The organism is Pediococcus stilesii (genome assembly GCF_001437075.1).
Classification (GTDB): domain Bacteria; phylum Bacillota; class Bacilli; order Lactobacillales; family Lactobacillaceae; genus Pediococcus; species Pediococcus stilesii.
This window is the reverse complement of sequence record NZ_JQBX01000008.1, coordinates 1-57,671: the sequence shown is the minus strand read 5'-3', so window position 1 is coordinate 57,671 and position 57,671 is coordinate 1. Positions and strand designations below refer to the sequence as shown.

Below are 57,671 nucleotides of genomic sequence, written 5' to 3'. Positions count from 1 at the left end.
CTTAAATACATCAATATCTTTTGTTTCCGATCGATACCGATTGAGCATTGTGTGTTCTCCCTCCAAATCTAAATCACCGGTCAATAAAAACTGCTTTTTTCCGAACAAGCCTTTTAATACTAACGAATCACCGTTTTTACCCTTTCCACGCTGAAATGGGAAAAGAATTCGCATCGGAAATTTTTCTACTTTGTAATTCGCCATCACCCGATTTACACGAGTATTACGAATAAACGGCTGAATGTTATTTTTATAGTTACTAGTTGTTTCAACCCCATCAGGAAAAATTAAATTTTTCACTTTGAACTTCTTTAATATTACATCCGCTTCTCCGATATGATCCATATCTTGATGGGTTAAACATAGGTAATCAATCTTGGAAATCCCCATGCTGCCTAAATAGCTTACGGAACTATTTTCAGCAATCATCTTAGCTGGTTTATGAATTTTGTTTCCAAACTGAACCTTTCCACCGGTATCAATCAACGTGACCGACCTATTAAAAGGCTCTCGAACTAAAATGCTATCACCTTGTCCTACATCAAAAAAAGTAACTTCTCCAAAGGGAATTAGTTTAAAATAGCTCCACATCAGTATCCACGAACTACAGTAAACGTATCGATATACTTTTTTACGATATTCTGGACCACTAGAAATTATTTTTAATGCCATAACAAGTAAAATCAAAGTAACCCACAACGGCGGTTTGCCAAAGTGGATCATTCCAGGAATTTTATCTAATGCTTCTAGCAATAACTCAAATAAATTAATCAACGGATTAAATACCAACGACAAGTAAGGTATCGTAAAACTTAAAATGAGTATCGGAATTATTATTGCTGAGAAAATTGGAACGACTATGATATTAAATAACACGGTAAAAATGTGAATTTTATAAACAGAAAACAAAATAATGGGAATTTCTACCAGAAACACTTTAATTGACATGCCAAGATTTCCACCTGAGGGAGACATAATTAATACCAGCGATAGAATGTAGCTAAGTTGTCCTCCCATCTGTAAAAGTACAAATGGATTAATAAATAAATTAACTAACAAAACCAAGCACCACACCTCTAAAGCTTGTTGTTTCTTAAAATTTAATTTTTTTGCGATTAATTGCGTTAAAACAAGTGTAACGGCCCTGAAAAGAGATGTACTTCCACCACCAATAATAAAATATACTGGTAATATTATGATTTGAATCCATTCCATATCCTCTCTTTTTAATCGTAAAAACACCGCAATTCTTTCAATAAAGCGTGCCAAATAAAAAACATGCATCCCTGAGATACAAAACAAATGAATAATACCCATATCCCGTAATTTACTACTATTTTCCTTAAAAAAGTCCGTCTGACTCCCCATAATCACCCCTAAACAGTAACTTTGAAGCGGATTGGGAAGCTCCTGACAGCGAACGAGTAAGGTTCGGCGCCATGCGTGTACCTTAGAAATAATTTGATTATCTCTAACAAGCGAATATCCCTTCAGTTGACACTTTTTAATTTTAAAGAAGATCCGTTTGCCATAAGAAAATCTCCGAAAATCATACTGATTAATATTTGTCGGTCGATCTAATGCTCCCGTGCTACCAGTTACGCTAAATTTTATATCGCAATCCAATCGTCCGATCTCGCTTAAAACGGCATTATTGTTAATTGGAATAAATGCTTGTACCGGTTTTCCATTAATACTATTGTAGTATGCTCTGACAGACACACCCTCATCCATTACCTTTAATTCGTCTGGATGAACTTTTAAAGTCAGATTAACATCCGTCTTCTCGCCACCATCCCTTTGGATCTGAGTTATAACATTAGAAAAGTGAATAAAAAAACAGGCTAAAATTAAGACTGCCTGCATTAATATTTGATGTTTTTTTAACAAAATAATTCGAATTATCCATATGAGTAAAAAAATCAAAAATATCTTATCCTTGGTGAATAACCAACCTCCCATTAGGAAAACTGACACCGTTGACCATATTAGAGAAACCTTAATCACCTGCTTGTAAAATATTCTTAATATCAATTTTTTGTAAATCATCGTTTGAAAATTCAATTTGTTTAATTGATATCTTTTTTCTCTTAAGCAATTCGACGGCATACTGATCATTATGATAATTTCTCAGATAATTAATCCTAATAATTCCCGCCTGGAGTAGCATCTTTGTGCATTGAAGACACGGAAAATCGGTAACATAAATTTCTGCACCATCCGTCGCGACTCCTAACTTTGCACATTGTAAAACGGCATTCATTTCAGCATGAATCGTTCTAACACAATGTCCATCAACCAAATAACATCCTTCATCTATACAATGTACATCGCCTGAAACTGATCCATTATATCCTCCAGCAATGACTCGTCGATCCCTAACAATAATTGCACCAACCGAAAGTCTATTACATGTGCTTCTGAGCGATAGTAATGTAGCTTGCGTCATAAAATACTGATCCCAATCAATCCTATTGTCCATGTTATCCTCCATTCTTAAACTGTAATCGAGTCCTGTAGGCCCTCGAAAATTTTCTGTCCAATTCCCTGAACTTTCTTTAAGTCTTCAATGGTTTTGAACTCGCCTTGTTCCTCTCGAAAATTAATTATTTGATCCGCTTTCTTCTCTCCAACACCGTTTAGAGACTGTAACTCCTCTTTTGTTGCTGAATTTATGTTAACTAATTTGGTACTTTTACTCGAACCGGACCCGTTCTGTTCGGCAGCCGAACCACCGACCACTTTATTTTCAGACTCTTGGACAACCGCATCTTTTACCTCACCTTTGACAGGTACATATATTACCTGTTGATCACTAAGTTGTTGCGCCATGTTAATGTTTTTTCTATCAGCGGAGTTTGTCATTCCTCCAGCAATCTCGACAGCATCAATCACTCGCATACCATCTTTCACTTCATAGACTCCCGGATTTTTAACCGCACCCTTCACATCAACCATTGTTTTTTGATTCTTACTTGGCTTTGTAGGAGTGTCACTAGAGTTCGTCCTTCTTTCTTTTCCGTTACTCATGCTAGATGAACGATCCATTGAAAAACTACTGGAAGCATCTAAACTAGACTCTGATTGCTGGTTTTGTCCACCTTTACCGGCACCCACCAAAATGCTAAAAAACATTGCCACAATTATAACAGCTACAGCAGTAATTATAATTTGTTTTTGATATTTTTCCCAAATTTCTTCCATTATTTTCAATACCTCCGTAAACAAAGGTACAAAAAAAGACCGGATCTTATTTTTCCGGCCGAGTATTTCTTAACCTAGCTTGCAATATATTTTCAACTTCCTCTGGCACCAAGCCCTTCACGCTTCCGCCCATTTTTATAACTTCTTTTATTAAACTCGACGACGTGAAATTCCACTGAGGATTAGCCGGCAGAAAAACTGTTTCAACCTTTTGATCGAGAAATTGATTCATACCAGCAATTTGAGTTTCAAAATCGAGGTCTGCACCATTTCTAACACCTCGAATTAAAACATTAGCGCCTTCCCGCTTAAAAGTCTCCACGGTCAGTCCGGTGGCGGTTTTAAAAGTAACATTATCAATCTCTCCCACCGCGTTTACTAGTAAATTAACCCGTTCCTGTGGTGTTAGTAATGGTTGCTTATTAGTATTTATTGCAACAACCACAATTAGTCGGTCAAAAATGGCCGCCGACCTTTTAATGATGTCAATATGTCCATTTGTTACGGGATCAAAGCTTCCCGCATATAAAGCTGTCGTCATTTTTCAAGTTCCCCCTTAAAAATAACAATCTTCGTGATACCGTAATGTTGTTCACGTTGTTTCCCTAGGAAGCCAATTTTATCAGGCAAAACAACTTCATCACTTATCTCACAAATAATGGTTACATCTTCTTTTAGAAGATGTAACTTAATTAAATCTATTATATCCTGCTCGATAGTTTGAAGAGCATATGGCGGATCAAAAAAGACCAAATCAAATTGATATTCCTTTGTAGCCAAAGAGTGAATTATCTTTTTGGCGTCACCCTTAAGCACTGTAAACTGATCAGCCGATTTTGTCACTTTAATATTTTCATTAATCGTTTTAATTGCAGCGAATTGTTTATCAATCAAAATTGCTCGGTCCATCCCTCGTGAAACCGCCTCAATTGATAATCCCCCACTGCCGGCGTACATATCCAATACGGTACCACCTTGAAAATACGGACCAATAATATTAAAAATGTTCTCTTTAATTTTATCCGTGGTCGGTCGGGTCTTCATACCGGGAACTGCTTTTAATTTTCGTCCACCAAAATCACCGGAAATTATTCTCATTTTTATTCACCTGCTTTGTACTCGTCATCATTGGAATAATCCGTTCGTAAGCGTGCTCGCGGGGAGATGTACGCACTTTTTACAAATGACATTTTTTTAATTTTTGCCAATGTTTCTTCAATGTTGGATTTATTTACATAGATAATTAAGTAATGCATTTCTTTTGAAATATAGCTAATGTCTCCAACCCTTTTTAAGGGGCCAATTTTTCTTAACTGATTAAAAAAAATAACAATACTTTGTCGTTGAACTATTTCCATTTAATTTTCACCCTGATCTAATTGTATAAACTCGCGTTTCTGTGAAGCACTGATATTAAGCAAAACTCCCATAGTGGCCGATAAAACCATCATACTTGAACCACCATAACTAATAAAAGGAAATGTAACTCCCGTAATTGGAATTAGTCCTGTGATCCCTCCAACGTTAAAAAAGGTTTGCACTACCAAATAAGTAGCGATTCCATAACAGACTAAGGTATCATACATTTTTGTTGAGCGTGTCCCAATAATGATTGACCGTATTATAATAATAAATAATACCGAAATAATAATTACGACCATTATCAGTCCTAATTCTTCAGCAATAACCGACATAATAAAATCAGTATTGGCCTCCGGTAGATACCCCTTTTTCTGAATGCTATTTCCCAGACCTACCCCAAAAATTCCACCATTTCCTAACGCGTAATAAGAATTTACAAGTTGATTTCCGGCCCCTTTAGATAGTTCAAACGGATGCGCGAAGCCAACGATTCTTTGAAGCATATAGTTTGGTGTATTAACATCAATTTTTGATGCAAAAGTTGTTAAAAGGGCAAAAAAACTGGCCAACCCAATAAAAATCCCGGCAACACTTCTTCGATAATTACTACCCGCAGCCAGAAAAATAACGATAGCAATTGACGCATTAATGACTGAACCACCTAAATCGTGTTGGAGAAAATTTAATACGATTAAGAATCCTACTAAAACTGCCGGACTCCACGTTGTCTTTGAAGAAATATCCTCTCCAAGTTCAATTCGATTTTGATGAAGAGATAAGATGTTTGATAGATACAAAATAATGAATAGCTTTAAATATTCTGCAGGCTGAATTCCAAACGATCCGATATAAATCCATCCGGTCGCACCATTAGTATTAGACCCAAATAAAACTAAGTAGATTGAAGCAATTATTAATACAATTGACGCAATTTGAATTAGCCGTTTATTTCTAAGGCCCTTTTTATTTATAGCAAATATTAAAAACGTGATGACTAAACCAACCATTACCCAAACTGCCTGCTTAAGTAAATAACTTTTGGCACTAATTCCATTTTGAATATAAAAATCAGCACTTGCTGAATAAACCATGACGATTCCCAAGATACTTAATAATATATAAGGAATTGTCACCCATAGATCTATATATGGTAGTCGTTCTTTCATTTTTCGTGGAAACCAACTTAAAATTCTTTGCATTTCTTTTTCACCCTTTACCTTGCGGAATACCTATTCTATTATATCCTAACCGCCAATATGGTGCCAAAATACTTTAGAGATGTTAAAGAAATTAAACTTTTATTCGTTTTTTCCGTATAAAAAAACGAACCAGGTTGGCAAACACCAGCCCCGTTCGTTTTTTAATTTAATTGATACTTTATTTTCTAGCAGCCATTTTGCGTTTCTTAGCAGCTTTTTCACGTTCGTTCGTATTTAAAATTTGTTTACGTAAACGAATATGATCTGGAGTGATCTCACAATATTCATCTTCGTTTAGGAATTCTAATGATTCCTCAAGCGACATATGAACTGGAGTCTTAACTTTGGCAATATCTTCTGAACCAGCAGCACGCACGTTCGTTTGATTACGTCCACGGGTGATATTAACTGAAATATCGTTTTCGCGGCTGTTTTGACCAATGATCATTCCTTCATAAACTTCTGTACCAGCGTCCGTGAAGATTGTTCCACGGTCTTGAACCGCCATAATCGCATACGTTGTAACTTTTCCAGAGTTAATTGAAACTAATGTACCATTACGACGTCCAGGATTCCAGTTCTTGATAACTGGTAGATATTCTTGGAACGTATGATTCATAATTCCATATCCACGAGTCATTGAAAGGAATTCTGTTGAATAACCAATCAAACCGCGTGATGGAGCCAAGAATGTTAGACGTGTTTGTCCATTATCCGTCGATTCCATATTTTTCATTTCACCCTTACGCTGTGAAAGTGAATCAATTACTGAACCAGTATATTCGTCAGGAGTATCGATTTGAACCAATTCGAACGGTTCGCACATCTTGCCGTCCACTTCTTTTAGAATTACTTCTGGACGAGAAGCCTGCAGTTCATATCCTTCTCGACGAAGTGTTTCGATTAAAATTGATAGATGTAGCTCCCCACGACCAGATACAATCCATGCTCCAGGATCATCAGTGTCATCAACTCGTAATGAAACATCGGTATGAAGTTCCAACTTCAAACGTTGTTCTAATTGACGAGAAGTTACGAATTTACCTTCACGACCAGCAAATGGAGAATCATTAGTTCTGAAAGTCATTTGTAGTGTTGGTTCGTCAATCCGGAGAATTGGTAAAGCTTCTGGATGTTCTGCATCGGCTACTGTTTCCCCAACGAAAATATCTTCCATTCCTGAAACCGCAATTAAATCTCCGGCTTTAGCTTCTTTGATCTCTAAACGCTTTAATCCAAAGAAACCAAAGAGTTTAGTAACACGGAAATTTTTCTTAGTTCCATCAAGCTTAAGGACCGAAACATTATCACCAACTTTGATTTTGCCACGGAATACACGACCAATTCCGATTCGACCAACGAAATCATTATAATCTAGTAATGCTACTTGAAATTGTAATGGTTCGGCAGATGTATCCTCTGGCGCTGGAATTGTATCCACAATTGTGTCAAAAATAGGCTTCATTGTATGTTCTTGATCAGAAGGATCAGATGAAAAACTGGACGTTCCATTAATAGCTGAAGCATAGACCACAGGGAATTCCAATTGATCTTCATCGGCACCTAATTCAATAAATAGATCAAGCACTTCATCCACAACTTCTTCAGGACGTGCACCAGGACGGTCAATCTTATTGACAACAACAATCGGTGTTAAATGTTGTTCCAAGGCTTTTTTTAGAACAAAGCGAGTTTGTGGCATTGTTCCTTCAAAAGCATCAACAACGAGCAAGACACCATCAACCATTCGCATGATTCGTTCAACTTCGCCACCAAAGTCGGCATGTCCGGGTGTATCAAGAATGTTGATTTGACGGTCTCCATAGCGAACCGCCGTATTCTTTGAAAGAATTGTAATTCCGCGTTCTCGCTCAATAGCATTGGAATCCAATGCACGATCTTCAATCTGAACATGTTCGTCCAACGTATCCGATTGTTTTAATAATTCATTAACCAAGGTTGTTTTACCGTGGTCAACGTGGGCAATAATTGCAATATTTCTAATATCGTCTCTTAAATTCAAAATGTTTCTCCCTTTCGTTTTTCAATGGTTTAACATAAAAAAACCTGTGACCCTTGATAGTCACAGCTTAACGCTAATCTACTATGTTTATTATAGCAGAATATGCTTTTTTCGTAGCAACTAGTACAACGCCCGATTTTAGCACATTAACAGCTGTGTCGTCAATATAACGCAGTTTTAAATTAAGCACCGGTGCTAAAGCGTTTCCAGCTGCAAAATCCCATGGTTTTAAATGTGAAATGTAACCAACTTGTTTCCCAAGCAAGACTCTTATTAATTCAATGCCAGCACTGCCTAAAACCCGAGTTCCAAGACTTATTTCTTCAATTTCTTGAAAATGATAAACATTTCGAACCAGCATCGGACCACTTAGACCAATTAATCCATCATCTAACTCAATGTTTTGGGGTTGTTTAATTTCGATTTCGTTATTAAAAACTTTTCCGATCCCCTTCCCACCATGAACCAATACATCGCGCATAATATCATAAATGTATCCCAATAGAGGCTGCCCATCTTCATACAAAGCAATCATTACCGCAAAATCTTCTTGTTGTTTAACAAAGTTCATCGTTCCATCAATTGGATCAATTACCCACATTAGTCCTTTATCATTTTCAATACCACTTTGTTTCTCTTCCGCCAATATTTTTGAGTCTGGTAGCAACTGTTTTAATTTTTGAATTATTTTAGCTTGATTTTCACGATCAAGTTGCGTTACTAAATCTCGCCGACTGGTTTTTTCATCAACCTTTAAGTGTTCTGTCATTCTATTTAGAATAAATTGCCGATCCACATTTAAAAAATTTACTATTTCTGCATCTAATCGGATTAGATCACTCTTATCGATTTTTTTCATCGACTTCCACCTTGATTTTTCTTTTTTCTGAGTCTTTAAGTTGCTTTATAGCTAAAAAAGGCTGCATTCCAGAATTACTCTGAAATTCTCTAAAAATTCGTTTTTCTTCACTTTTATTAGGAACAACTTGTTTAAACTTTTTGTATTGATCATTCAACCGCTCTCGACTTACACCCTTGTCATAGGCTTTTTCAATCGTCGCAAAAAAATTTATAACATCAGTTAATTCATTAATGTTCCAACGTTCATCCATTGGATATGAAAAGTTCTCTTTTATGCTCATGTCTGATTCCTTTAAGATTTATTTTGTCCTACGGTTATTTTATATTATACTAACAAATAGATGAATTGGAGGTTTTTATCTTGATTAAAATGAACGATATAACTCGAGACGGGAATCCCGTTTTGCGTAAACGCGCAGAAAAGCTATCATTTCCGCTTGATGCCAAATATATTAAAGTGGCAAATGAAATGATGGAATACTTAAAAAACAGTCAGGACCCCAAAATTGCTGAAAAATACCATTTACGTGCAGGCGTAGGACTCGCCGCCCCACAAATTGGACTTTCCATACAAATGGCATCAGTGTTAGTTCCCGGTCCAGAAAACGAGATTGTTTTTGAAGAAACGTTGGTTAATCCCGTTATCATTAGTCAGTCCGTGCAGGTTGCTGCACTTGAAGAAGGCGAAGGCTGTTTATCTGTTGATAAAGATGTCCCGGGCTACGTTCCTCGCCACGATCGCATCACTATTCGCTATCAAACTCTTGATGGTGAAGAAAAAACTATTAAACTTCGCGATTATCCCGCGATTGTTTGTCAGCATGAAATTGATCATCTCAAGGGAACTTTATTTTACGATCATATCAATAAAAAAGATCCATTAGATATTGAAGAAGGCGCAATCTTAATCGGCTAACCGTTAGACATTTAAAGGGGTTCTAAAATTAAATCGGGGAGGTTCTGGCAAATTTTTGTCAGAGCCTCTTTTTATTACTATCATTGTCATTTTAATTACTTTTAAACATAATACCCAATTATAATTTACTGAGATCTTTTAGATAGTCTTTTGTTTGTTGATTAATTAGGTAAACCACGTCTATATCGAGTGTTCGATCGTTAATCCAAATATCCGAAACTCGTAACAAAGGGCCTTCACGATCTTCAAGATGATGTTCTTTACTATAATCTTTCAATGCTAAATCAATCTTTTCTCTAACCCCAGAAATGTTTTTAGTATCACTCAACTCTTGAGTAACCTCTGCTTTATAATTAAATCCGACGACTAATTGTCCCCAGACATCTGCCACCGAATTTCCCTTTGTTCCAGAAAAGCTAACTCCAAAATTTTTCGAAGTTTCAGCAACAAACTTCATCGCATCATCAACAATTGTCTCACTTGAATTTCTGACTATTGTCGCTGCTTTAGCAATTCTTTTCTTTTTTACATATAAACCAACCAGCAAAAAAAGAACGATTATTATTAGCAGAAAAATTATCCATGCTCCCACTTATTACACCTCCATGCTCTAGGCCTATGTTTCTATACTTATATTAGTCTCTATGATAGAATGTTAAAAGATGCGTTGTAGTAATACAACTTATTGAACGGGCAAAACTTTTATTTTTATTTGAACATATTTTTACGAAAGAAGGAAGAAAAACACATGATTTTTAAAATTTATTATCAAGATTCAAAAAAAGAAACACCTCGTCGTGAGAACACGCGCTCATTATACATTGATGCCGAATCCAAGCCGGAAGCAATTAAACGGATTGAGGACCACAACCCCGATTTTAATTTAGAACAAATCGAGTTACTTACAGGTAAGGCATTAGAGTACGAACAACAAGGTGTAAATTATAAGCTAGTGGAGTATTAGGCTTATGGGTAAAATTAATATCAAAAACAATGAGACCGCCGTTTACGCGATTGGTGGTCTAAACGAAATTGGAAAGAACACCTATGGAATCCAATTTCAAGATGAAATTATAGTTGTTGATGCCGGTATCAAGTTTCCTGAGGATGAACTGTTAGGAATTGATTACGTTATCCCTGACTATCAATTTTTAGTTGCAAATCAGCAAAAAATAAAAGCTCTTGTTATCACCCATGGTCATGAAGATCATATCGGTGGTATTCCGTTTTTACTACAACAAATTAACGTACCGATTTATGCTAGTCCACTTGCTGCCGCCCTCATCCGCGGTAAACTTGAAGAACACGGATTACTCAAAACTACGGAAATTCATGAAATTAATGAAGATACCGTAATTAAGTTTCCAAAGACTAGTGTTAGTTTTTTCAGAACAACGCATTCTATCCCAGATACGCTTGGTGTGGCGGTTCACACCCCTTCTGGAGTGATTGTCGAAACGGGTGATTACAAGTTTGATCTTACCCCGACGACTCATCAGCCGCCTAATCTTCAAAAAATGGCAAAACTAGGTGAAGAAGGCGTCCTTTTGCTGATGTCCGACAGTACAAATGCCGAAAGAGATGAATTTACCAAATCCGAACGCTGGGTCGGAAAGTCTATTCGAAAAATTTTTGAGGAAGTTGAAGGTCGGATTATATTTGCCACTTTTGCTTCAAATATTTCAAGAATTCAAATGGCTTCAGAAGCCGCGTTAAAGCATGGCCGAAAAATCGCAGTTTTTGGTCGTTCAATGGAAGCGGCATTAGTTAATGGACGTGAGTTAGGTTATTTGAACATTCCTGATGATGCGTTAGTCGATGCTGAAGAGATTAGACATCTTCCAGCCGATAAGGTACTAATTATGTGTACTGGATCTCAGGGTGAACCAATGGCTGCTCTCAGTCGGATTGCAAATGGTACTCACCGACAAATTTCAATTCAGCCAGATGATACCGTTGTCTTTTCTAGTAATCCGATCCCCGGAAATACGATCAGCGTTAATAACGTTATTAATGAACTCGAAGAAGCCGGCGCCCGCGTAATTCATGGAAAAGTAAATAATATTCATACATCTGGCCATGGTGGTCAAGATGAACAGAAACTGATGCTCCGTTTAATGAAGCCTAAGTACTTTATGCCAATTCACGGAGAATACAGAATGTTACAACTCCATACTGAGCTGGCCCATGACTGTGATGTTCCCTTCGAAAATAGCTTTATTATGTCTAATGGAGATGTGCTTGCGCTAACCAAAGATTCCGCTCGACGTTCAGGTCATTTTAACGCTGGTGACGTTTATGTGGATGGAAACGGCATTGGTGATATAGGTAACGTAGTTCTCCGCGATCGTCAGTTGCTATCCGAAGAAGGCTTAGTCGTTGTGGTAGCCACCATTAACCTCAAAACGAAAATGATTGAATCCGGTCCCGACCTTCTATCTAGAGGATTTGTCTACATGCGTGAATCAGGCGAACTTATCAATGAAGGTCGACGTAGAATGTTTGCAACAATCCGACAGGCAATGCGAAATCCGCACGCTAATGAAGCATCCATCAATCGAGCAATCATCGATGATCTTCAAAAGTTTCTTTACGATCAAACGGAACGTCATCCTGTTATCATTCCTATGTTAATTATGGACTAGTTCCCTTTTAAATGATTAAGAATATTTCTAACCAATCCGTTGTCAACGATCGAGTCATCTGATCATTGACAACGGATTTTTTTATAGCCAAATTTTTTTATAAAATAAACTATCTTTATCAATGATGGTTAAATCAAATCTTTTTAAAGCAAAAAAGCCAATCCGGTATCGGATTGGCTTTATAATTCTTATTGATATTAATTAATTGCACAATACTTTTTATTTTACGCGACCCGCAAAGCTTGGGTAGAAGTATGATGATAATGTCGATACTTTTACATTTTGACCAAATGTTGGAGCATTTGCGTATTGATTATTTCCTAAGTAAATAGCGACATGATAAGTTGAACCTGCGCTACCCCAGAATAATAAATCACCAGGTTGAGCTGCTGAAACTGATTCCTTTGTTACATATGATTCCATAGCTACTGTGTAACTTGGCAAACTAATACCTGCAGCATGTTGGTAAACATATGAAACGAATCCTGAACAGTCAAATCCAGAAGTTGTCTTACCACCCCAAACATACGGAATTGTATTATTGGCAAGTGATGAAGCAAGTGCTGTAACTGAACTTGTATCCTGTGTAACCGTAGTAGCTGAACTTGAAGTAGCAGCTGAACTAGCAACACTACTTGTATTAACAGCCGATGAACTGTTACTTGTAGCGTATGAAGGAGCAGCACTACTTACATGTGTTGTATTGTTAGCATTTGAAACAGCCGAACTTGGTGCTTGACTACTTGAAACATATGAAGCAGAGCTACTTGGTGCAGCTGAACTAGCAACTTGGTTAGTAGTTGCTGAACTTGGTGCTACGGATGAAGCTGCAGCATAGCCAGCATTTGTCGTTGCATGACTAGAAGCAACTGAACTTGGTGCTTGTGATGGTGCTACAGAGCTAGCAACGTATGAGCTGGCACTGCTTGGTGCAGCTGAACTGACTTGTTGAGTTGCCACTGAACTTGGTGCAACACTCGAAGGAGCTGCAGAACTGGCAACATAAGTTGCAGCACTACTTGGTGCGACGCTTGAAGGCGCAACCGAGCTAGTAACATAAGTTGTAGCACTACTTGGTGCGGCACTTGAAGGTGCAACATACGTTGCTGTGCTACTTGGTGCTTGGGTTACTGGTTGAGCAACCGCAGCGCTACTTGCTTGAACAACCGGTTGTTGAACAGTTGTAGTAACCGTTGTTTGTTGAGTAGCCTGAGGTACATATGTAGCAGTTGTACTAGGAGCCACTGTTGTTTCATTTGTGGCTGGAATCTTTAGAGTTTGACCAACGAGGATCAATGAGCTCTTAAGATTATTAGCCTTCATAATCGCATTAACTGAACTACCATACTTTTCAGCTAATAGAGAAAGGCTGTCACCACTTTTTACAGTAACTTCAGTAACTTTTGAATCAGAATTAGTTTTTTCAGGAATATCGATTTTTTGACCAACATAGATCAAGTGACTATTTTGATTTATATTATTTAAAGATTCGATACTCTTGATTGAAACGCCATATTTTTGAGAAAGTGCCCAAACTGTGTCGCTTTTCTGTACCTTTACAGAATCAGCATGAGCAATTACTTGAGAACCGCCGGCAACAAGCATTCCGGCACCGGCAACACCGGCAAGTAAAAGTTTAGATGCATTTGATTTAGAATTGGTAACCATATAAGTTCGTCCACTCCTTAAGATTTCGTATAATTTTAGATTTCATTCGTTAATATTCAAAATAAATTCAAATTAGCTTTTTGCACATTGATAATCTTAACATCTTTTTAAACTCTTGGAAACACTTTTTATACACTAACTATTCAAAATAGCTTTAAAGAATCTTATAAATCCCATTGTTCAGCCATTTAACAAAAGACAAAAAATGCAAAAAAATTTTTTCCTTTTTTGGGTCAAAACCCTTTATTTCAAGCAGGTTTTGACTATGTTACGCTAGTATTACAAAAAAGGTCAATTGTTACATAGTCTGTAACAATTGACCTTTCAACTTCACTACGATTTATTCACAAAATGAATATTTATTTATTTTTTACTAATTTTTGGGGCTTCCAGATCCCCATAATAACACCGGCTATAACCGCACCAATTAAAACTGACAAAATATAGAACAACTTATGATCTGCCAACGCTAATACCCATAATCCTCCATGAGGAGCTGGTACGCTAACCTTCCATAATTGGCTTAATCCACCTCCAATTGCTGATCCAATGATACTAGAACCAATCACACGGAGTGGGTCCGCCGTCGCAAATGGAATTGCTCCTTCTGTGATGAAGGAAATTCCAAGAACCCAGTTCGATATACCCGCTTCTCTTTCTTGCTTCGTAAACTTTTTAGGCCAGAAAGTTGTTGCAATTGCGGTTGCCAAAGGTGGAATCATTCCACCAACCATTACAGCCGCCATTAAATCTCCGTTTTTAGTTGACGTAAATGCCGCGATTGCAAATGCATAAGCCGCTTTATTAAACGGACCACCCATATCGATTGACATCATTCCGGCAAGAACAGCACCAAGAAGAACGGCGTTTCCGGTTCCCATTCCTTCAAGCACCCCAGTTACCCAAGCATTAACTGAAGCAAAAATTGGGTTAACAATAAAGAACATCAGTCCACCAACCAAAAGTAAACTGATGATTGGATATATTAACATTGGTTTCAAGCCCTCAAGTGACTTAGGTAAAAATCTAAATGCTTTTTTTAATGCATTAATAATCAATCCGGCCGCAAATCCCGCGATTAGCCCACCGATAAATCCTGAAACACTGGTGGTATGCATAATACTGGCCGCTGATTGGGTTGCCATGTATCCCCCAACAACTCCGGGCATTAATGCCGGTAAATCACCAATTGATTGTGCAATAAACCCTGCTAAAATGGGGATTAAAAATGAGAACGCATAATTTCCGATATTATTTGGAAACGTAAACCACATGCTGGTCGCCGACGTATAACGTTCAATAAAGAATGAAATCGCCATAATAATTCCACCGCCAACAACAAATGGCAACATGTGAGAAATTCCATTCATTAAATCCTTGTAAATTTCATTCCAAAAACCACTTTTAGGACCATCATCGTCTATTTGTTCATCCGAATTAGAATGAAATGTCGATGCCTGATTGGCTTCTACTAGGTCGATAAGTTCATCTGCCTTGTTGATACCGTCAATAACAGGACGATTTAATAATGGTTTACCATTAAAACGAGCCATTTCAACTTTTTTGTCCGCTGTAACAATAACACCGTCTGCACGTTCGATTTCTTCTTTTGTTAAACGATGCTTAATTCCCTCTGAACCATTTGTTTCTACCTTAATATCAATTCCCTTTTCCTTTGCAGCTTTTTTCAGCGCCGCCTCTGCCATATAGGTATGTGCAATTCCGTTAGGACAGGCCGATACCGCCACAATAAAAGGCTTTTTATCGTTTTTTTCATTTGTCGATGTGTCTTCTAGATCACTTTTAGCATCGTCAGAATCCTTTTTCTGTTCCGCTTTTTCAAACAACTCAATTACATCTTGTGGTGTTTTAGTTTCTTTTAATTTGGCTACGAGATCTGGGTCGATCAACAAACTTGATAATTTCGCCAGTGCCTGTAAGTGTGCATTGTTAGCGCCTTCAGGAGCGGCAATCATAAAGAAAAGCTTTACAGGCTTTCCATCCAATGAATCAAAGTCAACGCCTTGACTACTTTTCGCAAATAATACCGCAGCTTCTGTTACCGCATTGGTTTTGGCGTGGGGCATAGCAATCTCATCGCCAATTCCCGTGGTTGATTCAGCTTCACGATCTAAAATTCCCTTTAAATATTTATCACGATCCGTTACGATACCTTCTGAAACATACTTATCAATCATCTCATTAATGACGTCATCTTTTGTCTTCGCCGTAAGATTCATAATCATTAAATTCTCTTTTAACAATTCTTTAATTTTCATATTTATTTTTCCTACCTTTCAAACACGTTTATATCACTTAATACTTCACGTATTTTTCCTTTATCAGCAATATCTAGTGAAAAAGCAGTTGCACTACCGCAGGCTAGCCCTTGTTTAAAAGCTTGTTCTAGTTCACCAGTTTTAACATACTCTCCAACAAAGCCGGCTAGCATCGAATCTCCTGCACCGACAGAATTTAAAACCTTTCCTTTTGGCGCAAAACTTCGATACACATGATCCTTCGAAACAAGCATACCTCCTGCCGCAGCCATCGAAATCATGACATTTTGTGCCCCAAGTTCAACTAACTTTTTACCGTAATATTCAATTTCGTCGTCTGTTTCAACTTTGGTATCAAATAAATCCCCTAATTCATGATTATTTGGTTTTATTAAAAGCGGTTTGTTAGGTAGGGTGTCCATAAGCCCCTTTCCTGTTGTATCAACAACAAACTGCGCACCATTCTTCTTAATTTTTTTGATAATTGTATCGTAAAGATTCTGTGGCAAATTTTCGGGAATACTCCCTGAGAAAATAACTATATCCTTCTCCGTAATGGAATTAAAATTATCAATAAAACATTGCAATTCAGATTCCATAATTTTTGGTCCCTTTGCGTTTAGCTCTGTTTCATCTTGAGCATGGATTTTAACGTTAATTCGTGTGTCTCCACTAATTTTAACAAAGTTACTGTTAACATTAAGTTGATCTAAGGACTGAGCGACAAATTTCCCAGTAAAACCTCCTAAAAAGCCTAATGCCGTGTTGCTAACGTTTAGCTGATTTAAGACTCTAGAAACATTAATTCCCTTTCCACCTGGAAATTTATTAGCATCCCTTAATCGATTAACTAATCCAATGTTCATTTGATTTAAACTGACGACGTAGTCAATTGACGGATTTAAAGTTACTGTGTAAATCATTTATTAACCTCCATATACTTTACGTTCGTTTTATTTTTTATCCAGTTTGGACATGTATCCGTAATAATTGTTGCATCTTCCAGTTTTGAAAAACTGACGAATGAGGTGTGATCGAACTTTGTTAAATCTGCCAGAACGTATGCCTGCCTGCTTCGATTCATCACCAAAGTTTTAATTTGTGCTTCTTGAATATCGGGCGTTGTAAAACCTTGGTCCTTCGAAATGCCGTTGACTCCCATAAAGCAACGGTCAAATTGAAAGGTTTCAATCCGATCAGTAACTTCAGTACCAATCAATGCCCGTGTTTTATTTTTTAGTAATCCACCAATAACATATGTATTTACATCAAAATCAGAAAGTAAGTTAGCAATGTTTAGTCCATTGGTTACAACCAATAGTCCCTTAATATTGGATAGATACGAAATCATTGTCGCAGTTGAAGTACCCGCATCTAAAAATATTACCTCTCCTTCTTGAACCAACTCTGCCGCCTTTTTACCAATATCATTCTTCTCAACTAAATTAAGTTTTGATTTAACTTGAAAATCGGGTTCTTCCTGCAAGTTACTTTCAATTCTTGCTCCACCATGGATGCGAACTAGTTTTCCTTCAGACTCTAACTTTTTTAAATCTCTTCGAACAGTAGAAACTGACGAGTTATTTTTTTCGATAATTTCATCTATTTTTATAAACTGTTTTTGTTTTAGTAGGTCTAAAATATTTCTTTCACGTAATTCTGTAAGCACTTTCATCATCCTCCATAAAAAATATAACACCAAATTTCTTCAAAATCAATCAAAACAGTTCAAAATAGTTCATTAGAGTTCATAATTCTATTTTTTTGTAAATTAAAAGGCTATAACAAAATTACTTTGCCATAGCCCTTATCAATTGTTTTTAATATATATAAAACACATTTAAACTATTCAATTTGATCTTCAATAACGTCTTTTGCGGATTTAGGATGGTGTCTTTTTAATTTTATTCCTAAAAAATCAATGAAAAACGCAACGGTTGGAATACCAACGATTAATCCCCATGTTCCAATCATTTTAGCTGCGATAATTAAAGTAATAAATGTTACAAAAATTGGAAGGTCCGTCGCTCCTGCCATTAGTCTTGGGTGCAAGAAATATGATTCAAAGAAGTGGATCAATATAACCAGACACATCACTTCAATTATTGAAACAATCCCATTAGCGGAAAATGCAACAATACTCAATGGAATCAAAGAGATTAAGACCCCGGCTACAGGAACTAATCCTAAAATAAACACGATAATCGCGAGCAACAGTAGCTTGGGAATGCCCAAGGCCCATAGACCGATCGTCATCAATGTTGTATTAATACTACATATTACCAGCTGTGTTTCGATAACCGTACCCAAAATCATCACATATTTTTTTAACAATAAGTAGATATTGCCAAACATAACGCTATGTCGACTATTTAAAATCGAATGTCCAAATGATTTTAAATGATTAAATGTTAAGTTAAACACCAGACTTAGTAACAAAGCTACAATAATGTGTTCCATGGCGACCCCGATTCGCCCAAGCTGATTTAAGCCCGACATCGCCAAGTATTGACTGCCCTTAACTGCCTGTGAGTTTTTGCGAACCTCGTCCACTATCATCTGGACGTATTGATTACTGAAAGAATCACTATTAATTGCGTGCCTGATCAAGGCCGGGATTCCCTTTAATTGATCATAGATCATAGAAGCAGTCATCGAAAATACAAATCCCATGAAAGCTAGCAGAACTATGTAGAAAATTAGTGTACCAACCGGTTGGCTAACTTTCGTAAACTTTCGTATTTTTTGAATACCAACATAGGATACAAAAGAAAAAATAACAATCAAAAGTATTTGAGACATAAAATCCCGCAGTAAAAAGATTAACCCAATTATTCCAAATAACGTCAGCCATAATTGCACCGACTTCTTTTTTAATAATTCTATTGCTACATTCATAGACTCCCCCTGATATAAAAAGACCTGAACAAATTATAATCTGTCACAGGCCTTATTAAAAGTTTAGAGCTTATACCTTACGGATATTTAAATTATTTTTGGCTCTTAAAAAGTGGTGCCAAAGGCTCATTATCATAGATCATCTTGATTGCATTTCCAAGTAATGGTCCCACTGATAATTGTACTAATTTTTCAAACTTCTTCTCTTCATCGATTCGAATAGAATCTGTCACGATCACTTTTGAAAGTTTGGAATTTTGCAAAATTTCCGAAGCACTATTAGAGAAGATTGCGTGCGTTGCTGCGCCATATATTTCAGTTGCTCCGGCATTCGAAAGTGCTTCAGCTGAAATCGTTAGTCTTGTTCCGGTATCAATCATATCATCAATTACCAACGCAGTTTTGCCAGCGACGTTTCCAATAATTTCAGTCGGAATCTCATTAATATCTTCCGCAGATTCTTCATTACGGTTATCAATAATTGCAATTGGCGTTCCTAAAAGTTCGGCCATAATCCGCGCTCTTGAAACACTCGCATGATCGGGGGAAACAACAACCATATTGTCTGTATCAAAACTCCCATCGCTAAAATAACTAGCCAATAATGGCGCTGCTGCCAAATGATCAACTGGAACATCAAAAAATCCTTGGATTTGTGGTGCATGTAAATCAAGCGTTAAAACACGAGTGATATCGTCATCCTCTAAAAGGTTGGCAATTAATTTAGCCGTAATTGGTTCCCTAGAACGTGCTTTACGGTCTTGCCTGGAATATCCATAATATGGAATCACTACATTAATTTGACTAGCACTAGCTCTTCTCAGTGCGTCCACCATAATTAATAATTCCATTAACGAATCATTGATTGGATCTGAAATTGATTGGATTACATATACTTCGGCCCCACGAATGCTTTCTTCAATATTAACTTGAATTTCGCCATCGCTAAACTGTTTAATTGCGGCTTTTCCAAGCGGAATACCAACCTCTGAAGCAATTTTTTCAGATAAAGCACGATTAGAATTTAAAGAGAATAATTTCATTCTCCTTTTTAATTTACTTTCCACAGCTCAACCTCCAATTATTATCTACAGCATATATTATAGTAAATTTTTTACACATACTACAAGAAAATCACTCTAAAAAATCATAAGGTGTGATATTTTCCATACCAATCATTGGATCAACCTTTTCAATTTGTACCAAATGATTGGTAAGCGTTGTTGCTTCTGGCACCGAACTTTCAACATTTTCCGGATCGTTTTGGAATAGACTAGGCTTTTCTTCCCTCGTTGGATCATCAATATGATCTGGATTAATTCTTAAACGCAAACTAGTATCGCGATTGGAAGATTCATTTTTTACCGCCTGGGTGTAAGCGTCCGGCTCGCCCAAGAGAATGATCGAATTTGAAGCTCGTGTCAAACCGGTATACAACAGATTTCTTTGAAGCATTCGATAATATTGACGTACCATTGGTAAAATAACAAACGGAAATTCACTACCCTGTGATTTATGGATTGAGATACAGTATGCCAAAGTCAACTGTCCCAAATCTGATTTTGAGTAGGTAACTTCATTTCCATCATAGTCGACAATCAAGTGGGCTTGCCCTTTGCCCTCTTTTTCAGTTACTAATCCCGTAATTTCACCTATATCGCCATTAAATATATTATTTTCCGGAGAATTTACTAATTGCAAAACCTTATCGCCAATTCTAAAATCTTGATCTTTAGCGTTGATCGATTTGGGTTTTAAGCTTTCAGGAGGATTCAAAACTTTTTGCAAGTGTCGATTAATCTCATTAATTCCGGCACTCCCTTTGTACATCGGTGCTAACACCTGTATATCACTTTTTGAAATGCCCTTTTCAACGGCTTTCTGAGCAATTTGATCGATTGCATTAGCCACTTGTGATGCATTGGCTAAAAAGAAAGATTTATCTTTTTTATTTTTTGTAAAATCGGAGGGAAGTTTTCCATTTTGAATATCATGAGCTAACTGAATAATGGAAGAATCTGCCTCTTGCCGATAAATTTTGGTTAGTGAAACTGTTGGAATCACATCGCTCTTGATCAAATCATTAAAGACTTGTCCAGGTCCCACCGAAGGTAACTGATCTTTATCACCAACTAAAACTACCTGCATATCCGGATTAACGGCATTAATTAATGTATTAAACAGTCCTGTATCAACCATGGACATTTCATCAACAACTAGCAGACTTCCCTCCAGTTGTTTAACTTCTTCATCTTTTAAATCATCTTTTCCATTCAACCCCAGCAATCGATGAATGGTCTTTGCCGGGACGTTAGTGACCTGATTTAAACGTTTCGCAGCTCTTCCCGTCGGAGCCACTAACTGTATTGGAAATTTACTTTCGGTATATTCATTCGGATCTAAAGAGATCCCATTTAGTTCAGCAAAACTATTAATTAGCCCCTTTATAATTGTCGTTTTACCAGTTCCCGGGCCACCGGTAATAATTGTTAACGAATTTGAAAGTGCTAACTCAATGGCTGCGTTTTGAATTTTATCGTATTTTAATACTAAATTACTCTCAACAATTTGAATTGCTTTTTTAATTTGTTTTTTGCTTTCGGAAATATTTCCGATCATTTGTCTTACACGCTGCCCAATTGCTACTTCAGCTTGAAATAGCCACTTTAAATATATCTTTCCATCTTCTCCAACTATGCGGCCACTTTTCCCAAGTTCCAACACCTGATTTGCAATCATTTCAGCTGTCGCAGACTCACCAAGTAATTCCGTTGCTCTTTGCAATAAATTATCCGCCGTTATATACGTATCACCCGTCGAATTACTCCACTCTTTAATCGTTTCAAGTATCCCAGCCTGAAGACGAGCTGGAAAATCCGGTTTAATCCCCATCTTCCTAGCAATTCCATCCGCTCTCTTAAAACCAACATTATCGACTTCATCAGCCAACCGATATGGATTATCTTCAATTATTCTGAGGGCGTCTTCATGATACTTATTAATGATACTACTTGCGATATTACCGGTTATTCCTAAATCGCCCAGCTTAATCAAGATATCCTCTAAGCCATTCGACTGATTTAGAACATCTGAAATAATGTCTGCCTGCTTGACCGAAACACCAATGTTTTTTAAAACTTCTGGATTTTTCTTAATTTCATTAATGGCATCATCTCCAAGCGCATCGACTACTTTTTCGGCCGTCCTCTTACCAATGCCTTTGAATTGATTTCCAGATAAATATGCTACAATGCCATCTTCAGTATTTGGTACAAATACCGTATACTGATACACTTGGACCTGGTTGCCATATTTAGGATGTGAAACTAATTTGCCACTAAAACGATATTTTTGGCCTTCTTGAATATCAGCAATATTTCCAGTTACAACGATTTGGTCCTCATCCCAGTTAAAATCGTTCTCCTCGACCGTTATCAATAAAACTTTAAATAAACTATCAGGGCTCTCAAAAAAAACTGCGCTAATTTCCCCGACTAGTTCAACTTTATTATCTAATTTTGGAGACTTCGAATCGGCATTTCCAAATAAATCCATTTTCTCAAATGCCATTAATCATCTTCCTCAACATTTTTATTTAAAAGCTTATCAACATCTACCAACCGTTGCTTATTTTGCTCAAAAAGTTTTGCATCAATTTCTTTGGATAAATCAAAAAACTTATTATTTTTAGTTTTAGAAATTGCCATTTCGACAACTCCCCGATTAAATAGTAATTTTGCCGTCTTTTTCGCTTTTAAAGCCACATCATAATATTTTTGGGCCATTTTTATATCTCCAAGTGCTAAAGAAATATCCCCCATTAATTCATTTACATCTGCATCCGAGGGACTATTTTCCAAGACCGTCAGGCCAAAAGCAAAAGCCATTTTATATTCACTTTGAGCAAAATAACCTTGAGCGATCATCATGTTCGCTTCTTTTTTTAAACGTTGATCTCTAACCGTCTGAAAAGTACGATTTGCTTTTTCATATAATCCTTCAGCATAGTAGACATTTCCTAAACCATAAGTTAGTAGATCAACACTGCTTGAATCATTAAAATTCTCCCGTGATTTTACTAATAGCTCTTCAGCTTGATCAAAGCTTTGTTGTTTAACTAAAATAGCCGCTAAATTGTAATAATTTTTGGCGTCATTTGGATTCTCATCTATTTTTTGAATTAGTTTATGAATGACATCGTCTCGTTTTTTTTCACTGCCCATTTTACCCATTCACCTCTAAATTAGATCTGTCGGATCAATTTCTTTTTTTATGTAACTAGTATCGTTCCAGTCGATTAACTGATATGTTAAACCACGATCCTGACTTTCTAAAATTGTTGTGCTAGTATTGGCCAATCCTCCGCGCTTCCTTAGTTCTGCTAAGGGAACGTTCAGTAATGAGTTAATAATTGCATTTAGAGCCGCGCCATGACTAACAATAATGACATTATCATCACGGTTTGGAAACATCTCGCAGATTCTAATAATCGTCGGTCGCATTCTTTCAACCAAATGTTGAAAAGTTTCTCCCTTTATTTTGTCTGGAAAATACTGATCTGGATGGTTTCTAAAAGCATCCACTTCCTCTGGAAATTTCTTTTCAACATCAACAAATCGCATTCCTTCCATTACACCTAAATCAAATTCGCGAAGTCGACTTGAAATTGTTAAGGGCGTTGGATGTCCCTGTATCTCGTCTAACTGATGTTGTAACGTTGTAGCGGTAATTCGTGCTCGTCGTAATGGACTAGAAAAAATCCTTCGAAATTGTTTAGATGATAAGAAAAGAGCCAACTGTTGAATTTCTTGATAGCTTTCATCCAACAAAGGAGAGTCACCCTTTGCTCCTTGATATCGTCCCTCTAAATTCCATTCAGTTTTTCCATGTCTTATAAAATATAATTTTGTCAAAGTTATTCGTCCTTTTTCTGCGTGGTTATGGTAATTTTACCATTATTAATTGTTTAAATAAATCTACAAAAATAAATACGATTACAACTTTTTTAGACTAATCTACAATGCATTAAGTAGCTCTTAAAAATGAAAACAAAAAAGTTCGAATGTAAACCATTAAAAATTGGTTTACATCCGAACCTATTCGAGTATTTTAATTAAATGTACTGAAGTAACTTCTTTTCGGTACTATAAGCGGCATCGATAATTCCACCACCTATACATTCCTCACCATCATAGAGGACAAGTGCCTGTCCCGGCGTAATTGCACGAGCGGGATCATCAAAGTCAACCGTTACTTTTGAAAAATCATCGCTGAAATGAACCGTCACGGGCACATCCTGGGCACGATAACGGAACTTCGCAGTACACCGGAAATCATGCCCGCGCTCTGCACCTAGTTTGTTGACAAAGTGCATGTCAGAGGCATCGAGGCTTGAAGCATAGAGATGCTCGTTTTCAAATCCTTGTCCAACGTATAAAATATTTTTTGAAAGATCCTTACCAATAACAAACCATGGTTCGTTATTCTTAGATCCGCCACCAATACCTAGGCCACGACGCTGACCAATTGTGTAATACATCAGACCAGCATGCTCGCCCATCACTTCACCATCAAGCGTCATCATTTTTCCTGACTTAGCTGGTAAGTAATTTCCTAAAAATTCACGGAAATTCTTCTCACCAATAAAGCAAATTCCTACTGAATCCTTCTTATCATAAACTGATAATCCAGCTTCCTCAGCAACTTTACGAACGTCGGGCTTAATCATGCCACCAAGTGGGAACATTACACGATCTAATTGATCGGCACTAAGTTGGCTTAAGAAGTATGTTTGGTCTTTATTTCCATCTGTAGCACGTAACAAATGTTGATGTCCATTCTCATCACGTTCTACTTGAGCATAGTGTCCAGTTGCAACATAATCTGCTCCCAAACTGATTGCGTAATCAAGAAACGCCTTGAACTTTATTTCATTATTACAAATAACGTCCGGGTTAGGTGTTCTACCTTTTTTATACTCATCTAGGAAATAAGTGAACACTCTATCCCAATACTCTTTTTCAAAGTTAACTGAGTAATAAGGGATTCCAATCTTAGCCGCAACCTTTGCAACATCTTTATAATCTTCGGTGGCCGTACAATACCCATTTTCATCGGTATCGTCCCAATTCTTCATGAATACACCAACCACGTCATACCCTTGCTTTTTTAGCAAATATGCCACGACTGATGAATCAACTCCACCACTCATACCAACAACGACTCGCGTCTTACTGTTGTCAGCCATCTACATCACCATCATTTCTATCAGATTCTGGAGAATCTACGATTGAAGGTCGCATAAATCCAGTAAAATCTATTCTATAATAATTAGCCGTTAAATACCACTATTAACAAAAAGTTAGTAACTATTTTTTCATAATTACTGAATGTTTGATTAATTCAGCAATTAAAAAATTGTATTGTTCTACCAATGGAGCATCTTGTTCACGACTAAAAATACTTACATTTTGCATTCCATTTGCTGTCACAGTACTTATTTTAAATCCCGAGAAATCGCCTTTAATCATGATTTTTAATTTAATTCCTTGGTTAAAGGGAGAGGTCGGGTCTAGCGAACGCTCAAATATAAATGTTCCGTTTGTCTTCGTTGTAAAACCTAAATCTAACAACGTATATTTTTTTATTTCAGGACTCAGCTGATAAACAGCTGGATCACCCTTTACGCTTGCTTCTTTTCCAAATGCCATTGAAATCCCTCGCTTACATTTTTGCCATCTTTTTTAAACGGTCTTCAATTAAAACGATTTGGTCACACAAATAATCAATATCTTCAGATGTAGTATGCTTTCCAAAACTAATTCGAATCGATTCACCAATTCTTGGAGAGTCCGCCCCATACATTGCCGTTAAAACATGTGATGGTTCAAGACTTCCAGCCGTACATGCTGAACCACCTGAAATAGCAATTCCTGCCAAGTCTAGGTTAGTTTGCATCACATAAGTTGAAACACCCTTAAGCCAGATGTTAAAAACGTGTTGCAAATTATTTGAATCCAATGATCCATTAATCTCAAAATCAATTTCATTATCATTTAAAGTTTGAATAATTTGCTGCTTAAAACCCGCATACCTTGTCTGAAGTTCTTGTTTCTTGTCTTCGGACAATAATGATGCCGCCTTTGCAAATCCCGCAATGTTAGCAACATTTTCAGTTCCAGCTCGACGTTTATCCTCTTGTTCACCGCCAACTATAAAACTATCAAAGTTAACTGTACTATTTTTATACAAAAAGCCCATCATTTTTGGACCATTTAATTTATGTGCAGAAGTTGATAATAAGTCAATTTTGTCACGTTTAACATCAATATCCAATAAGCCATAAGCTTGAACGGCATCTGTATGAAAAACAGCTTGATGGTCTTTTAAAATTTCTCCAATTTCTTGGATTGGCATATGACTACCGACCTCGTTATTCCCCATCATGATACTAACAAGGATCGTTTGGTCATCTAATTCTTGTTTAAATTGGTCCAAACTGATTAATCCATTTTGATCAACATCAAGATAAACTACCTCAAACCCCATTTTTTCTAATCGATTCATCGACTTTAGAACAGATGGATGTTCAATCTTAGTAGTAATAATTTTGTTTCCCTTTGATTTATTTCGCAAAGCTACCTCTGTTATCGCGGTGTTATTGCTTTCCGTGCCACCACTGGTAAAAATTATCTCTTCATCTTCGGCATTAATACTTTGCGCAATTACGTGCCGTGCTTCATCTAACTTAGCTCGTGCTTGACGTCCAAATCCATGTAAACTAGAAGCATTTCCCCAATTATTGGTTAACTGGTCAGATATTACGTCAACAACTTCTGCCGCTGTCGGTGTTGTTGCAGCGTTATCTAAATATACTCTTCGCATTAGTTATTCCCTTCCATCTCAAATAAATCAATTAACATTGCGGCTGAGCGACGTCCTGCATCAACTATAAATTCATCAAATGATACATTGGCATCGTCATCACCAGTATCCGACATCGCCCTCACAACGATAAAGGGCTTTTTGAATTGATGCGCAACCTGCCCAATTGCCGCTCCTTCCATTTCACAACAAAGTGCATCCGGAAAATGTCCTAAAATTTCTTTAACTTTTACATTGCTAGAAATAAATTGGTCTCCAGTAACAATCAGTCCTTTGTGCACGACCATCTCGTTGCCCTCGGCGGCCTTTTCAAACTTGTTGATAAGTTTATCGTCAGCAACGTAACGCACAACATCTTGTTCAGGTAACCGACCGTATTCATAGCCGAACGCCGTAGCATCAACATCATGATAAGCGACTTCCGTTGAAAGTACTATATCGCCCACCTTAAGACCTTGACCAATTCCGCCTGCTGACCCTGAATGAATTAGTTGGTCCACGGTAAAGTTTGTGACCAAAATTGCCGCTGTTATTCCTGCCTCAACTTTTCCTATTCCGGACCTAACTAAAACAACATCAGTCCCCTTAATTTGACCCTCATAAAAAATGATTCCGTTAAGATTGGTTTCTTTTACAAGGTCAATAATGTTCAAAAGAGATTTAATTTCTTCTTCCATAGCACAAATTACGCCATATTTCATAATTTCATAATCCCCTATACATTTAGTTTAATATCATCCAACAAAAAATAAGACCAAAAAAACAAGTATAATTCCAATTCCTAGTACGGCAATTGCAATATTCAACTTCTTTGCAAGATTCCGACTTTTTTCTTCAGAACGTTCATCCGGATTAAATCTTTGTTCTTTTTCTGAAGGTTTTTTTTGATTTCGACGTGTTTTTGATGGTTCTTCGACCTCTTCATTTTTCCGGTCCAAATTTTTTTGTAAGCTTTTTTGATATTCTGCTCGAGTTTGTTTTTTTTCGTCCAAAGACTCACCTACTTAATATTAGCCTGCCAATAATATATTGCTAAAATAGTTTTTGCGTCTTCAATTTTACCTTCTTTAATGGCTTTTAATGCTTCCTCTAATGAAAGTTCAAAAATATTTAAGTTTTCTCCCTGGTCGCGTGGCAATTCTTTAGTTACCTTTTTCAAATCACTAGCAACGTAGAGCGTCATATATTCATTCGCAAATCCCGGTGTTGAATAGAAGCCAACCATTTTGCTTATCTTTCCTGCTTCATAACGTGTTTCTTCATTCAATTCACGCTTTGCGGTTTCCAAAAAGTCTTCCCCATCTTCAACCTTACCAGCCGGAATTTCAATCGTCGTTTTTCCAATCGGTGTTCGCCATTGTTCTTCAAAGATAGCTTTTCCGTCGTTCGTAAAAGCTAGCACAGCAACCGCGTCTTGATGTTTAACAACGTCCCGGTTAGCCAATTTACCATCCGGTAATTCCACTGTTTGTTGATATACATCAATAATTTCCCCCTTATAACGGGAAACTGACTTAACTACTTTTTCTTCTAAGCTCATTTTACTTCCTCTTTTCGAAAGACTTTAACTGCTACCAGACCCTTAGCACCATCGGCAATCATTAGTTCAACTTTTTCGCCGTTTTCAAGCGTTTTATAGTCTTCAGATTGAATCGCGGTATAATGCACAAACGCCTTTTCTCCATCATCTAAAATGATGTACCCGTAACCCTTTTTCTTATCAAAATCATCTACTGTTCCCTTTTCCAATTCTTCAACCCCTTTTTTCGCTAATCATACTACCATGATAATGGTGAATACTAATTCTGTAAATTAAAAATGATTAGGTTTACACCTAATCACTTCTATTAATTATTTTTCGTCAAATCCTTCTGTAATTGCTTCTGGATAATTTTCCGTGACAATCTTGGCACAGCTTGCGCACAATGTTTCAAAATTACTATCGGAACCAATATCAGTTTTCGTCATCCGACAGCGTTCGCATACTTCACCAGCAGCGGGAGTGATTTGCACCGCAATCTGATTATCAAACTTATCCGCTTCCTCAGGAGCAGCAGACAATTCTTTTACTTCCAATTGTGAAACAATCAAAATTAATCGTAAATCGACGCCTAAATCCTTAACGACTTGCATTGTTTGATCATCAAGGTAAAGATTTGCTTTGGCCTCCATTGATTTTCCGATCATTTTCTCATCACGAGCCTCTTCAAGGGCTTTTAAGACATGCGAACGAAGCTTCTTGATAATTTCCCAGTTATCTAACAGTTTCTCTGAGTCAGCAATTGCTAAAACCTCAGGCATTTCTGATAATTGAACAAATTCCTCGGGTTCATGAAGATACTCCCAAATTTCTTCCGCTGTATGAGGTAAGATCGGAGTAACTAGCTTAGTCAACCCAACTAGAATCCGATAGAACACGGTTTGCATTGAGCGCCGCTTCAAACTATTCTCAGGTTCAATGTAGACAACGTCTTTTGCAAAATCTAAATAAAATGCTGATAGGTCCGTAATGATGAAATTCATTAACGCCTTATAGATATCAATAAAACTGTAAGCATCGTAATAACCGCGTAACTCCTTAACTAGTTCGTTAAATTTAACCATCATGAAACGATCTTCAGGTTGAAGTTCATCATAACTAACCGTATCGTTTTGTGGATTAAAATCAGCAGTATTTGCTAACAAGTAACGAACTGTATTCCGAATCTTCTTATATGAGTCCGAAATTTTAACGAAGTTTTCTTGTGATACTCGGACATCTGAAGACGAATCAATCGATGAGACCCACAAGCGAATAATTTCTGCACCCATCTTTTTAATAATTTCATCGGGAACAATCGTATTACCAAGTGATTTACTCATCTTGTGACCCTTGCCGTCCAAAGTGAACCCTTGCGAAATCACTTGTTTGTAAGGTGCTTTTCCTGAAACCGCCACACTGGTGATTAAACTTGAATTAAACCAGCCACGATACTGGTCAGATCCTTCGAGATAAAGATCTGCTGGATATTTAAGATAACTTCGTTCCTCTAGCACTCCTTGATGGGACGATCCAGAGTCAAACCATACATCCATAATATCCGTTTCTTTGGTGAACAGTCCATTAGGAGAGTGCTCGCTCGTAAATCCTTCAGGAAGAAGTTCTTTTGCATCCCATTCAAACCAGATATCTGAGCCATTTTTTTCAAATAAGTCTGCAACGTAATCAGTTGTTTCCTTTTCAATAATTGGAGTTCCGTCCTCTGCATAGAAAATTGGTAGCGGTACTCCCCAAACTCTTTGGCGAGAAATAACCCAGTCTCCGCGGTCTCGAATCATGTTATGCAACCGCTTTTGACCCCATTCTGGCAAAAATTTTACGTCTTCAATCGAATTTAAAATCTTTTCACGAATCTTATCCACTGATGCAAACCATTGTGGTGTAGCACGGAAGATAATTGGTTTTTTTGTTCGCCAATCAAATGGATAGCTGTGGACATAATCCATTTGTTTTAATAAAGCGTTGGATTCTTTTAATTTATTCAAAGCCATTTCATTAGCATCTTCATAAAATACACCTTCAAAATCTGGTCCAGCATCCGCAGTTAGGTAGCCACGATCGTCTACTGGAACAAAAATATCAAGTCCATATTCCTTACCAACCCTAAAATCATCTTCACCAAATCCAGGAGCAGTATGCACTAGCCCAGTTCCGGCATCCAAAGTAACAAAATCTCCCAACATTACCAATAATTCTCTGTGGTTATCAAATGGATGCATTGCCGTAATATTTTCTAACTCGCGTCCTTGAACAACGCTTAGAGTTTCTACGTCGTGCCATCCAAATTCTTCTGTGACATAGCCTAAACGTTCTGTTGCCACAACAAACTTACGTTCCTCATTAGCTGGTTTAACAACCGAATAATTAAATCCAGCATCAATTGTAATTCCTTCTGAAGCCGGAATTGTCCAAGGCGTAGTAGTCCAAACAACAAAATAAGTATCTTCATCTAAGACACCTTTGCCATCGACCACTTTTTCAGCATAGAAAGCTGATGGTGAAGTTACATCGTGATATTCAACTTCGGCTTCTGCCATCGCTGATTCAGACGACCATGACCAGAATACTGGCTTTTTACCACGATAAATCAAGCCCAATTCAGCCATTTTACCAAACGTTCTAATCTCTTGAGCTTCAAATTCTGGCTTAAGTGTTAAATATGGATTATCCCACTCAGCCGCAACACCTAAACGTTTAAAATCTGTTCGCTGCTTATCAACTTGTTTTAAGGCATATTCATGACATAAACGTCTGAATTCGACCGTTGACATTTTTTTACGATCGTATCCTTCTTTGGTTAATTGTTGTTCAATTGGTAACCCATGTGTATCCCATCCTGGCACATATGGACTTCTAAAACCGCTCATCGATTTGTAGCGGACAATGATATCCTTAGATATTTTGTTCATTGCATGTCCCATATGGATATTACCATTTGCGTATGGAGGTCCGTCATGTAGCACAAAAGATGGTTTACCCTCATTTAATTTTTGGCGTTGTTCGTAAACTTTATTTTCGAACCACACGTCTTCACGTTTTTTTTCGTTAACGGGGAGATTTCCTCGCATCTTAAACTTTGTTTTTCCTAAATTTAAAGTGTCTTTTACTCGCACTAAAATCACTCGCTTTCTGAATCTAAAATAAAAAGACTCCATCCCCAAAGGGACGAAGTCTTCGTGATACCACCCAAATTTAAGGGCCAATAAAAAAGCCCTCCTCATTGTAGCAGATAACGATTGCCAATCGTTTGAACTTACTATCGTTCAGTTCAACACTCAAAAGTGATAGAGCCCATAACCTAACATGTTGATCTTTCACCATTATCAACTCGCTAAAATGTTTTTTAATTATAAGCCATTCTTTTTTATCGTTTTATTTTTTTGGTTCAACATGGAATCCTTCGCTAGTTGGATTACCATTTTCATTATCGTAATCTTCAGGGAACACCACTACTGTCTTTAATTCATCCTGATTTTCAGGCTCAACGGCGGGTGTATCTGGCGACACTTCGGTAACTTGTTCTGAGTGTACACTGTCTTCTGGAAGATTGTCAAGTGCACCACTGTTACGCATTGCTTCCTTAATTTCGCCAATCGTTAGTAATTCATCTGAACTCAATAAATTATCCCAATCGCGCCCCTTGATCATTTGTAGTTGCGATTCTAATAAAACTTCCAATTTTTGACGGAAACTTCGCGCCTGTTTCTTTAAGTCATCGGTTGCAATAACAACTTTCTGTGCTTTACCAGCTGCTTCACCAATGTATCCGTCTGCTTTTCGATGCGCATCTTTGACTACTACTTCAGCTTCCTTTTGGGCCTCTTTGGCAGTGAATTCGGCTTCACGTTTGGAACTAATTTTAACTTTATCCGCCGCATCTTGAGCCACCATGATGGATTTATTAAGTGATTCCTTCATTTCATCAAAGTAATCTGCTCGACTTTTTGCTTCTGTTAATTGTTGACGCAATGAATCGATCTCATCTTGAAGACGACGTTGTTCAAAAGCCACATCGTCCAGAAATTCATCAACTTCGACTGGATTGTATCCACGCATTTTATTTGAAAATTGTTTTTGTTGTATATCTTGTGGTTCGATCGCCATTAATAAAACCCCCGTAAATCACTATCTAGTTTTAATTAAATTCAGTTGGATCCTCAACTTGTCTTTTTTTGTTGTTCCAAGGATATCAACAAGTTTTATCCTACCATATTTTCGAACAGAAATAACATCATTTAAGGCAATTATCGTATCTGATTTTTCAACTAGCATCCAATTGAGTTGCACTCGCCGACCTTCAATTAACTCTTTCGCCCGGTGCCTGGATATTGAAAAGCCGGTACTGATAAGAAGATCCAAACGTAAAGACGCGATGGTGGTATTAATGGTCTCCCAGTCGCTTTCAATTCTGAGCAAATCGTCCGCTACAACTGGAATCATTTTAACTTTAATTTTTCCAATTCGATCAATTTCATTTTGAAAAAAGTCTGCCAACTCAGCATTTACGGCAACTTGCCATCTTCCTTCATTATGAACAATATCACCAAATGTGTTTCGCTGAACACCAGAATTAGCCATTGTACCAAGTATTTGTCGGTGCTCTAATTCTGCAAAATTAATCGGATATTCAATTTCAAAAACTTGAACAAGATAGTCATCTTCTTCTGGGCTAAAATAACTAGGATAAATTAAAGCTCGCTGATTCTCTGCTCCTGAAAAACCACCAAAGAGACCTAACTTTAAATCTGAATCTCGATTGACCAGCGTCTGTAAAATATACTGTTCCCGTGGATTTAGAAAGTTAGTTAAAATTGAACGATTTTGGTCCAAAGCTTCTTGAATTAACGACGAAAAATTTTCAATCTGCTCCTGTTCTTCTTTTCTAAAATGTTGTGCAATTTGATTATCCATAAATAACTCCACCAAGCAATAATGCTTCAATATAAGTTAAACCATTCGCACATAATTCTAATACTAGCAAGGCAAGAATTGGTGAAAAATCAATTCCCATAATCGGTGGAATAAATCTAAACCAACTCATGTACGGCTGGCAAATTTTAGTGAGCCATCTACCAAAGGCTGATTGATAGGCTCCTGGTAACCATGACATCAAAACCCATATGAAGATTCCCAACATATAGAGCTGAATGGCCCAATGTAATAATTGAAAAATCATTGTAATCATTATGTCTATCACCCATTTTAATTTTTTGTCTTAATTAAATAAATGGGTTTGAGCTTCGCCCAAACCCTTTATTTTGTATTATATATTATCTACCACGCCGTTTAAAGAATGGTGGCGTGTCCAACGATTCATCATCTGAGCTAGTGTTATTATTGTCATTAAAAGCATTGAATTCTTTCTTTTCAACATTTTTAAAATCACCTTCACTAGCCGATGATGGACGAACGCCATTTGACGTACCTGAACCTGATTGACGCAGTTGCCAATCACCAAATGGATCATTGGCAGCCTGTGTCGTTTGATTATTATTTTGATTTGTATTTGAATTTAAGCCATCAGTTGAACCAGCCCCGCGAATTTCAGAGTTGTCTGAAATTCCGTTCGTAGTAGTCGCATTGCTAGCGGAACTACTTGGATTCTCAAAAGAGGTGCGTGCTGGTTGACGGTGTAAAGACGCTCTACCTGCTTTTTTGTCGATTCCGGTTGCGATAACTGTTACTCGAACACCGTCTTGCAAATCATTATCAATTGATGTCCCAAAAATAATATTAACATCATCATTAGCAGCATCCGTAACGATTTGTGATGCGGCCTGAGCTTCAAATAGCGAAAGATCTGGGCCACCAGTAATATTAAGCAATACTTGTTCTGCACCATCAATTGATGTTTCCAACAATGGTGACGAAATAGCCTTCTTTGTTGCTTCTTCAGTTCTATTCTCACCACTAGCTGAACCGATTCCCATCAGAGCGGAACCTTGATTTTGCATAACAGTTTTTACATCAGCAAAATCCAAGTTAACGTATCCAGGCGATGTAATTAAATCAGAAATACCTTGAACACCTTGACGCAATACATTATCGGCTTCATTAAAAGCTTCCATCATTGGTGTTTTCTTATCAACCAAGTCAAGTAAGCGGTTATTAGCAATGATAATAAGCGTATCAACATGTTCCTTAAGATTTGCAACACCTTCAGCCGCAAATCGAGCACGTTTTGGTCCTTCAAATGTGAATGGGCGTGTTACTACTCCAACCGTCAAAGCACCTTGCTCCTTAGCGATTTTAGCAACCATTGGTGCAGCGCCTGTTCCGGTTCCGCCACCCATTCCGGCTGTAACGAAAATCATATCCGCGCCTTCAAGAGCAGAAGCAATTGTTTGCTGACTTTCTTCAGCAGCTTTGCCACCAACTTCAGGAGTCGAACCTGCGCCCAATCCTTTAGTTAGTTTAGGTCCCAATTGAATTTTAACATCAGCGTTTGATGCTTGAAGTGCTTGAACATCTGTGTTGGCCACAATAAACTGAACTCCCTTAACTCCTTCAGCAATCATACGGTTAACGGCGTTCCCACCACCACCACCAACACCAATTACTTTGATGTTCGCGCCTGTACTTTTACTTTCATCCATTGTAAATTCCATGTTAATTCCTCCATCGATTAGTTAGTCAAAGAAATCGCTAAACCACTTTTTGATACCATCGAAGCGATTTGAAGTTGCTTTATCCGATGGATTACTGTTGTTTTTTGGCTTAGGCCGATCTTGTTGGTTTTCTGAACGGCGTTCCGTTGTTTGAGGACGTTTAAATTTAGGCTTTTCATCAACTACCACATTATCTTGTGGCGTTTCGGCAACCGTTCTTTCACTTGAAACCATAGCATTTTTTGCTAAAATTTCAACATCACTCATCCGTCCTTCATAATTTAAAATAGCTAATACCTGTGCAAAAGCTGGATGTCTCAGTCCCATTTGATCTGGAACATATAGTTTAGCATTGGTTTCAAAAATTCTCTCAACTAAGGTTTCGATTCCCGGTAATGCAGCTCCTCCACCGGTTATCACGATTCCACCAGGCATGTCTAATGCACCGGCCTTTTCTAGCTGTTTCTTAATATTAGTAAGAATTTGCTCCATCCGAGCTTCAATAATCTCACTTAAATATTCTTCAGTGACTGCCGTAGGTTCATTTTGACCGACCACGTTAACTGGAAATGAATCGCTACCCGCCTGGTCTGCTACCGCGTAACCGTACTGTTGTTTGATTTGCTCAGCGTTCTCTAAGGACGTGTTCAACACAACCGAAATGTCCTTTGTTACAAACTGTCCGCCCTCTTGCTCAACAAACGTGTACTTCAAGTGATGGTCATGAATAACAGCAACTGTTGATTGTCCAGCACCTAGATCAAGGGTGATTGTCCCAAAATCTTGTTCTCCATCATTTAAAATCGTCTTACCTAAAGCTAACGAGTTCACAATTATATCAACTAAATTTAAACCAGCAAGTCGAATTGCGCTCTTTAAATTGTGGATAATTGTTTTAGGCCCGGTAATTAATCCACCATTCATCTCAAGACGAACTCCAACCATTCCACGCGGATCTTTTATACCATCAAAACCATCTACAATAAATTCATCAGGTAAAACATCTACAACTTCCTGTTCTGGAGGAAGATTATGTACAGAAGCCGCATTAGACACATCAATTACGTCTTGATTTCCTATTTCCCGAGAGCTATCAGAAATAGCCACCATACCTCTTACAGGCTCAATTCTTAACAAATTAGCTGGAATTCCAGCTACTACGTCATGGATTTGAATATTTGCTTTTCGTTCCGCTGATTCAACAGCCCTCTTAATCGCAAAAGCAGCTTTATCGATATCCACGATAACACCACGATTTACCCCATCTGAGGGCTCTCTTCCCACACCAATAACGTTCATTTGTCCTTTGACATATTCAGCAACAATAACTTTTATTGAGGTGGTTCCAATATCCAGTCCAACGTAAATTCCTGAATTATCCATAATAAAGGAACCTCCTAGTCGTTTAACCGTTTCATTTTATATATTTATCACATATATTAATCAGTTTACCATAAACTTTATTGATTCGAAACGCAGAATTATACTATTTTACAAGCTTAATTTCTTTTGTAACTTATTCTACACTATCTGAATCATTCGTCGATGAATTTGTTTCTGACGAAGACATGTTTGCGCTTTTTTTAGTTGCCGCCTTTTGCTGTTCAGCGTAACTTGATTCTGCTTCACTTGATTGACGAGATTCCTTATATTCATCCGTCCAACCGTACGGCCTTGAATACGCGCCAACCTGTAAATCAATAATCCCTTTTTTCTTCATACTGGCAGAAATTTCAGGGTAATACTTCATTTTTTTTGCAAAGGAGTTTATTACCGCATATACCTGATTCCCATCATTCATAAAAAAGTGAATTCGATTCTTGATATTTTTGGTTGGTGAAAGTGTAACTTCAGCCACACCGTTTTGAACTTCGTTTGGCATTTGTGCATATTCTTTTAAAAATTTCTTTAGAGTTCCGTCATTTTTAAATCCCCTAAAAATAGGATAGTTTCCCGTTGGCTGTTTTGAATCCTTTTTAACAACGGTGCCATCTTGACGAACGGTATAGTACATTTTATTCCTGATCACATACCCCATTATCGCATTTTCAGATATTTGAACGTTCGCTCTACCAGCCAAAGAAACATCAATGGTGACATTTTTTAAATCTGAATCTTTTTTTAAAAGTTGATTTTCATACGATCCTTTTTTAAACATCGAAGCAAATATTGAATCACCTTTTTTCAAAGTAAGGTTTTTGCTAATTTCACTTGTTGAAGTTCGTTTGTTCCCCGAAATTTTTATGCTACGAACTTGACTTATCGGTGAAAAGAAATAGACACCAATCAAAAGCATCAGAACCAAAACTGCGCCAAATACCACGCTCTTTTTCTTGTTTATTTTAAAAGATACACCACTCTTCACCGATGCACGTCTTTTAGAGCGGGGTGTTTTTTTACTTGATCCTTTTGAGGAGCGTCCTTGATTCTTATGATCTCGTTGATATTTTGCCCAAGGGGTTAGTTCCTCATCTTTTTTCTTTTTCATGCAACATCCTCAACACTATTTTATAACTGACACTAATACCTTATATAGATTTTCAGCAGCATCCGGTTGGCCCAATTGTTTAGCATTGTTCGCCATTTCTTTTCTAGCCGTTTCATCTAGCATCAGCTGATCCAAACTACGCATTAATTTTTCTGATGTAAGTTCATTTTCTGTAATCAATTCTGCCGCATGATCTTCAACCAAGCTTTTAGCATTTTTAGTCTGATGATCATTCGTTACATAAGGACTGGGAATTAGAATTGACGGAATCCCCAATGCCGTAATTTCAGCGAGACTTGTGGCACCAGCTCGTCCAACTATCACACTGATATTTGCCAAAATTTCTGGCATGTTTGAAATATACGGTAATATTGCCACTTTAGATTTTAACTTTTCGACATCGATCTCTTTAGCAATTTGATCAAAGTGGACTCTTCCAGTAACAAATAAGGTCTGATATGGTTTCTTAACTAGTTCTTCCAATGAATCAACTGTTACACGATTAATTTTTTCGGCACCACGACTGCCCCCAAAGATTAATACAGTCGGAACGGTACTATCCAATCCGAATTGTCCTAAACTTTCTGGCTTAATATTTACAACTTCCGTTGCGCGCGGATTCCCCGTTAAAACAACTTTTTGTGATGGGAATTGACTGGCAGCATCTTGGAATGAAATCGCAATTTTTTTAACAAATTTGCTTAAAAATTTGTTAGTAACGCCTACCACGCTATTTTGTTCATGAATTACAGTCGGAATTCCCATTAAACTAGCAGCAAATACTACCGCACCACTAACGTATCCTCCCGTACCCAGAACTACGTCCGGTTTGAACTCCCTAATCATTTTACGTGCTTTGACAACACTGCTTAAAAATAATCCAATCGTTTTAAAGTTTTCCAAAGACAGTGACCGTTTAAAGCCTTGGATATTGATCGTTTTAAAATCGATACCACTATTTGGCACAATCTTACTTTCCAGTCCCTTTTGAGTCCCAATGTACAGTATTTCCGAGTTTGGTTCATTTTCTTTAACCTGTTTAATCAAGGCTAGGGCTGGATAAATATGTCCTCCCGTTCCTCCTCCAGAAACCATTAATCTCATAATCGACCATTCTCCTCACTTATTTTTTTTACCGCATCAATAAATTCATCACCGCGGTCTTCGAAAGTTTTGTATTGATCCCAACTAGCTGCTGCAGGCGAGAGTAAAATAACATCCCCCTTTGCGCTATCCGCATAGGCAATTTTAACGGACTCACCTACGCGACTACTTTCTTTAATAACTGGAATTTCAGCCTTACGTGCCATAACTTTCAATTTTTCTGAAGTCTGACCGTTGACAATAATTTCCTTAACATTAGAACTCTGCAAATAAGGAATCAATCGATCATAGTCGTCACCACGATCCAACCCTCCTGCAATTAAAATTAACGGTTTATTAAAAGCTTTTAATGCAACTTGGGTTGCTTCAATGTCCGTTGCTTTCGAATCATTGTAGAATTGCCGCCCGTTAAAACTCTTGACGTACTGAATGCGATGTTTCACCCCACCAAACGTTGAAAGAACTTGTTTGATGTGTGCGCTATCAACGCCTTCTATTTTTGCAACGGCAATGGCTGCAAGTGCATTTTCAATATTTTGTTCTCCTGGAATTCCCATATCCTTTGCCTTCATAATTAATTCTGACTGGAAATATAGGCCGCCTTCCTGTTCATATGCACCCTTTTTTGATAAACCTTTTCGTGAGAAGGGAACAACTGTTGCTTTACTTCTCTTTGCAAGATTCTGCCATTCAGGATTGTCCCAATTAATAACGAAATAATCATTTACGGTTTGGTTTTTAGTGATATTCATTTTATCGTTTACATAATTTTCACGAGTTTTATGCCAATCAAGATGGTTTGAAAATATATTATTTACGACCGCAATGTGTGGATGCAATTGGTCAATGCCTGCCAGCATAAAACTCGACAACTCCATCACCACTCGGTCCCCTTTTAAAGCTTTTTGAACCACGGTAGTTGCTGGAATTCCAATGTTACCTGCAGCATACGCTTTTTGTTCACCGTCTAACATCATTTGAATCAATGTGGTAACCGTTGTTTTTCCATTACTACCTGTTACGCCAATTAATTCGCTATCCATAACTAGGTAAGCAAGTTCTGGTTCGGAGATAATTTTAACTTGATTTTTTTTAGCATTGACTAAGACGGGATTAGTATACGGAATACCTGGATTTTTAACAATCAAACTAATTTGATTAGCACTTAAGATATCTTCTGGATGACTACCTAAAATCATTTTAACCTGGTGTTTTTTAAGATTTCCAGTCAATTCTTCCGGTTGCTCTGCTTTCAAATCATTTATGGTTACATTTGCCCCCAGTTTACGCAATAAAAGAGCGGCACTTACCCCGCTCTTTGCCATTCCCAAAACTAAAACATTTTTATTTTTAAAATCTGTTAAATCTTTCATCCCTAAATCTCCTATAAGACAGTTATTAGTGTAATTAGTGAACCGATTAATCCTACAATCCAGAAAACAATATCAACCTTCCATTCACTCCAACCAAGCATTTCAAAGTGATGATGGATAGGACTCATTTTAAAGATTCGATGTCCAGTCAGTTTAAACGACGCAACTTGTAAGATAACACTTAAGGTTTCTAAAACAAAAACAATTCCGACCAGAAGTAAAGATAGTTCTTGATTCAACAAAATTGAAACTGCAGCCAGCGCTCCACCAAGTGCCAGTGAACCCATATCTCCCATAAATACTTTTGCTGGTTTATGATTGAATACCAAGAAAGCGAGCATCGATCCTACGATTGCCAGGCAGAATATCATAACTGTCAAATTTTGTTGCTTTGCAGCAATAATTACATAAGTACCAAATGCAATCGTTGATAAACCTGCAACTAATCCATCTAGTCCATCTGAAAGATTTACCGCGTTGGAAAAACCAGTTAGCCAAAAAATAATAAACAATGCATACCAAGGACCTAGATGCCAGACACCTAGTCCTGGAATTGCTAATTGTAGGGAAAAACCAGTTTGTTGAATGACAAGAAAAAAGATTAACCCACCAACAATTTGACCCAATAATTTTTGCCAAGCTTTAAAACCCTCATTTTGGCGCTTAAGAAGTTTAATGCTATCGTCCCAGCATCCAATCAGTCCAAATTCAAGGAGCACGAACAACAGCATTAACAAGTTCGTTCCTAACTCATGAAATGCAAATCCTACAATCAAACTGGTAATGATGCTTGCCAAAATAAATACCAGTCCACCCATCGTTGGCGTTCCAGATTTTTTCTGATGCCAAGAGGGTCCTTCTTCACGAATCATTTGGCCTTCATTTCTTTTTCTAAAATAGCTAATAAATTGCGGCATGCCCACCAAGGTAAGCACCGCACTTAAAACTACGCTTAATATACTAATCATCTTTCTCTCCCATACTCATTACTTTAAATTAACGGTCATTGTTGTACCTGATCGAATCGGACTTCCCTTTGAAATCGATTGATCGAATACAAAACCATTACCGGTATATTTAACATTAATATTTAACATTGACGTCAACTTAATAACATCATTTTTTGACCAGCCAGATAAGTCCGGCATCGTAATTGTTCCGCCAGTATTCAACAAAATCCGTTGTCCAACCAAAACCTTTGTTCCCTCAGTCTCAGACTGTTCGGTAACTTTTTTCCCGTTTCCTAATGTAACAACGGCAACATTGTTTTTACCTAACTCTTTGCTGGCATCACTTATATCTTTTCCCACAAGGTTAGGCACTTCAACAGAACTATTTATATCTGAATTTGAAGTCTCTTTGTCTTGCTCCAATGCTTGCTTCATCACAGGCCCAAAGATTTCATCAAGAAGTTCAGTTGCGGTTTTATCACCCTTTAATTTTGGCTTTTTCATAGTAATATACATGATATATTTGGGGTTTTTCGATGGTGCCATACCCACAACAGAATATAAATAACTATTGTCACCGGTCAAATACCCTGTACCATTCGAATTAGCAACTTGGGCTGTCCCTGTCTTAGCAGCAATTTTATATCCGTTCAATTTAAAAGCCGATCCGATACCGTAAGACTTATAAACTACATCTTCCATTAAACCACGAACTTGTTTGGCAGTACTTGCCTTAATAGGTTTGCCAAGCTTTTCGGTTTTCATCGAAAATGTCGTCTTTCCAGTATTTGGGTTAACAACCTTTTTAATAAACTGTGGCTTTACCATTTGACCATTATTTGCAATTGCGGTGAAACCCTGTAGCATTTGAATTGCTGTCACATTAACCGCTTGACCAAATGCTGTGTTGGCTTGCTCGATCGGATAATCAAATTGGATGCTCCCCTTTGATTCGCTTTCCAAACCTGAATCAGTGGACTTTAGTAACTTAAAACGGTCAATATATTTCTTCCAAGTTTTAGCTCCCATTTTTTGTTCTAAATGGGCCATCGCAACATTACTTGATAGCGCAAATCCTTTCGCGTATGAAATAACACCCCATCCTTCTTTTTTCCAATCCGGAATAGTTTTTCCATCAATTTCATACGTACCAGACTCGTACGTATCATTTGCATTAAAATTACCACTATCAATTGCCGCAGCGGTCGTAAAGACCTTCATCGTTGAACCCGGCTCAAAGGTATCTTGTACCAGTGCGTTATTCCACGCCTTGGATAACCCCTTTTTAGTCGAGGAATTAAAAGTTGGTCGTTGAGTTGTGGCTAAAATTGCACCTGTTTTAGCGTTCATAATGGTAGCACTCATGGACTCTGAATGTGTGTCTGATTGAACCTTTCCAACAACATTTTCCATAATCGTTTGTAACCGTTGATCAATTGTTGTATAGATTGTACTTCCATCACGTGCTGGTCTTTCAACTTGAGATCCGGGCAACTGATAACCAAACTTATCTTTTTGTAGGGATTGTTCACCATCAGTACCACTTAATTTTTTATTATTCATTTTTTCGAGGCCCATCACTCCTGAAAGTTGCGTGGAGTCAGTTCCCTTTTGCTTCGATTGCTGTGCAAAACCAATCAAATTCGATGCAAACGTACCATTGGGATATAATCGTGCTTCTGATGACACAAAGTTAATCCCACTTAGTTTTTCTCGTTCAATTTTTTCTTTGGTGGAAACCGAGATATTGTTTCCTGCACCCCCAAACTCGACTTGGAAGGTTTTGCTATTAGAAGGATTCAAAGTCTTTAATGCCTTTTTATAGCTTATAGGCAAATATTTACTTAAAACCTTAGCCGTTTTTTCTTTGTTTGTTACATAGAGAGGCTTTTTATTAGGTCCTACCTGTGATTTGCTAAGAACGGCATAAATTGAATACGTACTTGTGTCCTCGGCGATGGGATTTCCATTCGTATCTAAAATTGAACCCCTTTTGGCCTTAATCGTTTTATTATCGGTGTAAAGACGCTTTGCTTGACTGCTTAAATTGACACTTTCAACTGTGCCACTTACCGCAATATAAGAAAAGCGCCCAACAATCACTATGAACACACCAAGCACAATCAGCAAAAGCCATTTTCCAAACATTTTTCGATTGTGTTGCGTTTCTTTAGTACTAGTTGTTCGCTTCTTTCGGTTCATCATTTATTTACATTCCTTATACTCTCTGAATTAAGAGAAAGGCCTGCCTTTTTAGCAATTTTATCTAGACGACTTTGATCAGATAGTTGATTAATTTCTTGTTTCATAATCGTATTTTTACTTGATAAGGCGGTTGCTTTCTCCTGCGTTGTTTCAAGACTATGTTGCGCGTTAGATAGTCCTATTTTACCAGAAACAACAGTTAGCATTAACCCTACCAAGATGAATCCGCAAATTGTTATTAAAAACTTTTCAAATTTTGATAGTGGTAACTGTCTGGCGGTTACCACTTCTCGAGCCTTTTCTAGCTTTTTTTTGCTAACGCCAGTTAGTGCCGAATCATTAATTGTCTTTGATCGTTCAGCATAATTATTTTGAGCCATTGGCGTCTACCCCTTCTATAATTTTTCAATAATTCTCAATTTGGCACTGTGTGATCTTCTATTTTCTTCCAATTCTTCATTAGCTGGAAGAATTGGTTTTTTATTAATCAGTTTAAATTTTGGCTTCATCTCATCGGGAATAACTGGTAGTCCGGCGGGTAAATCTCCTACTTCAGTTTTCTCTTTAAACATTCTTTTAACCAATCGATCTTCCAACGATTGAAAAGTGATCACTGAGATTCGTCCTTCTTTATTAATTAGTTCCAACGCTTGCTCTAATGATTCTTCCAAAGCTCCCAATTCATCATTCACCGCAATTCTAATTGCCTGAAACACTTTTTTTGCTGGATGCCCTCCAGTTCGTCGTGCCGCTGCGGGAATTGCTGATTTGATAATTTCTGCTAGTTCGCCGGTAGTTTCAATTGGCGACTCTGATCTAACATTTTCAATCTTTCGAGCAACCTGTTTGGCATACTTTTCTTCACCATATCTAAAAAATATTCGAACTAAATCGTTGTAGTCCCAAGAATTAACAACTTCCCTGGCATTCAAATCCTGAGCCTGATCCATTCTCATATCTAAGGGTGCATCAAAGCGGTAACTAAACCCGCGTTCTGCATCATCAAATTGTGGCGAAGAAACCCCTAAGTCGTAAAGAATTCCATCAACTTTAGTTACGCCCAATTCGTTTAATTTAATCTTTAAATTTCTAAAATTTGATTTTATAAATGTAACTTGTTTATTTTCTATGTATTCAGCTAAATGTTTCTGATTATAATCAATGGCGGTTTGATCTTGATCAAATGAATAAAGGTGTCCCTTTGATCCTAGTTTTGATAAGATCAACTGGCTATGTCCACCACCACCAAGTGTACAATCAACGTAAATCCCGTCTTTTTTTACATCCAATCCATCGACGGTTTCATTTAAAAGAACTGTCGTATGTTTAAATTCTGTCATCTATATCACAATCCAAAGTCAATTAAATTTTCGGCAATATCGTCGAAGTTTTCTTCAGTTTCTTCAATGGTTTCACTCCAGCGTTCCTTATTCCAAATTTCAATTCGATTTGAAACACCTACTAAAACACATTCTTTAGACAATTCAGCGTGCATTCTCAATTTTTTAGGGATAATAATTCTTCCCTGTTTATCAAAATTACATTGAGCCGCATCGGCAAACATAAATCGAACAAAAGCTCGATTATTTTTCTTATTGGAAGGCAGCTGACTTAATTTTTCTTCAACCAACTTCCATTCCGTCAACGGATAGCCAAATAAACACCCATCCAGACCCCTAGTGATGACAAAGTCCATCCCTAATTGGTCCCTAAACTTAGATGGAATGATTAAACGTCCTTTTGAATCAAGTGAATGTTCAAATTCACCCATGAACATGAAACCGCCTCCGTCAACTGAATCTACTACAATATTACCACTTCCCCCCACTTTCCACCACTCTATTCAAGTATGTTTTTTTATAAGTTTTTTTTAAGTAACATAAAAAATAAAATCCCCTACACTACGCGGTTCACCCATCATTTATGGGGTGGGCGACCAGTGGGGGACTTTTTCATATTTGCTTAACAAAAACGCTTATTGTAGAATTGGTGTAATTCAACCAAGAAAGTAGTGTTTTCATGTACAACAACAAGAAAAAAAAGAAAAGTGGTTTACAAAAAACTATCATGGTTTTTGTATGGATTATGATTATTTTGACTTTAGGTAGTGTCTTATATGCACCATTAGCTCAATTACTTGGCGCAGGATAATGCTAAAAATTAATTTTTTAAGACGTCTCTTTAGAATTTGATGCATAAATATTTATTCAATAAAAAAGCCCTTCGTTATGAGTTATAACTCTCACAACGAAAGGCTTTTTGCTTGTAGCAACGTTATTTTAATCTTGATTTTCACGGTATACTTTGCGTGGCTTACTACCTTCTTGCGGTCCAATTATCCCGTTTTCTTCTAACTGATCCATAATCCTTGCCGCACGATTATAACCAACTCGGAATTTACGCTGGAGCATTGAGGTGCTTGCCTTTTGCATATTAGTAACGAGTTCAACAGCTTCTGCATAATACTCATCCAGTTCACCGTTCTCTCTTTCTTCAATATCTTGATCGCTAATGTTTAATTCTTCATCGTAGTCGGCAGATTGTTGTGCCTTAACAAAATCGATTATTTCTTTAACATCATGATCGGAGATAAAAGCACCTTGAACCCGCTCTGGTTTATTTTGTCCCATTGGGAAGAACAACATATCACCTCTCCCCAAAAGCTTTTCAGCACCATTACTATCAATAATAGTTCTTGAGTCAGTCCCTGATGCAACTGCAAAAGCAATTCGTGAAGGAACATTAGCTTTAATTAGTCCGGTTACCACATCAACGGAAGGACGTTGGGTTGCAATAATCATGTGAATCCCGGCCGCACGGGCCAACTGGGCTAGTCTGATAATCGCATCTTCAACTTCATTGGATGCGACCATCATCAGATCTGCCAACTCATCAACGACAACAACAATATAAGGTATTTTAGGTCTTTTCAACCCATCAGCCGCGTTCTGCTCTTCAATAAACTCGTTATAGCTTTTAATATTTCTTTGATTCATTTCAGCAAACAAATCATAACGATGTTGCATTTCGGCAACAACCTTATGTAAGGCTTTTGCGGCCTTTCGAGCATCCGTCACAACCGGAGTTAGTAGATGTGGTATATCGTTATAGATTCCAAGTTCCACTTTTTTCGGATCAATTAAAATTAGTTTCACTTCATCTGGGCGAGCATTCATCAACAATCCGGTAATAATTACATTAATCATCACCGATTTTCCCGATCCCGTTGCTCCCGCGATTAAGAGATGCTGCATTTTAACTAAATCGGCTTCAACTAGATTACCCGAAACGTCTCTGCCGACCGGAACCTTTAGTGGGTCCTCCGGATGAGCAGGTTGTGATTCGATAATATCCCTAAAAGAAACGGTCGAGATCGTTCGATTTGGAACTTCGATACCAATTAAAGACTTACCCGGTATTGGTGCCTCAATTCGAATATCTTTTGCCGCCAATGCTAACGCCAGATCATCAGCTAACCCAACAATTTTACTAACCTTCACTCCAATCGCTGGGTGAATTTCGTATTCTGTAACGGAAGGGCCCATTTTAACGCTCTCGACCGAAGCATCAACGCCGAAACTGTTTAAGGTATCTTGTAGAATTTTCGTATTTTTCTTTATTGACGAATATTCCGAGCTCTGATCAGTTTGAGGAATTTCAGTTAATAATTCAGATGATGGTAATCGATAATTAGGATTAGCAACCGCTTCGCTATCAAAACCCGCGCTAACCTCGTTATCTTCTTGGACCCGATTTTTAGGCTGACGCTTAATTTGATTATCTGTTGATATTTCAATCTTAGGCTCCAAGGAGTGTTCGGTGCCCTTTGTACCATCAATCACCGGCTCCTGACGTTTTTCTGATGTAAATTCAGATCGATGGGATTGACGAGGCTCTTTTGTCACTGCATTTCGATGTTTGGGCGTTGAAACTTTTCTTGGTGAAAAATCCAATTTAGAAAACCAAAGCACAACTTCTTCACCCAAAGTCTTAATGGCGATTGCGATATGTCTGATCAGCCAAGCGAACCCAATTCCAATCTTTTCCAGAACTTGTTGAAATGGTATTCCAAACAAGACCACTAAACCCAGCCCTATCAATACCACTGCAATTAATGCGCTACCGATGCCACTGAACAAGAAGTGTGTAACAGTGTACAACGCCGCTCCTCCAATTCCACCGCCCACATCATTCGTCGCCGTTTGTTCTAAAAAAGATCGCTCAATTCCATCAATTGCTCGTTCTATGTATCCACCTTCCAAATTTAAATCAGATGCAAATCTAAATTCAATCCAAAGTAAATAACCGACTGATGCCATAGCTAATCCTGCAATTCGATCGCCAATCCCTTTAAACGATAATTCTTGTCCCATGAACAAAAGATAAATTCCATAAAAAAACAATAATATAAATAAAAACGAACTTAGGCCACCGACAAAAATCCTAAACATATTAGCGGCCAAAATCCCTAAGAATCCACGACCAAAGTAACCAAAAACTGCAACCAGTATATATATCAGCCCCAACAAGTTTTTAGTTGGTATAGTGGTTCTATTCTTTGATTTTCGGGTTACTTTTGATTTTCTTTTTTTCTTTGCTTTAGCCATAATTAACCCTATTTCAACTTATCGTTTTCATACAAATGCGACATCTCTAAATTTGGAAAGCTCTGCTGTCTCAACACTTCATAAATGACAATTGCCACCGAATTAGACAAATTTAGCGCCCGAATGTTTTCATCATTTTGGGGAATTCGAATTGCACATTCGGCGTATTGGTGCATGAAGGCTTCTGGTAATCCTGTCGTCTCTTTTCCAAACAAAAGATAGACATCTTCGGCATCATCACTGGCATAATTAGCCTGGGAATATGCTTTACTTGCAAATTTTGAAACAACAAACAACCTCTTCTTGTCTGGTATCGTTTCTAAAAACTCCGGCAAATTTTCATGATAGACAATTTTTACCTTATCCCAGTAATCTAACCCCGCCCGCTTTACTGTTTTATCATTAATTGTGAATCCCAGCGGTTTGATTAAATGTAAAACTGAATTGGTACCCGCACATGTTCGGGCAATATTTCCTGTGTTAGCAGGCATTAAAGGTTCAAATAACACTATATGATTCGTCATAATTATTCTCCATACGTCTAAAATTAAAAACGCAGATACTCGGTATTACGCGGCGAGTATCTACGTTCGTGAAGTCAATCTGCCCGTTTCAAACGAACATAGTCGATATTGCGATCAAACGATTTCAACTGCATATTAACATTACTTTTATAATTCTGCAAACCTATTTATCATCTAGTTCATAGCCCCCGATGGTCCGTTTAAGAATTTGAAAACCATGAATAAATAGCACTTTTAAAACTGCGTAGGCTGGTATACCAAAAATCACACCAAACAAACCAAACATTTGTCCTGAAGCCAATAAAACAACCAAGATTGTCACAGGATGGATGTCCAGATTGCTGCCTAAAACTAATGGCGACACAAAACGTCCTTCAATTGTCTGTTCAATAACAAACACAATCAAAACTTTAAGTAACATGGTTGGAGAAACAAAGGCCCCAATCACGATCGATGGAACCATTGCTAAAAACGAACCCAGGTACGGAATTAAATTTAAAAATCCAGCTGCGATTCCTAAAGTTAAAGCAAACTTAAGTCCAATCACCAAGTACCCTACAAAAAACATTAACGCTACAAAAAATGCTACAATCAACTGTCCTCTAATATATTGGCTTAGTTGAGTATTGATCTCTGATAAAATTTGAATAAAACCTGGGCGCCTTTTTATCGGGACTGCTTTAGCAATAAATTGTGGTAAATCATGCCCGTCTTTTAGTAAATAAAAAAGAATAAACGGCATCGTCACAATTCCAATAAATATTTTTGTGATTACACCTAAAACGCTACCTAAGGACGTTACGGTATTATTTGCAACATCCGTCGCCCTTTTAGTCCATGACTGAATTGTATTACTTCCAATACCATCAATCTGCTTTTTTACATCATCAAATCGAGGATCTTTTAAAATTATATCGATTTTATCAACCACCGTGTCCCAATAATTTGGCCAATTGTGAATTAAGGCCGTGAGTTGTTCTCGAATAGTTGGTATCACAGACACAATCCCTGCCACAATTAAAATTGCAATCACTACAAAAATAATTGTAATGGACACAACCCTTTTTAGCTGATAACGCTTTTCTAATTTATCAACCAGCGGATTCAATAAATAGTAGAGCACTCCCGCCAGAATGATCGGAAATCCTACGATATCAAAAAAGTCTTTTAAAGGACTAAATATCCATGTAACTTTAGAAAACATGTATAAAATCATCAAAACCAGCAATATAATAATCAAACTTACTACTGGTCGATTGTCTAAAACTAGCTTTGTAAACCAGTTTTTTAGATGCTGTCCTCTGGTCCTATTATCCAATTACGCCACCGCCTAAATATACTGAATTTCCTCTCCGACCTCAAAGCTTGGAAATTTACCCGGTCTAAGATATACGGCGCTTTCAAGCGGGTTTGTCGGAACTTCTTTAAATACTAGCGTTGTATGGCCAATTGTCTTGAGATTATTATTGACCAAGCTACCAACGAACTCAATTTGATAACTATCCGAACCGATTTTGATCTGGCCACCCTTTTTTAGATTAAAATCTGAATGATTTAGATCACGAATCTCTTGAATGACGGCCACTTTTTTCAAGTCCGGTGTCGCTGTTTTATCGAATAGAATTACCAACCCGTCCTTTTCAGAAATCGCGTCATTTCCTATGCCAGTAATTTTTGCTGAAATCATAAAACCACCCCTTCTGTATTCTTGTTATATTGTATCATACTGCGGGTTTTGAGCTATTCAAGGAAGCGCATTCAAAACAAAAAAATATGCTATACTGAATGTTAACGTTTTAATAAAGTGAGGAGGATTTTTACTATTATGATTGAACCTATTCTTCTAGGAACCTATACCAAGCAATCCAGTGAAGGTATCTATCAAATTAATCTAGATACTTCATCTAAACAGCTAAAAGACTTGAAACTTGTTACTAAAGTGGATAATCCAACGTATTTAGCATTGGGTACTAAAAATGTCCTGTACGCGGTTGATCGTTTTAAAGATCAAGGAGGACTATCTGTCACGGATTTAAATAATCCTATTACGGTTAAACAGCACATTGTTCAGCCCGGAACCCCTCCGGCCTATGTAACATTTGATAAAACTAATCAACTTGTTTTCGATGCAAACTACCACGAGGGGACGCTTCACGCGTATGAGATATTATCTGATCAAACGCTTAAATTAGTTTCAACTTTCAAAAATAATGGAAATGGTCCATTAAAGGAACAGGATGCTTCTCATTTGCATTACGTTGATCGAACGCCCGATGGTAAATTAATCGCATGTGATCTAGGCACCGACCAAGTATTCATCCTTGACTACGAAGCAAATCAGTTCAATGTCGTTTCAACTTATAAAACTGCCGCGGGCTTTGGTCCACGACATGTAACATTTGATAGTCACGGACAATTTGCCTACCTAGTTGGAGAGCTTTCAAGTAGTGTAGAAGTTTTGAAATACAGCGATGGCAACCTAACACATGTTCAAACAATCAAAACGATTCCAGATTCTTGGAATAAACCAAACGGAGCCGCAGCAATTCGAATTAGTGCCGACGACCGTTTTGTCTACGTCTCGAATCGCGGTTATGATTCGATTGCTACATTTGCAGTTAATTCTGATGGAACGCTAGAACTGGTCCAAAATATCAATATTGAAGGCAGTTTCCCCCGCGACTTTGCTTTAAACTCCGATGAACAATTTCTTGTTTGCGGTAACCAAACCACGAATAACCTAACGCTGTTCGAACGTGATTCTACAAATGGACGCCTTAAAATTGTTCAAAGCAATGTTTCCGCTCCCGAAGTTGTTTGTGTTCGTTTCAAATAATTAAAAACTAAATTGAGGTATAAAAACATGTTTAAAGAAATTCCGGTCGAAAACTTCACCGATATCCCCACGTTGATCGCACAAGGCGCAAATCGAATCGAGCTTTGTGATAATCTTGCCGTTGGCGGAACCACTGTTAGTCGGGGTGTAATGGCAGAAAGTCAAAAATATGCAAGCGAGCATAATATTCCAATTATGGCCATGATTCGTCCTCGAGGTGGCGATTTCGTTTATAATGACACCGAACTAAAAATAATGGAATCCGATCTTTTTCAGGCTCAAGAACTAGGCGTCGATGGCGTTGTGTTTGGAGCGTTAAATGATAACGGAACCATTGATGAAGACGCCATGGAGCAGTTAATCGGAGCATCAAATGGTATGCAAATCACCTTTCATATGGCTTTTGATGCCATCCCGTTGAACAATCAACCTGATAGCATTGATTGGTTGGTGGAACATGGTGTGGATCGTATTTTGACCCACGGTGGTCCTCTATCAAGTTCGATTGATACAACACTTGATCAAATTAAAAAAACTATCAATTATGCTAAAAATCGAATCATCATCCTGCCCGGTGGTGGTATTACCAGACAAAATGCAGAACAGATTCAAAATAAGCTTTCAGTGCACGAGCTACATGGATCAAAGCTAATCTAACACCGTAAAAAGCACTAAAAAAGCCCACCCGCTTAGAAAACTCAAAGCGGGTGGGCTTTTCTTAAATAAACTATCAAACTAACTACCAAAATTTACACAAAATTCGATTGCTAGGTAAAATGTATTAAACAAATTGTTGCAATATTAAAATAAATTAAAATTGACGTTATATCACTGATCGTCGATATGAAAGGTCCACTTACAACGGCGGGGTCCATACCAAGTTTTTCTATGATCACCGGAATTAAGCTTCCAACTAAGTTAGCAATGAAAATAGCGCCGCACATTGCGGCACCAATCACAATTCCAAGAACCATGTTTTTTTGCCAAAATAAAACTACCGCAAAGATTACCAAACCAGTTAATATTCCAGTAATAATGCCTGTCAACACCTCGTTAAAAATTAGCTTCACGGTTCCCTCAGAATCTTCATCGTTAGCCAGCCGTCGGATCGCCACAGCCAAACTTTGCGTACCCGCATTTCCGGCAGTACCGGTTATTAAGGTAATAAATACTGCTAAAACACCAAACCGATCTAATATTGTCTGAAATTGACTAATGACGACAGCACTGATTAGTCCTAAAAAAAGCATCGTGATAAGCCATGGCATTCTGCTCTTAATCGCGCTCCATGGATTATCCGAAAGATCTTCAGTATTAACCCCGGCTAATCTTGAATAATCTTGTGCGGATTCCTCATCAATAACGTCAATAATGTCATCAACCGTAATAATTCCCAGCATTTTATTTCGATCATCTACGACCGGTATAGCAATAAAATTATAATCTCTCACTTGTGTCGCAATTTCAACCTGATCTTCATCGTCTAAAACGGACACGACATTGGTATTCATAATTCTTTTAATGAAAGTGTCGTCGGGATTCACGATTAAATCTTTCACCGATATAACTCCGATCAGTTGATTTGATTCATTAACCACATAAATGTAAGAAATCGTTTCAGCATATTGCGCCTCTTGCTTCACCTGATTCATTGCCGATCCGACCGTGGCATCGGCCGCAACAGAAACAAACTCCGTCGTCATCAGCGCTCCGGCGGTCCGTTCTTCATACTTTAGTAGTTGCCGAACCCGTGCGGCATCAACCGGCTGCATGTATGACAAAAGTTTATGCAATTTATCGTGCCGAACTGCCCCGAGGATATCTGCCTCGTTATCGGCAAACATTCCATTCAAAAGTGCAGCAGCATATTTAGGAGTCATTTCATCTAAATATTCAGCAATCAAATCTGGCTCGTCATCAATCTCATCAAACGCATCTGCTAATTCATCCGGACTTAAATATTTGTACACTAACCGCCGCTCTTCATCAGAAAGTTCGCCAAAAAAACGTCCTTGATCATACTTATGTAGGTCAAGAAACGCTTCCTTAAATTTCTTTGGATCGCGTGATTTTAGTTGTGCTTTTAGTTCATCAAAAATAGCTTGAGTACTATCCATTCCCTTTTTCCTTCTCTTTTTCCAAATATTCAAGCATATCGTCTGGGATTGACGTTTTTACTTCAATCAATTTTTCAGAAAAAACATTTTTAAATTTAACTGAAAAACAATGTAAAGCTTGTCTTTTTAATTGATCATTTGTCATACCATACAATTCATCTCCAATTAATGGATGACCAATTGAGTTCATATGAACACGAATTTGATGCGTTCGTCCAGAATGTAATTTAACTCTTAAAAGCGTCTGATTCTCCATCACCTCTTGCACCCAATATTCCGTCAGGGACGGCTTCCCTTGACCTTCTGGTGCAATCATTCGTTTAATGAACGAACTCGGATCACGCTGAATTGGACGATTAATTGTTCCATGTTCTGGACTGACGACTCCATTAACAAGTGCGAAGTACATTTTATTAATTTTTCGATCTTTTAAATCTTGATCCATCACAGTGTGCGCAAAACGATGTTTGGCAAAAATCACTAAACCGGAAGTATCTTGATCCAATCGAGTAACCACATGGACGACCTGACTCTCATAATGATTCCGAAAATAGTAATTCTTTACTCTGTTAACTAAAGTATCAGTTTGATTGGCAGCCGACTGCACCGTTGGTAAAAAGGGCGGTTTATTAACTACTAAATAATCGGCATCTTCGTATTCGATATCAATTGGTACATCAGAGCAACCGACATGCGGATTGCTTGGCTCTGGAGGTAAATAAACTTCGACAACATCACCATTACTAACCATCGCGTTGGTTCGAACTTGATTTCCATTTGATAATATCTTTCCACCATTAAATTTAATGCTTTTTAAGAGAGAACGCGAGATTCGTTTTCGACTCAAAAAAGTTCGCAGGTGCTGCGGTGCGTCACTTTCTACTACCCATCTAAACTTCATCAATATTACCAATGAAAGAGTTTCTCACCCTATTCCAAAAACCAGTATGACGATACTTTAAAAATTTAACCTTTTGGCTAGCAATACTGTAGTGGACTTCTTTAACATTCTTATCCAATAAATCAATTCGATCCGCCGTAAAATTATAGGTTCGATGATAATTTTGAACTGGACGAATTGTAATTGTTTCGTTTGGTGCCATAATCAGCGATGCTCCAACCGTTCTAAAAACACGATTATTAATTGAAGCAATTTCTGCCATTTGTAACACCTCTAATCGAGGATGAACAATTGCTCCCCCAACCGATCGGTTATACGCCGTTGAACCAGTTGGAGTAGAAATACAAACGCCATCTCCTCGAAAACGTTCAAATAAATTATCACCAATCAAAACGTCTGCCACCAAGGTCCCAGAAAGTTTACGTAATGTTGATTCGTTGATCGCTTTATACTCAGTAGTTGTGCTATCAGTATGACTCACTTTAATATCTAGTAATGGATAACCAACTTCTGCTCCACCGTCACTTTTAAGTGCTTTTACTAAGTCTTCAAGCTCATAATCACGCCAGTCCGTGTAAAAGCCTAAATGACCAGTATGTACCCCTACAAAACGTACTTCTTTGATGATTGACATGTACTTTTGAATTGCTGAAAGTAACGTCCCATCTCCCCCAATTGTCACAACGATATTAGGCTGATCATCATCAATTTCAATTTCATTTTGAATTAATAAGTTTTTTAAATTTTTTCCCACCTGAACAGAATGGGGATCAGTTGAATGATAAACTGCAACTTTCATCTTAAATGTCCTTTTGCTTTTTTTGTGCTAATAAAATTTGTTTTCTAATATCTGACATTTCTTTGTCTAATTCATAAGATTTCACTGAAGCCTTCTGAAGTCTGGTCCGTAATTCCGTTGGAAATTCTCCATCAAATTTGTAATTAAGAGAATGTTCGATCGTGGCCCAAAAGTTCATTTCAAGAGTGCGAACTTGAATCTCCGCTAAAATTGTTTTCTGTCCGTTCATCATTTGAACGGGGTATTCAACAACGATATGATATGAACGATAGCCACTTGGTTTTTCGTTTTCAACATAGTCGCGTTCTTCAATCACCGTCATATCGGTTCGTTTACGAATTAAATCAACAACTTCGTAGATATCCTCCACAAATTGGCACATAACCCGTACTCCGGCCATGTCCTGCATATCTTGTTCAATTCGATCTTCCAATACTTGCCGTCTGATCATTTTTTCTTTGATACTTTCGACCGGTTTTACCCTTCCAGTTACAAACTCGATTGGACTTTCTTCTCCGTTTTTCAGAAATTGTTTTCGCATCCCTCTAAGCTTAACTTTTAATTCAGAAACAGCTTGGGAATATGGTAATAAAAAGGTATCCCAATCTTCAATCATAAGCATCCCTCCGAATCAAATTAACAACCTATTCTATTCTATCACAGATATTGTTCCATCTATTTCATATTAAATTCATATTTATAAATCAAAATGATTGATTTTATACCACAGTTTGGTAAAGTATAGTCAGTTTGATTTATGTAATTCTTTGGAGGAATTAAAATGCTTGAAACTTATTTGTTCATCACTCCTTGGGGTGATGAGTGCTTTAACTGTGAAAAAGAAACCATTCGATATTTTAAACATGCGGAAGAAAAAGTTGATTTTAAAATCGTAACCGTATTGAATATGAACATCGTTTTAAAATATATCAAAAGAAACCAGATTAAAGGTGCGGACTATAATGATTTATTCAGCCGAATGTATCTAACTAGTCTTGACTATAAAGCAGCCTGCTATCAGGGTAAGGCAAAGGGGCGGTCTTTTTTGACGCTCATGCAAACGGCGATCATTGATAACGGTGTTTCTTATTCACTTGAACTCGGTAGCACTATTGCAAGGGAAGTTGGTTTAGATCTTGAGATGTTTGAACTCGATCGCCAATCTGACATGGTTCAAGAAGAATTTAAGCACGATCAGCAATTAGCTCATGAAATGGGAGCGGAAGATATTCCAGCTGCCGTTATTTTCAATATTAAAGACGAAGAATGTGGAATCTTGATGGAACATTATGACTACGAAACTTTAGCATCCGTTTGTCAGTTAAAAATGATCCACAAAACTAAACCGCAGCCTCTTTTCACTCCAAAAACTTTATAATAAGATTTTGTTTCGAAGTCATAGGATTACGTTCGCATCCTATGGCTCTTTTTATAGCCGTCGAAAATTACCTTTCGTAACTACCTTTAATCCCGTTCTAATTAAATTTTTATTCATCGATATCACTTTTTAAATATTTTTTCATGTTTTCCTTTTTCTCATCCGCATCTTTATACCACGTAATTTTTTCTTCCAGCAATCGCCAACCATTGTTCACCTTTGAAACTATCCCTCTTTTCAGTAAATGATTCCAAAATTCAGTATCGACTGTTCGACGGTCTTCATTCGTAATAAACGGACGCTTCGCTGCTAGAATCAAGAAACTCACCCGATTGAGGAGTGGAATTCCATTGTTGTAAAAATCTTGACATTTTCTTGGAAAGTGTACAATCCATGGACATCCTAGAAGATTTTTATTGTTCTCATAGCATTCTTGTTGCGTTTTTAGATATCTCGAATCAACCCTATTCCCTAAAAGTAACTTTGACATTTGATCAACTTCCCATTCTATCGATTGCCAATTATTTTTTCGTCTCGATTGCTTGTTATATAATTTAAAGTCTTTTCCGATCAATGCAAGATTATACGTAATTCCTCCTAAAACATTACGCTGAATTTTATAAAAAACTTGTGGTTCATTTTGTTTTAAAGCATCCCAAAAAATAAAATAAACACCTAATTTGAATGACTTTTTGGCAAATTTTTGAACGGTTGCGAAGAGATTTTTTTGCATATGATACGGTCCTGCAATCCAAATTGAATTAGTTCCCACTAACTCATAGTCTTTTTTTCTCTGCCTAATCTCGTTTAATTCAATTGGACTACATTGATATTCCACAAAATACTTTTCATCATCCATCATCACTACAATATCGACCCGCCGTCTAATAGAAGCAATGTACTGCTCGTCATCAACATGAAACCCTTTCGCCTTAAGAAAACTTATGATTCGCTTTTTTCCAGCAACGTGTCTTTTAGTTTCCCCACGACCTTTCACCTTACTTGGACGATAATGCGAAAAATAATTTCTTTTGTATTCCCCCGTACATAATAAAACCCTTTTCTTACACCGTAAACAAGTGTATTCACCAATATTTAAAGCTTCTTCCGCTCTAACTTCTCTTCCATATTTATCTAACGCAAATTTCAAAGAATCATCTCCCATTAGAGATACTCTTTTTTAAGAAAATTTAACGAAAACGATATCAACTTTCTATACATGGACTCAAAATTGACAAATTAATTTCAAATAAAAAAAGGCAGAAACTATCTGCTAGCTTTGAGGTATACCCAAAAAGTTAA

The 57,671-nt window shown here is 37.4% G+C and carries 57 protein-coding genes and 1 other annotated feature (1 of these 58 running past the window's edge); of the genes, 7 read left to right on the top strand and 50 right to left on the bottom strand.

Annotated elements, in window-relative coordinates; genetic code table 11:
* The 10 genes from IV81_RS04755 to IV81_RS04710 all read right to left on the bottom strand — a co-directional run.
* Positions 1 to 1,890: the 5' portion of a DNA internalization-related competence protein ComEC/Rec2 gene (locus IV81_RS04755; RefSeq protein ID WP_236696826.1), read on the bottom strand. The gene continues 255 nt to the left of window position 1, outside the view; 1,890 of the gene's 2,145 nt are visible here — the first part of the coding sequence; its start codon is at positions 1,888 to 1,890; its stop codon lies off the left edge, out of view.
* 109 nt (positions 1,891 to 1,999) lie between these two features.
* On the bottom strand, positions 2,000 to 2,482 hold the full coding sequence (locus tag IV81_RS04750; protein WP_057802702.1) for a ComE operon protein 2: 483 nt from the start codon (positions 2,480 to 2,482) through the stop codon (positions 2,000 to 2,002).
* Between the two features lie 14 nt (positions 2,483 to 2,496).
* Entirely contained in the window at positions 2,497 to 3,207 is a 711-nt protein-coding gene (locus IV81_RS04745) for a ComEA family DNA-binding protein (protein ID WP_057802742.1), read from the bottom strand.
* 43 nt (positions 3,208 to 3,250) lie between these two features.
* Positions 3,251 to 3,745 (bottom strand): pantetheine-phosphate adenylyltransferase, encoded by a 495-nt coding sequence (gene coaD / locus IV81_RS04740; protein ID WP_057802701.1) that lies wholly within the window; start codon positions 3,743 to 3,745, stop codon positions 3,251 to 3,253.
* Positions 3,742 to 4,302, bottom strand: a complete 561-nt coding sequence (gene rsmD / locus IV81_RS04735; RefSeq protein WP_057802700.1) for a 16S rRNA (guanine(966)-N(2))-methyltransferase RsmD — start codon at positions 4,300 to 4,302, stop codon at positions 3,742 to 3,744. Before rsmD ends, coaD begins: the two co-directional genes overlap by 4 nt.
* A gap of 2 nt (positions 4,303 to 4,304) precedes the next feature.
* Complete coding sequence (locus IV81_RS04730) at positions 4,305 to 4,562, bottom strand: YlbG family protein (protein ID WP_057802699.1); 258 nt, start codon at positions 4,560 to 4,562, stop codon at positions 4,305 to 4,307.
* On the bottom strand, positions 4,563 to 5,765 hold the full coding sequence (locus tag IV81_RS04725; protein WP_057802698.1) for an FtsW/RodA/SpoVE family cell cycle protein: 1,203 nt from the start codon (positions 5,763 to 5,765) through the stop codon (positions 4,563 to 4,565).
* A gap of 178 nt (positions 5,766 to 5,943) precedes the next feature.
* On the bottom strand, positions 5,944 to 7,788 hold the full coding sequence (gene typA / locus IV81_RS04720) for a translational GTPase TypA (protein WP_057802697.1): 1,845 nt from the start codon (positions 7,786 to 7,788) through the stop codon (positions 5,944 to 5,946).
* A gap of 73 nt (positions 7,789 to 7,861) precedes the next feature.
* Positions 7,862 to 8,647: an inositol monophosphatase family protein gene (locus tag IV81_RS04715; protein ID WP_057802696.1), complete on the bottom strand. Its 786-nt coding sequence runs from the start codon at positions 8,645 to 8,647 to the stop codon at positions 7,862 to 7,864.
* The gene (locus tag IV81_RS04710) at positions 8,631 to 8,930 is read right to left on the bottom strand and encodes a UPF0223 family protein (RefSeq protein ID WP_057802695.1); all 300 of its coding nucleotides are present in this window, start codon (positions 8,928 to 8,930) and stop codon (positions 8,631 to 8,633) included. The genes IV81_RS04715 and IV81_RS04710 overlap by 17 nt, the downstream gene beginning before the upstream one ends.
* 80 nt (positions 8,931 to 9,010) lie before the next feature.
* Between IV81_RS04710 and def the strand changes: the two genes are divergently transcribed.
* A complete protein-coding gene (gene def / locus IV81_RS04705) occupies positions 9,011 to 9,565 on the top strand; it encodes a peptide deformylase (RefSeq protein ID WP_057802694.1) in 555 nt (184 codons plus the stop codon).
* Positions 9,566 to 9,683: 118 nt separating this feature from the next.
* Here def and IV81_RS04700 read toward each other — a convergent pair whose 3' ends face one another.
* The gene (locus tag IV81_RS04700; protein WP_057802693.1) at positions 9,684 to 10,157 is read right to left on the bottom strand and encodes a hypothetical protein; all 474 of its coding nucleotides are present in this window, start codon (positions 10,155 to 10,157) and stop codon (positions 9,684 to 9,686) included.
* 156 nt (positions 10,158 to 10,313) lie between these two features.
* Between IV81_RS04700 and IV81_RS04695 the strand changes: the two genes are divergently transcribed.
* Both IV81_RS04695 and rnjA read left to right on the top strand, forming a co-directional pair.
* Positions 10,314 to 10,529 (top strand): DNA-directed RNA polymerase subunit epsilon, encoded by a 216-nt coding sequence (locus IV81_RS04695; protein ID WP_057802692.1) that lies wholly within the window; start codon positions 10,314 to 10,316, stop codon positions 10,527 to 10,529.
* Between the two features lie 4 nt (positions 10,530 to 10,533).
* Positions 10,534 to 12,210: a ribonuclease J1 gene (gene rnjA / locus IV81_RS04690; protein ID WP_057802691.1), complete on the top strand. Its 1,677-nt coding sequence runs from the start codon at positions 10,534 to 10,536 to the stop codon at positions 12,208 to 12,210.
* A 219-nt stretch (positions 12,211 to 12,429) separates the two neighbouring features.
* Here rnjA and IV81_RS04685 read toward each other — a convergent pair whose 3' ends face one another.
* The 30 genes from IV81_RS04685 to mraZ form a co-directional block, all read right to left on the bottom strand.
* Positions 12,430 to 13,878 (bottom strand): C40 family peptidase, encoded by a 1,449-nt coding sequence (locus tag IV81_RS04685; RefSeq protein WP_057802690.1) that lies wholly within the window; start codon positions 13,876 to 13,878, stop codon positions 12,430 to 12,432.
* A gap of 359 nt (positions 13,879 to 14,237) precedes the next feature.
* Positions 14,238 to 16,157 (bottom strand): PTS fructose transporter subunit IIABC, encoded by a 1,920-nt coding sequence (locus IV81_RS04680; protein WP_057802689.1) that lies wholly within the window; start codon positions 16,155 to 16,157, stop codon positions 14,238 to 14,240.
* Between the two features lie 11 nt (positions 16,158 to 16,168).
* Positions 16,169 to 17,080 carry a 1-phosphofructokinase gene (gene pfkB, locus IV81_RS04675; RefSeq protein WP_057802688.1) on the bottom strand — a complete coding sequence of 304 codons (912 nt, stop codon included), beginning with the start codon at positions 17,078 to 17,080 and terminating at the stop codon, positions 16,169 to 16,171.
* The gene (locus IV81_RS04670) at positions 17,077 to 17,832 is read right to left on the bottom strand and encodes a DeoR/GlpR family DNA-binding transcription regulator (RefSeq protein ID WP_201780915.1); all 756 of its coding nucleotides are present in this window, start codon (positions 17,830 to 17,832) and stop codon (positions 17,077 to 17,079) included. The genes pfkB and IV81_RS04670 overlap by 4 nt, the downstream gene beginning before the upstream one ends.
* A gap of 170 nt (positions 17,833 to 18,002) precedes the next feature.
* The gene (locus IV81_RS04665; RefSeq protein WP_057802687.1) at positions 18,003 to 19,055 is read right to left on the bottom strand and encodes an AI-2E family transporter; all 1,053 of its coding nucleotides are present in this window, start codon (positions 19,053 to 19,055) and stop codon (positions 18,003 to 18,005) included.
* 92 nt (positions 19,056 to 19,147) lie between these two features.
* Positions 19,148 to 20,098 carry a ribose-phosphate diphosphokinase gene (locus IV81_RS04660; protein ID WP_201780916.1) on the bottom strand — a complete coding sequence of 317 codons (951 nt, stop codon included), beginning with the start codon at positions 20,096 to 20,098 and terminating at the stop codon, positions 19,148 to 19,150.
* A 91-nt stretch (positions 20,099 to 20,189) separates the two neighbouring features.
* Positions 20,190 to 22,625, bottom strand: a complete 2,436-nt coding sequence (gene recD2 / locus IV81_RS04655) for an SF1B family DNA helicase RecD2 (RefSeq protein ID WP_057802685.1) — start codon at positions 22,623 to 22,625, stop codon at positions 20,190 to 20,192.
* Positions 22,625 to 23,278, bottom strand: a complete 654-nt coding sequence (locus tag IV81_RS04650) for a tetratricopeptide repeat protein (RefSeq protein ID WP_083484685.1) — start codon at positions 23,276 to 23,278, stop codon at positions 22,625 to 22,627. Before IV81_RS04650 ends, recD2 begins: the two co-directional genes overlap by 1 nt.
* 15 nt (positions 23,279 to 23,293) lie before the next feature.
* Positions 23,294 to 23,968, bottom strand: coding sequence for a histidine phosphatase family protein (locus IV81_RS04645; RefSeq protein WP_057802683.1), 675 nt, complete (start codon positions 23,966 to 23,968; stop codon positions 23,294 to 23,296).
* 200 nt (positions 23,969 to 24,168) lie between these two features.
* The gene (mnmA, locus tag IV81_RS04640) at positions 24,169 to 25,302 is read right to left on the bottom strand and encodes a tRNA 2-thiouridine(34) synthase MnmA (protein WP_057802682.1); all 1,134 of its coding nucleotides are present in this window, start codon (positions 25,300 to 25,302) and stop codon (positions 24,169 to 24,171) included.
* A 121-nt stretch (positions 25,303 to 25,423) separates the two neighbouring features.
* The gene (locus tag IV81_RS04635) at positions 25,424 to 25,765 is read right to left on the bottom strand and encodes a DUF1831 domain-containing protein (RefSeq protein WP_057802681.1); all 342 of its coding nucleotides are present in this window, start codon (positions 25,763 to 25,765) and stop codon (positions 25,424 to 25,426) included.
* Between the two features lie 13 nt (positions 25,766 to 25,778).
* On the bottom strand, positions 25,779 to 26,939 hold the full coding sequence (locus IV81_RS04630; RefSeq protein WP_057802680.1) for a cysteine desulfurase family protein: 1,161 nt from the start codon (positions 26,937 to 26,939) through the stop codon (positions 25,779 to 25,781).
* Positions 26,939 to 27,640, bottom strand: coding sequence for a 5'-methylthioadenosine/adenosylhomocysteine nucleosidase (locus IV81_RS04625; protein WP_057802679.1), 702 nt, complete (start codon positions 27,638 to 27,640; stop codon positions 26,939 to 26,941). The genes IV81_RS04630 and IV81_RS04625 overlap by 1 nt, the downstream gene beginning before the upstream one ends.
* Before the next feature lie 33 nt (positions 27,641 to 27,673).
* A complete protein-coding gene (locus IV81_RS04620) occupies positions 27,674 to 27,931 on the bottom strand; it encodes a hypothetical protein (protein WP_057802678.1) in 258 nt (85 codons plus the stop codon).
* Positions 27,932 to 27,939: 8 nt separating this feature from the next.
* Complete coding sequence (locus IV81_RS04615) at positions 27,940 to 28,479, bottom strand: NUDIX hydrolase (protein ID WP_057802677.1); 540 nt, start codon at positions 28,477 to 28,479, stop codon at positions 27,940 to 27,942.
* Complete coding sequence (locus IV81_RS04610; protein WP_057802676.1) at positions 28,476 to 28,688, bottom strand: cold-shock protein; 213 nt, start codon at positions 28,686 to 28,688, stop codon at positions 28,476 to 28,478. Before IV81_RS04610 ends, IV81_RS04615 begins: the two co-directional genes overlap by 4 nt.
* Positions 28,689 to 28,790: 102 nt before the next feature.
* Complete coding sequence (gene ileS, locus IV81_RS04605; RefSeq protein WP_057802740.1) at positions 28,791 to 31,592, bottom strand: isoleucine--tRNA ligase; 2,802 nt, start codon at positions 31,590 to 31,592, stop codon at positions 28,791 to 28,793.
* Between the two features lie 45 nt (positions 31,593 to 31,637).
* Positions 31,638 to 31,856 (bottom strand) — a binding site (T-box leader).
* The gene (locus IV81_RS04600; RefSeq protein ID WP_057802675.1) at positions 31,852 to 32,583 is read right to left on the bottom strand and encodes a DivIVA domain-containing protein; all 732 of its coding nucleotides are present in this window, start codon (positions 32,581 to 32,583) and stop codon (positions 31,852 to 31,854) included. (Overlaps the previous feature by 5 nt.)
* Before the next feature lie 21 nt (positions 32,584 to 32,604).
* Complete coding sequence (locus tag IV81_RS04595; RefSeq protein ID WP_057802674.1) at positions 32,605 to 33,390, bottom strand: YlmH family RNA-binding protein; 786 nt, start codon at positions 33,388 to 33,390, stop codon at positions 32,605 to 32,607.
* Positions 33,383 to 33,664 (bottom strand): YggT family protein, encoded by a 282-nt coding sequence (locus tag IV81_RS04590; RefSeq protein WP_057802673.1) that lies wholly within the window; start codon positions 33,662 to 33,664, stop codon positions 33,383 to 33,385. Before IV81_RS04590 ends, IV81_RS04595 begins: the two co-directional genes overlap by 8 nt.
* Before the next feature lie 85 nt (positions 33,665 to 33,749).
* Positions 33,750 to 35,087, bottom strand: coding sequence for a cell division protein FtsZ (ftsZ, locus tag IV81_RS04585; protein WP_057802672.1), 1,338 nt, complete (start codon positions 35,085 to 35,087; stop codon positions 33,750 to 33,752).
* Positions 35,088 to 35,108: 21 nt separating this feature from the next.
* Positions 35,109 to 36,470 (bottom strand): cell division protein FtsA, encoded by a 1,362-nt coding sequence (gene ftsA, locus IV81_RS04580; protein WP_057802671.1) that lies wholly within the window; start codon positions 36,468 to 36,470, stop codon positions 35,109 to 35,111.
* Between the two features lie 133 nt (positions 36,471 to 36,603).
* Positions 36,604 to 37,575 (bottom strand): cell division protein FtsQ/DivIB, encoded by a 972-nt coding sequence (locus IV81_RS04575; protein WP_083484683.1) that lies wholly within the window; start codon positions 37,573 to 37,575, stop codon positions 36,604 to 36,606.
* Between the two features lie 15 nt (positions 37,576 to 37,590).
* The gene (murG, locus tag IV81_RS04570) at positions 37,591 to 38,679 is read right to left on the bottom strand and encodes an undecaprenyldiphospho-muramoylpentapeptide beta-N-acetylglucosaminyltransferase (protein ID WP_057802670.1); all 1,089 of its coding nucleotides are present in this window, start codon (positions 38,677 to 38,679) and stop codon (positions 37,591 to 37,593) included.
* Positions 38,676 to 40,052 carry a UDP-N-acetylmuramoyl-L-alanine--D-glutamate ligase gene (gene murD, locus IV81_RS04565; RefSeq protein WP_057802669.1) on the bottom strand — a complete coding sequence of 459 codons (1,377 nt, stop codon included), beginning with the start codon at positions 40,050 to 40,052 and terminating at the stop codon, positions 38,676 to 38,678. Before murD ends, murG begins: the two co-directional genes overlap by 4 nt.
* An 11-nt stretch (positions 40,053 to 40,063) precedes the next feature.
* Entirely contained in the window at positions 40,064 to 41,020 is a 957-nt protein-coding gene (mraY, locus tag IV81_RS04560; protein WP_057802668.1) for a phospho-N-acetylmuramoyl-pentapeptide-transferase, read from the bottom strand.
* A gap of 18 nt (positions 41,021 to 41,038) precedes the next feature.
* Positions 41,039 to 43,207 (bottom strand): penicillin-binding transpeptidase domain-containing protein, encoded by a 2,169-nt coding sequence (locus tag IV81_RS04555; protein WP_057802667.1) that lies wholly within the window; start codon positions 43,205 to 43,207, stop codon positions 41,039 to 41,041.
* Positions 43,204 to 43,587 (bottom strand): cell division protein FtsL, encoded by a 384-nt coding sequence (ftsL, locus tag IV81_RS04550; protein WP_057802666.1) that lies wholly within the window; start codon positions 43,585 to 43,587, stop codon positions 43,204 to 43,206. The genes IV81_RS04555 and ftsL overlap by 4 nt, the downstream gene beginning before the upstream one ends.
* Before the next feature lie 15 nt (positions 43,588 to 43,602).
* A complete protein-coding gene (rsmH, locus tag IV81_RS04545) occupies positions 43,603 to 44,547 on the bottom strand; it encodes a 16S rRNA (cytosine(1402)-N(4))-methyltransferase RsmH (protein ID WP_057802665.1) in 945 nt (314 codons plus the stop codon).
* Positions 44,548 to 44,552: 5 nt separating this feature from the next.
* Complete coding sequence (mraZ, locus tag IV81_RS04540) at positions 44,553 to 44,984, bottom strand: division/cell wall cluster transcriptional repressor MraZ (protein ID WP_057802664.1); 432 nt, start codon at positions 44,982 to 44,984, stop codon at positions 44,553 to 44,555.
* A gap of 242 nt (positions 44,985 to 45,226) precedes the next feature.
* Here mraZ and IV81_RS09220 point away from each other — a divergent pair, with 242 nt between their 5' ends.
* Positions 45,227 to 45,358: a DUF4044 domain-containing protein gene (locus IV81_RS09220; RefSeq protein ID WP_083484682.1), complete on the top strand. Its 132-nt coding sequence runs from the start codon at positions 45,227 to 45,229 to the stop codon at positions 45,356 to 45,358.
* A 128-nt stretch (positions 45,359 to 45,486) separates the two neighbouring features.
* Here IV81_RS09220 and IV81_RS04535 read toward each other — a convergent pair whose 3' ends face one another.
* The 4 genes from IV81_RS04535 to IV81_RS04520 form a co-directional block, all read right to left on the bottom strand.
* Positions 45,487 to 47,814, bottom strand: a complete 2,328-nt coding sequence (locus IV81_RS04535; RefSeq protein ID WP_057802663.1) for an FtsK/SpoIIIE family DNA translocase — start codon at positions 47,812 to 47,814, stop codon at positions 45,487 to 45,489.
* A gap of 8 nt (positions 47,815 to 47,822) precedes the next feature.
* Positions 47,823 to 48,338, bottom strand: coding sequence for a tRNA (cytidine(34)-2'-O)-methyltransferase (locus IV81_RS04530; RefSeq protein WP_057802662.1), 516 nt, complete (start codon positions 48,336 to 48,338; stop codon positions 47,823 to 47,825).
* A gap of 163 nt (positions 48,339 to 48,501) precedes the next feature.
* Entirely contained in the window at positions 48,502 to 49,656 is a 1,155-nt protein-coding gene (locus IV81_RS04525) for an AI-2E family transporter (protein WP_057802661.1), read from the bottom strand.
* Between the two features lie 12 nt (positions 49,657 to 49,668).
* On the bottom strand, positions 49,669 to 50,025 hold the full coding sequence (locus tag IV81_RS04520; RefSeq protein ID WP_057802660.1) for a PTS glucitol/sorbitol transporter subunit IIA: 357 nt from the start codon (positions 50,023 to 50,025) through the stop codon (positions 49,669 to 49,671).
* A gap of 138 nt (positions 50,026 to 50,163) precedes the next feature.
* Here IV81_RS04520 and IV81_RS04515 point away from each other — a divergent pair, with 138 nt between their 5' ends.
* The gene (locus IV81_RS04515) at positions 50,164 to 51,174 is read left to right on the top strand and encodes a lactonase family protein (RefSeq protein ID WP_057802659.1); all 1,011 of its coding nucleotides are present in this window, start codon (positions 50,164 to 50,166) and stop codon (positions 51,172 to 51,174) included.
* Between the two features lie 27 nt (positions 51,175 to 51,201).
* Positions 51,202 to 51,831: a copper homeostasis protein CutC gene (locus IV81_RS04510; RefSeq protein WP_057802658.1), complete on the top strand. Its 630-nt coding sequence runs from the start codon at positions 51,202 to 51,204 to the stop codon at positions 51,829 to 51,831.
* A gap of 110 nt (positions 51,832 to 51,941) precedes the next feature.
* Here IV81_RS04510 and mgtE read toward each other — a convergent pair whose 3' ends face one another.
* The 4 genes from mgtE to yjbM are packed head-to-tail and all read right to left on the bottom strand — an operon-like array spanning position 51,942 to position 55,607.
* The gene (gene mgtE, locus IV81_RS04505; protein WP_057802657.1) at positions 51,942 to 53,291 is read right to left on the bottom strand and encodes a magnesium transporter; all 1,350 of its coding nucleotides are present in this window, start codon (positions 53,289 to 53,291) and stop codon (positions 51,942 to 51,944) included.
* On the bottom strand, positions 53,284 to 54,192 hold the full coding sequence (locus IV81_RS04500; RefSeq protein ID WP_057802656.1) for an RluA family pseudouridine synthase: 909 nt from the start codon (positions 54,190 to 54,192) through the stop codon (positions 53,284 to 53,286). Before IV81_RS04500 ends, mgtE begins: the two co-directional genes overlap by 8 nt.
* The gene (locus IV81_RS04495) at positions 54,182 to 54,991 is read right to left on the bottom strand and encodes an NAD kinase (RefSeq protein WP_057802655.1); all 810 of its coding nucleotides are present in this window, start codon (positions 54,989 to 54,991) and stop codon (positions 54,182 to 54,184) included. The genes IV81_RS04500 and IV81_RS04495 overlap by 11 nt, the downstream gene beginning before the upstream one ends.
* A 1-nt stretch (position 54,992) precedes the next feature.
* On the bottom strand, positions 54,993 to 55,607 hold the full coding sequence (yjbM, locus tag IV81_RS04490) for a GTP diphosphokinase (RefSeq protein ID WP_057802654.1): 615 nt from the start codon (positions 55,605 to 55,607) through the stop codon (positions 54,993 to 54,995).
* Positions 55,608 to 55,772: 165 nt separating this feature from the next.
* Here yjbM and IV81_RS04485 point away from each other — a divergent pair, with 165 nt between their 5' ends.
* Entirely contained in the window at positions 55,773 to 56,369 is a 597-nt protein-coding gene (locus IV81_RS04485) for a DsbA family protein (RefSeq protein WP_057802653.1), read from the top strand.
* Positions 56,370 to 56,478: 109 nt separating this feature from the next.
* On the opposite strand, the gene IV81_RS04480 is transcribed toward IV81_RS04485, so the two are convergent.
* Positions 56,479 to 57,519, bottom strand: coding sequence for a competence protein CoiA (locus IV81_RS04480; RefSeq protein ID WP_162257319.1), 1,041 nt, complete (start codon positions 57,517 to 57,519; stop codon positions 56,479 to 56,481).
* Positions 57,520 to 57,671: the final 152 nt, after the last annotated feature.

What these genes read in the sequence shown, in the direction of transcription:
- IV81_RS04750 (WP_057802702.1), bottom strand. Translation starts at nt 2,482, where the DNA reads ATGGACAATAGGATTGATTGGGATCAGTATTTTATGACGCAAGCTACA.
- coaD (WP_057802701.1), bottom strand. Translation starts at nt 3,745, where the DNA reads ATGACGACAGCTTTATATGCGGGAAGCTTTGATCCCGTAACAAATGGA.
- rsmD (WP_057802700.1), bottom strand. Translation starts at nt 4,302, where the DNA reads ATGAGAATAATTTCCGGTGATTTTGGTGGACGAAAATTAAAAGCAGTT.
- IV81_RS04730 (WP_057802699.1), bottom strand. Translation starts at nt 4,562, where the DNA reads ATGGAAATAGTTCAACGACAAAGTATTGTTATTTTTTTTAATCAGTTA.
- IV81_RS04725 (WP_057802698.1), bottom strand. Translation starts at nt 5,765, where the DNA reads ATGCAAAGAATTTTAAGTTGGTTTCCACGAAAAATGAAAGAACGACTA.
- IV81_RS04715 (WP_057802696.1), bottom strand. Translation starts at nt 8,647, where the DNA reads ATGAAAAAAATCGATAAGAGTGATCTAATCCGATTAGATGCAGAAATA.
- IV81_RS04710 (WP_057802695.1), bottom strand. Translation starts at nt 8,930, where the DNA reads ATGAGCATAAAAGAGAACTTTTCATATCCAATGGATGAACGTTGGAAC.
- IV81_RS04695 (WP_057802692.1), top strand. Translation starts at nt 10,314, where the DNA reads ATGATTTTTAAAATTTATTATCAAGATTCAAAAAAAGAAACACCTCGT.
- rnjA (WP_057802691.1), top strand. Translation starts at nt 10,534, where the DNA reads ATGGGTAAAATTAATATCAAAAACAATGAGACCGCCGTTTACGCGATT.
- IV81_RS04685 (WP_057802690.1), bottom strand. Translation starts at nt 13,878, where the DNA reads ATGGTTACCAATTCTAAATCAAATGCATCTAAACTTTTACTTGCCGGT.
- IV81_RS04680 (WP_057802689.1), bottom strand. Translation starts at nt 16,157, where the DNA reads ATGAAAATTAAAGAATTGTTAAAAGAGAATTTAATGATTATGAATCTT.
- pfkB (WP_057802688.1), bottom strand. Translation starts at nt 17,080, where the DNA reads ATGATTTACACAGTAACTTTAAATCCGTCAATTGACTACGTCGTCAGT.
- IV81_RS04670 (WP_201780915.1), bottom strand. Translation starts at nt 17,832, where the DNA reads ATGAAAGTGCTTACAGAATTACGTGAAAGAAATATTTTAGACCTACTA.
- IV81_RS04665 (WP_057802687.1), bottom strand. Translation starts at nt 19,055, where the DNA reads ATGAATGTAGCAATAGAATTATTAAAAAAGAAGTCGGTGCAATTATGG.
- IV81_RS04660 (WP_201780916.1), bottom strand. Translation starts at nt 20,098, where the DNA reads ATGAAATTATTCTCTTTAAATTCTAATCGTGCTTTATCTGAAAAAATT.
- recD2 (WP_057802685.1), bottom strand. Translation starts at nt 22,625, where the DNA reads ATGGCATTTGAGAAAATGGATTTATTTGGAAATGCCGATTCGAAGTCT.
- IV81_RS04650 (WP_083484685.1), bottom strand. Translation starts at nt 23,278, where the DNA reads ATGGGCAGTGAAAAAAAACGAGACGATGTCATTCATAAACTAATTCAA.
- mnmA (WP_057802682.1), bottom strand. Translation starts at nt 25,302, where the DNA reads ATGGCTGACAACAGTAAGACGCGAGTCGTTGTTGGTATGAGTGGTGGA.
- IV81_RS04635 (WP_057802681.1), bottom strand. Translation starts at nt 25,765, where the DNA reads ATGGCATTTGGAAAAGAAGCAAGCGTAAAGGGTGATCCAGCTGTTTAT.
- IV81_RS04630 (WP_057802680.1), bottom strand. Translation starts at nt 26,939, where the DNA reads ATGCGAAGAGTATATTTAGATAACGCTGCAACAACACCGACAGCGGCA.
- IV81_RS04625 (WP_057802679.1), bottom strand. Translation starts at nt 27,640, where the DNA reads ATGAAATATGGCGTAATTTGTGCTATGGAAGAAGAAATTAAATCTCTT.
- IV81_RS04615 (WP_057802677.1), bottom strand. Translation starts at nt 28,479, where the DNA reads ATGAGCTTAGAAGAAAAAGTAGTTAAGTCAGTTTCCCGTTATAAGGGG.
- IV81_RS04600 (WP_057802675.1), bottom strand. Translation starts at nt 32,583, where the DNA reads ATGGCGATCGAACCACAAGATATACAACAAAAACAATTTTCAAATAAA.
- IV81_RS04595 (WP_057802674.1), bottom strand. Translation starts at nt 33,390, where the DNA reads ATGGATAATCAAATTGCACAACATTTTAGAAAAGAAGAACAGGAGCAG.
- IV81_RS04590 (WP_057802673.1), bottom strand. Translation starts at nt 33,664, where the DNA reads ATGATTACAATGATTTTTCAATTATTACATTGGGCCATTCAGCTCTAT.
- ftsZ (WP_057802672.1), bottom strand. Translation starts at nt 35,087, where the DNA reads ATGGAATTTACAATGGATGAAAGTAAAAGTACAGGCGCGAACATCAAA.
- ftsA (WP_057802671.1), bottom strand. Translation starts at nt 36,470, where the DNA reads ATGGATAATTCAGGAATTTACGTTGGACTGGATATTGGAACCACCTCA.
- IV81_RS04575 (WP_083484683.1), bottom strand. Translation starts at nt 37,575, where the DNA reads ATGAAAAAGAAAAAAGATGAGGAACTAACCCCTTGGGCAAAATATCAA.
- murG (WP_057802670.1), bottom strand. Translation starts at nt 38,679, where the DNA reads ATGAGATTAATGGTTTCTGGAGGAGGAACGGGAGGACATATTTATCCA.
- murD (WP_057802669.1), bottom strand. Translation starts at nt 40,052, where the DNA reads ATGAAAGATTTAACAGATTTTAAAAATAAAAATGTTTTAGTTTTGGGA.
- mraY (WP_057802668.1), bottom strand. Translation starts at nt 41,020, where the DNA reads ATGATTAGTATATTAAGCGTAGTTTTAAGTGCGGTGCTTACCTTGGTG.
- IV81_RS04555 (WP_057802667.1), bottom strand. Translation starts at nt 43,207, where the DNA reads ATGATGAACCGAAAGAAGCGAACAACTAGTACTAAAGAAACGCAACAC.
- ftsL (WP_057802666.1), bottom strand. Translation starts at nt 43,587, where the DNA reads ATGGCTCAAAATAATTATGCTGAACGATCAAAGACAATTAATGATTCG.
- rsmH (WP_057802665.1), bottom strand. Translation starts at nt 44,547, where the DNA reads ATGACAGAATTTAAACATACGACAGTTCTTTTAAATGAAACCGTCGAT.
- mraZ (WP_057802664.1), bottom strand. Translation starts at nt 44,984, where the DNA reads ATGTTCATGGGTGAATTTGAACATTCACTTGATTCAAAAGGACGTTTA.
- IV81_RS09220 (WP_083484682.1), top strand. Translation starts at nt 45,227, where the DNA reads ATGTACAACAACAAGAAAAAAAAGAAAAGTGGTTTACAAAAAACTATC.
- IV81_RS04535 (WP_057802663.1), bottom strand. Translation starts at nt 47,814, where the DNA reads ATGGCTAAAGCAAAGAAAAAAAGAAAATCAAAAGTAACCCGAAAATCA.
- IV81_RS04530 (WP_057802662.1), bottom strand. Translation starts at nt 48,338, where the DNA reads ATGACGAATCATATAGTGTTATTTGAACCTTTAATGCCTGCTAACACA.
- IV81_RS04520 (WP_057802660.1), bottom strand. Translation starts at nt 50,025, where the DNA reads ATGATTTCAGCAAAAATTACTGGCATAGGAAATGACGCGATTTCTGAA.
- IV81_RS04515 (WP_057802659.1), top strand. Translation starts at nt 50,164, where the DNA reads ATGATTGAACCTATTCTTCTAGGAACCTATACCAAGCAATCCAGTGAA.
- IV81_RS04510 (WP_057802658.1), top strand. Translation starts at nt 51,202, where the DNA reads ATGTTTAAAGAAATTCCGGTCGAAAACTTCACCGATATCCCCACGTTG.
- mgtE (WP_057802657.1), bottom strand. Translation starts at nt 53,291, where the DNA reads ATGGATAGTACTCAAGCTATTTTTGATGAACTAAAAGCACAACTAAAA.
- IV81_RS04500 (WP_057802656.1), bottom strand. Translation starts at nt 54,192, where the DNA reads ATGAAGTTTAGATGGGTAGTAGAAAGTGACGCACCGCAGCACCTGCGA.
- IV81_RS04495 (WP_057802655.1), bottom strand. Translation starts at nt 54,991, where the DNA reads ATGAAAGTTGCAGTTTATCATTCAACTGATCCCCATTCTGTTCAGGTG.
- yjbM (WP_057802654.1), bottom strand. Translation starts at nt 55,607, where the DNA reads ATGATTGAAGATTGGGATACCTTTTTATTACCATATTCCCAAGCTGTT.
- IV81_RS04485 (WP_057802653.1), top strand. Translation starts at nt 55,773, where the DNA reads ATGCTTGAAACTTATTTGTTCATCACTCCTTGGGGTGATGAGTGCTTT.